This is a genomic window from Bombilactobacillus mellis (assembly GCF_000967245.1).
Classification (GTDB): Bacteria; Bacillota; Bacilli; order Lactobacillales; family Lactobacillaceae; genus Bombilactobacillus; species Bombilactobacillus mellis.
Map to the genome: position 1 here is coordinate 578190 of NZ_KQ033878.1, position 57671 is coordinate 635860.

The window sequence follows — 57671 nt, forward strand, 5'->3', positions numbered from 1 at the left end:
ACCCAAAGCTGCTTGACCTACAGCATGATCGGGAAATTTAGAAACAAATTGCGCATGATCTCCCAACAAGGATAAAGAAACAGCCACATTAGCTTCTGCTCCACCGTATAAAGCCGAAAATTGGTTGGATTGAATAATACGTTCATTTTCTTGGGGTTTTAAGCGCAGCATCATTTCCCCAAAGGTTACAATTTTTTTCATGATTTTATTCCTCTATTTTTCTAATTCGTAATAATTCTTGATGATAAGCTTGAGCTTTTTTAGTAACTGCTGCAAAATCATTATTCTTAGCAGCACCGGTTAAGTCACTCCCAGCTCCTATTGCTACTACACCAGCTGCAAACCAATCTTTCATATTCTCTAGATTAACTCCACCAGTAGGCATAATATTAACTTGTGGTAAAGGTGCTTTAATAGCATGTACAAATTTTGTTCCTAAAACACTACCTGGAAAGGCTTTAATGACCTCAGCACCATATTTCATAGCTGTTTGAATTTCAGTTAAAGTCATGCAGCCAGGAATGTAAGGAATTTGATATTCATTACACAACAATGCTGTTGCCTGATCAAAAGCAGGACTCACAATAAATTTTGCACCGGCCAAAATCGCAATCCGGGCAGTAGTCACATCTAAAACGGTTCCAGCACCAATAACAACATCCGCATCGGCTTGATATTCCTGCTGCAATTCGGTAATGTTCTGATCAGCAGCCGGAGCCGTAAAAGTCATTTCAATAGCTTTAATATCTCCCATTACACAGGCTTTTGCTGTCTGATAAGCTTGTTTTTTAGAGTCTCCCCGTACTACTGCTACTACACCGGATTTAGCGATGGCTTGAATGGTTTCACTTTTTTGCATGTAGAATCCTCCTCAAGAGTTTTGTATAGTTATATGGTAAACCTTTACCTAAAAAATTTCAATTAATAAATTATAGATAATCTGCTATAATCATCTTTAAATGTAACCAGTTACTTATATATTTGAAGGAGAAATAATGGTCTCGAAAACAGTTAATATTAAAGATGTGGCTCACTTGGCTCAAGTATCTACCGCCACAGTTTCACGTTATTTACATGGTGAATTAAATCGTATGACTCCTGCTACAGCGCAAAAAGTAGCTGCAGCAATTGATAAATTAAATTATGTTCCCAATGCAGCTGCCCGGCAATTGATAACTAACACTAGCAAAACCATTGCAGTTATAGTAGTTAATGCAGCTGATTCTTTTTCTACTTCTCTGTTTAAAGGAATTTGCTCCGTACTAGAACCAGAAGGTTATATCCCTGCTTTATTGGACACTGATTCCAGCCAAGCTAAAGAGAAGAAATTAATTAATTCTGTTGGCTTGAGTACTTATGATGGCCTAATTTTACAACCCTTAGGCAGTGATGTTGCCACCATAAAAGAAGAAGTCCGCCGGCAAATGCCTATTATTACTTTAGATCGTAACTTAGACTATTCTCCTTGGCCCCAAATTATTAGTAATAATTTCGATATTAGTCAAAAAGCTGCGCGTTATTTTTATCAACAAGGATTTCAAGATATTATTGTTTTAACTTCTCCCACTGCGATTGCTTCGACAAGACAACAACGTCTGGCAGGGTTAAAAAGTGTTTATCAACAAATAAATCTTATCGAAATTGATGAAAATCATTACGATCATCACCATATCATCACAGAATTAAGACAAATATTAAAAAATAGTAGCAAAAAAACCCTGATTTTTGGAATTAAGGAACGCTGGCTTTTAGAATTTTTACCTGAATTAATTAGTTTAGGTTTATTAAAAGACAACAATATTCAAATTTCTGGTTTTGCTGATACCCAATTAGTTCCGGCCATATGGCCTGGTGCCAAAATGATTAACCAGCATCCTTGGCAAATGGGAAAACAAGCCGGTATCCAAATATTACAATTAATCAAGAAAAAATCTGATATTTCTCCGACAACTATTATTCCTGCAAATTTTTAATCAAAAAGAGTTACTCACAAAAGCGGAGTAACTCTTTTAAAATTAAGCAGAAACATGTTTTACTTGAACCACATTTTCATTTAAAGACAGATCTTCAATAACTTGAGTCCAATTTTTAGTCTTGGGGACTTTAATCGCAAATGTATTCATATATAGGGTTCGGTCATTGAAATCAGTAACAGCAAAATTGACACAGCGAGCCTTAATTTGTTGTTGTTGAAAATAGTTATGAATAAATTTGGTAGTTGCCTGCCGTTTCCAGTATTTGATTTCAATAATCTTAGTTTTATCGGTAGCTAGCAAGGCATCTTTTAACAATGCCCAATTCAAAAATATCTCCCCTTCACTTGCATTACCATCTAATTTGTATTAGAGGATATCATATATCAATAAGACCTTTAAAGCAATTTTTCTGCTTAAAGAACACCTCAACTACTTCATCAGATTTAATATTCAAATTGATAATTTCCTGCACCAACTGAACAAATCATACAAGACTCCTGCTCCTTTAAAACGCCCCAAGAATATTTTTCCAGCAATTTATGTTTTTCTTGTTCATTACTATAATGTAAATAGATATCTGCAGTAACCGCTTTGTGAATATTAATAGCCATTAAACGTCGATCAGACTGAAACTCAAGTTTAATAGTAATTAATCCGCTTGCAGATTCATAAGCAGCTTGCAACTTTCGACAAACTCTAATCTGAGGATCAATTTTAATTCTTTTGTAACCAGGTGCTAATGGGTTTAAGCCAATAACTTTTCTCACAAACCAGTCCAAAACACATCCCATAGCATAATGATTGAAAGAAAATTCTCCCACTGTTCCATCAGGCTGGATCCCTGCCCAAGATTCCCAGACAGTTGTTGCTCCAGATTTTACTTCGTAAAGCCATGAGGGACATTCATCCTGTAAAAATAATTTTTGAGCTAATTTTGTTTGTCCGTTATCAGTTAAAACATCAAGCAGATATGGTGTAGCTAAAAAGCCCGTATCCAACAGATCATTATTCTCATGTATTTTTTCCACTAAATGCTTTACTAATTTTGCCTTAATATCTTTTGGTACCAAATCAAATGCAATAGCTAGAACATAACACCCTTGATAATCTTCCTGCAAATGATAATTACTTGAGACATAATACTTAGTAAACGCTCTTTGTACATTTTTGGCATAATTATGATATTTTGTTCCATCTTCGCCGAGAATTTCACTAATTTTGGCCATTAAGTCATTTACATGCTTTAAAAATGCTGTAGCAACAGTATTCTTAGTAGCCGCCGAAGTCGCCATGGGGTTAGGATTGTCTCCCAACATTAAAGAAGGGAGCATCCAATCACCATAGTGAAATTTGGTATCCCATAAATATTTTCGATCACCTGATTTGTTACCAGCAGCACTTTTTTTGGCAAAAGAAAGCCATTTTTTCATTGCCGCATAATTTTCTTGTAAAACTTGTACATGACCATAATGTTGATATAAACTCCAAGGAACCATAACGATAGCATCACCCCAGCCGGCAGAAGAGTATGAACCGGTGAAGTCAACACTCTTCGTGGAATCTTTAGTAGATGGCGAAACATCGAGAATCTCACCGTTATCTCGCTGATCAATACGAACATTCTTTAACCAACGTCGAATGAAATCTTCAGTATTCATAAAAAAGGTTGAAGCAGATACAAACACCTGCATATCACCTGTCCAACCTACACGTTCTCTTTGAGGACAATCAGTTGGAATGGATAACATGTTTCCCCGCTGACTCCAGTTAATATTAGATAAAAGTTGATTAATATTAGCATCATCTGTCGTAATCCAACCAGTATTGCTCATATTTGAATAAATAGGAACAGCCTCAATTTCAATTATGCTTTTAAGAGATAAACCAATAATTTTTACATAACGAAAACCATGAAATGTAAAGTCGGGTTCCACTGTCATTACCTGTCCATTACCAATAAAAACATCAGTTTGATCTTTATTACGCCCAATAATGTTTTTAAAGAAATGACCACTTTTATCTAACACTTCACTATGTTGCAAAATAATTTGTTGGCTTGGTTCAAACTTAGCCGTTAAGCGAACCCTACCAGCCAAAACTTGACCAAAGTCAACAATTAAACTATTTTCCTCAGACCAAATTTTTTGACTTCTAAGCGATTGATGAGCAATTACTAAAGGCCCTTCTTGCGGAGCTAAACATGCATAACTAGCATTTATTTCAATAGCCGTCTGATTAAGGTTTCGATCATCATTAAGCCAAGCATCACTGATTCTTAGATCTTGCTTTTCACCAATTTCAATATCTGCATAACGGTGCTTACCGGACCCGGTACTAAAAGACCTATCACTGCCAATTATTTCATGAGTATTATCTTGATAAGTAATATTTAAATCTGCTAATAATGCTAACTGTTTACCAAATTGAGCACTTCCACCTGGAACACTAATTCGCCCAGCATACCAGCCATCTGCTACTTCAATACACAATTTATTAAGCCCATTTACTAATTTATCCGTAACATCATAAGTTTGATACTGTAAAAAGTCATGATAATTCGTATAATCAGGAGTAAAAATTGCTGCTGTAGTTTTTCTACCATTAAGATAAGCCAGATAAATTCCCTGGGCAGTAATTTCTAGACTTGCCTTTTTAACCGGTTTTTGAATAGAAAACATTTTTTTAAAATAAACAACTGGATGTAACCGTTCATCAACGGGTTTTTGTTTTGTGGTTTTTCCAGAGAACATTTCCGCTAATGTAAATTCCGGTTCTTCACTAACAATTGCCTGATTAGAACTAATCCATTTACCCTTCCAAGATTGCGATGTATTTTTAACAGGTTTCATAACTTATCCTTTCAAATAAATAAAATTTTAATCTTTTTCAACTTTATTAGCAATCGCTATCACATAGTGTAAAAGGTTCCCTTAATTTTTCTAAAATATTGTTATAATTTACTTCATAATGTTTTCTATTATCACTAATTTAAATCTTTATTAATTTCGAATGTTTAAATAAAATTGTAAATAATAAACCAAATTTATCAATAAAGATATGATCCATTGCAGGGAATATTGTCTGATTGATAATATTTTTAGATAGTTTATCCTTTAAACTGATAGCATATTTTTAAATAACATATAATTTAATTAGCTATTAATTCTTAAAAATATTATAAAGATAGGCAAAAATACTGATAACAAAATTTATATATAAAAATAGCTGACTATTATTACAATAGTCAGCTATTTGTAGGTAAAAACTATTTATTCGTTAAAAATTGAGGATTAGCTGTTACTCCAAAAGATTTAGCTAATTGGCGTAGCTGATCATCCGTGATTTCTTGCTTAATTTGGCCACCTTGGGCTCCAATTTGTGAGTAAATTAAAGCGGCTTTTTCAACAGTTTCAATTAAACCAAAAGCTTCATCCAAACTGGTCCCTACTCCAAAAATACCATGATGCGGCCAAATTACAACGCGATAATCTTTCATTTTTTGAGCAGTAGCTTCTCCAATCTCATTAGTTCCCGGAGTCATATAGGGAATTAAACCAACACCTTCTGGGAACACGACTAAAGATTCTGCCTGCATTTTCCACAAAAGTCGCGACCAATGGCGTTCATCCAAATCTTGCGTAAAAGATAGAGCAATTACATTAGTTGGATGACAATGCATTACTACTCGCTGATTGGAATCAAATTGTAAACGAGCAATATGAGACATTAAATGACTAGGAAATTCGGAAGTTGGCTGACCTCCATCTTCAAAGCCCCACATCAATTCGCCTTTTTGCCCATCTTGCGAAATTCTGATTAGTCCCAAATCTAGATTAGGTTGATCAATGACATTTCTAAAATAGCGGCCTGTTCCTGTAACTAAGAAATATTGTCCAGCTAATTTCTGAGCATCAAATCCTAAATCTAAAACGCGATGTACTTCATTTATATCATTAAAATCTTGCAAATCAGCATCGGTCAATCTTAAAGAGACATTACCACCATTACGTTCATCCCATCCATGCTGATAAGAAGCCATAGTAATTGCACAAATTTTTTTTACATATTTTGAATCAATAAAATTACCCATATTTAACTCCTTAATGTAGCTTAGTTACGTTTAAACTGTACATCTTTTTCATATTGATGAATATTATCCAGCCAATCAGTACCTACTGGTACATTGTTTTGTAAGCAAAATTCATCCCAAACTGCACCAAATGGATATGATTTTAATTCTTCAGTTACGGCTAAACGCGTAGTATAATCGTAATTCAATTCGGCTTTCTTTAAATCTTCAATTGGAGCCAGCATTGCTTGCAATAATGCTTTTTGAGTAGCACGAGCTCCTACGACCCAACCACTGACACGGTTAATAGTTGCATCAAAGAAATCTAAACCAATATTGGTCTTATCTAATTCATTATCCCGGACTAATGATTGTGTGATTCTTACTAGAGCTTCATCCATAATAACTACATGGTCACTGTCCCAACGAACTGGACGAGAAACATGCAGCATTAAACCTTTACCAAATGGTAAAAATGCTGAGAATTTATCTGAAACATCTTCAGTTGGATGCCAATGACCAGCATCAATTGTCCAGAGTTTGCCCCGGCTAATCGCATAGTTATTGTAAAATAGATGTGAACCCACAGTATAAGATTCAATACCGGTACCAAAGAGTTTTCCTTCAACTGATTCAATCGTATTATTTTCATCATATTTTTTAGCAAAAATTTCATCTAATGATTCAATTAAGCGTAGCCGCGGGGTAGCTTTATCAATTGGGTTATCCTTAAAACCATCAGGAATCCAGAAATTATTAATGGAGCGCTGACCTAATTCTTGACCAAAATAATTTGAAATATCCCGAGACTTTTTACCTACTTCAATCCAAAAATCACGTACTGATTTTTCTGGACTAGCTAAAGTGAAATTCTCTTTAACCATAGGATGTGAGAAGAAAGTAGGATTCATATCTAATCCAATTTTTTCTTGCTTAGCCCAATCTACCCAATATTTAAAATCTTCCGGTCCAACTTCATTGAAATCTTTTTTCTTGTCGGTTACAGCATATAAAGTATGCAACTGAATTTTATGACTTCCTGGAATTAAGGATAAAGCTTCATGTAAATCACTGGTTAATTCATCAGGTGTCCGTGCAATTCCTGGATAATTTCCGCTAACACCAATTCCTCCGGTTAATTCTTGCTCCGGATTTAAAAATCCGTGAATATCATCACCTTGCCAGCAATGAATAGATAATTTAACATTCTTTAGAGCTTTTAAGGCGGCATCAGTATCAACGCCTAATTCTGCATAACGTTCTTTCGCTAATTGATATGCAGATTCAACATTTTTTTCATTGGTCATTTACAATCTCTCCTTTAATCTAAATGAAATACTTCGTGTAAATCAATGGTTACTGGACTATTATCCGGGTTAGTATCCATTAATGGTTCCATATATTCCCACCATTTTTTGCAGGCCGGAGTTTGTGAAATTTCATTATATTTATCTACATCATCTACTTCTAAATAAGCAAACAAATTTCCCGTTCTTTTATCTAGATATATTGAATAGTTATGTGCTCCAGCCTCTTTTAGAGCTTGCCTCATCTCAGGAAACAGGTTATTATGCCGCCGTTCGTATTCTTCATACTGATCAGGATAAACATGCATTAATTGTGCCATTCTGACAGTCATGATTTCACCTCCTTCAAAAAACGTTTGTACTGGTCAAATTGCTCAGAATAATTATTCGATTTAGGAGTAAATTTCTTGATATTAAAAGAATCAATTATCAATCGTCGCGCTAGATAAACATTTAAAATGTCCCCTTGAGTAATCATTTGAACAATTAAATTACCAATAGCAGTAGCCTCACTAGGACCCGCATAAACGTCTATTTGTGCTAGTGTTGCCGTTAATTGATTCATTAAGTCAACATTGGAACCGCCACCAACAATATTCAAAGAATCCAAGGGATATCCTAAAATATCACCTAATATTTCCAACTCATTAGCATAATAAAGTGATAAATTGCTATAAACAGCCATTGCCAACTCACCGGGTGTTTGTGGAACTGTTTGCTGTGTTTCTTGACAGTAGCTTTGCAATTCCTTAATCATACCGTTAGCAGGATTCGTAAAACGGGAATCATTGACATCAATATATTGCTGAAATGGTTTTTCTTTTTGCGCCAGAGTTACTAATTCGGCAAAACTATAAGCTTGTGGTAATTCTTTTTGTACATTTTGAATAATCCACAGCCCCATAATATTTTTTAAGAACCGGTAAGTCCCATAGGCCCCCCATTCGTTCGTATAATTATGACGGTAAGCTTCTATGCCATTTTCCGGTACATTTAACTCGCTTCCTAATAAGGACCAAGTTCCAGAACTTAAATAAGCCCAATGCTGGCCAATTCCTGGCGTTCCCACCACAGCTGAAGCTGTGTCATGGGTGGCTACGGTAATGACCTCTGTCTGTGGTAAATCATATTTTTGATACCAAGAAGTTGATAAATTGCCTAAAACTGTACCAGCATCCACTAATTTAGGAAATTGATCAGGATAAACATTGACCTTTTTTAATAAATCATGATCAAATAAGCCTTCACGCAAATTTAACATTTGTGTTGTAGAGGCGTTAGTTACTTCAGTAACTGCCTTACCAGTTAGCACATAACCGATATAATCAGGAATCATCATAATTTTCGACGTTTGAGCCAATAATTCCTTATCTTCTTCAAACAATTGATAAAGTGTATTAAAATCTAAAAATTGAATACCAGTTTTCTTATAAATATAATCTTTAGGTAAATCCGAGGTTAGTTTCGCAATCGAATTCGAAGTACGGTCATCCCGATAAGAAATTGGATCCTGAAGTTTTTTTCCATCCTGGCCTACTAAAACGTAATCCACAGCCCAAGTATCAATGCCTAAAGTAATTTTAGAATAACCAGCTTGTTTTATTTTTTCTAATCCCCTGAATATTTCTTCAATTAAATGATCAATTTGCCAACGATCATGGCCATCTTTTTTGACAAAACCATTTTTGAAACGATGCATTTCTTGTAATTGTAATTTCCCATCATGTAGCTGGCCTAACATTAAACGCCCACTGGAAGCTCCAATGTCTACCGCGACATAGGTGTTAGTCATAAAGACCTACCTCCTTAATAGCTATTGCTCTGATCCATATCGTTCAGAAATAATTTGTTTTAATGATTTCCCTCTAGTTTGTGGAGTCCAAATTACCCCGATTAATAGAGAAATCAGAAGAAGGACGATCATTACCGTACCAGCTACTTTGAAGCCTAGACTACTTAAAATCATTGGGAAGATGATTGACCAAACACCGGCTGTACCACGAACTATGAAAAACATAATACCTTGTGTTCCAGCACGATATTTTGTAGGAAAAAGCTCTACCGCCCATAGAGCATACCAAGCTTGAGCACCTATACCAGCTGATAAGCCCCAAATAATAACAAAGGACCATAAAGCTACCCAACCAAAACCAATATAAGTTAATATTATCCAGGCAAGGACTGCCATGATTGCTCCAAGAAAGAAGAAAAATCTTTGATTAATTTTGTCGCCGAAAAGTGCAAAACCAAAATATCCTGAAAGGGCCGTGCAACCCCATAATACAGCTTGCAGCATATTAGCTTGTAAACTAGAAAGTCCGCCGACAGTTTGATAAACATAAGGCATAAAGAAACCCATAGCTCCAGCAACCAAGTTCCAAAAAACATATACCCCACAAAGAAACAGCAAACTCCAAATAGATACTTTACTAGAAAATAAATCACGATAAGGATGTGGTTTAGTATTAGTTAATTTTTCTCTTCTTTTTTGATCAAGCCAATCCTGAGATTCTGGTAACTTTCGTTGTAAAAGCCAAGCAATAAAAGCTATCACTGTTAATACAGCAAAGAGTATTCTACTGCCCATTAATCCCATCGGTGCTAGTAAGGTTCCCGCTACAAAAATAATTACCGGGCCCATAGACCAAGAAAACTGCGATATTCCTATATCATGCGCGCGATTTTCATCACCTGAAGTTTCACCAATATAAGTCCAAGATGCCGGAACACCCGCACCTACTGCCATTCCTGTAACTAAAAAACCTAAAAGTAACATAGGAAAATTAACAGAAAAAACTACGATGATAGTACCTAACATATATAAAAGCATGTCGTAGGTATAAATCATTTTTCTGCCATATTTGTCCGATAAATGACCACCAAAAATAGCTCCAATAGCCGATCCAAATGCATTTGCACTAAGAGCACCTAAAAGCCCTACTTGAAAGCTGCTAAGGTTAAATTGTCTTTGCCATAAGGTCAAACCAGAAGCTCCAGCAACGATTGAGCCGGAGTCTAAGAAGTTAGTTAAAGACACAGCCCAAGTTGATGCATGTGATTCTTGATCCATTAAATACACATCCTTTGATTAATTTTTCAAGAAATCGATTTCTTACCTTGATTGAAACATATTTTTAGTAGCGCTTACAATAACAAGGATTAACTAGTTGAGTGACAAAATCACATTATTTATTCTTTATTATCAGTATCTTTTGGTGTCACTGAGCAGGTTCAGAAATTTTCTTTTTTTACTCAAAAGATACCCCAAAATTAGAGTCAAGTCCGCAATTACTCAGCAAAAGACAGACAACACAATCGTGGAAGATGCATAGATGATCAACGTTAGTACATAACTGCCAATACCATCACCTCAAGCTTGGGCTAATTTCGTACAAAGAAATTAACGCCATAAACGATTCCATCTTTGCAAAATACTGTAAAGAATGGGCGTTAATCTATTACATCGGCTATAAAGGCTTAGACCATTTGCTTAAACATACCGGAAAGTAGCAAGAAGTAATATCGATAAATTATAAATTTTCATAAAGTACATTAATAAACATCAAAAATCAAACAAACTATTAGTATTCTCTTTTTCCAAAGCTTTTATTATTAATATTTTTTCCATCGCACCTACTTTGATGGAAAATTCTCTTGTAGAATCACTTAAATATATATGTAAGATTCGTAATTAAGAGATCAATTATGGCGGTCAAATCCTTTTTGGTAACATTAGCCGCTTTTTAGATAACTTTTCCTGTAACTAAAAAGCAATTATTACAACTAGAAAGATACTTTATTCTGAAATTAAAAATCTAAAATATTATTATTACTTTTATCTATGAACCATTGTGTCAGATAGCGCTTACAATAACATGTTTGCAGAAGTTTAGTAACAAAATCACATAATTTAAAATTGGCTTATTGATTTATCAAATGAAAAGTATCACAATTAAATCTGGAAATCGATTACAAGAATATAGGAGATGCTAGGTTATGAAGATTAAAGCTGCGGTAGTAGAAAAAATGGGTGCTAATTTTACTATCAAAGATAATATTGATTTACATGAAGTTGGCCCAACCGATTTGCAGATTCACATGGTTGCCAGCGGAATTTGCCATTCTGATGAGGCTATCCGCAAAGGCGATGCCGACTTAGGATACCCAGTTATTTTAGGACACGAAGGTGCTGGCATTGTAGAAAAAGTGGGAGAACAAGTTTCTAATTTTCAAGTAGGCGATCATGTTATTTTATCTTTTTATGCTGACGGAATTTGTGACAAATGTTTAAGAGGCATCCCCACTCAATGTCGCCATTATGGTGATTACAATCTTTCCGGTGTTCGTGCTGATGGGGAAGATCATTTCCAAGAAAATGGCCAGCATATATCAGACATGTTTAATCAATCATCTTTTACTACTACTACAGTAGTTGACCAGCGGAATGCTGTCAAAATTGATCCAGATATCGATTTACGTAAAGTGGGACCTTTAGGTTGTGGCTACGTTACTGGTTCAGGTACAGTTTTTAATACTTTGCAACCTAAACCCGGGGATACCATTGCTGTTTTCGGTACTGGCGCTGTCGGTCTAGCTGCTATGATGGCTGGACGCATTTCTGGTTGTACGAGGGTTATTGCTGTTGATATTGTACCCGAGCGTTTACAATTAGCTAAAGAATTAGGTGCTACACATACCATTAACAGCAAAGAAGCAGATGCGGTTGCTCAAATCAAAGAATTAACTAATGGTTATGGTGTTGATTGGACGGTAGATACTACTGGCGTTAAAACTGTTATTACAAATGCAGTACAAGCACTGGCGCAAGGTGGGACTTGTGCTGCTATTGCAGTTACTCCACAACTGATTCAAATCTCCACTTGGAATGACTTATGCGTTGATGATAAAAAAATCATTGGTGTTAATATGGGTGATTCCATTCCGCAAGTTGATATTCCACGTTTAATAGAATTTTACAAGTTAGGAATGTTTGATTTCGATAAAACAGAAAAATTTTATGATTTTGAAGACATAAATCAAGCAAATGCAGATTCCGTATCAGGTGAAACTATCAAACCTGTTTTAATCATTGATAAGGATTACAAGCCTAATAAATAAAGGATTTAATAAGCTAAATAGCCCTCTTGTTTGTTAAAATAAACGAGAGAGCTATTTTTTTATTAAAAGGCTGGTGAATAATTATGAATCCCAAAATAGTTGCATTATTAATGCATAAAAATGATTTGGAAAAAAAACAACTGCAGACCCATCAATTTATCAACGACATGCCTCCAGCTGCTTGGGATAAGCGACAAAAAATACCTATACTTAAAGAAGATTACTTTTTAGACAAACAAGCAGTGTATATCAGTAAACATAATCGCTTTGCCCCCTATCCTTTACACGGGCAAAAATTTTTAGAAATCAATTATATGTTTTCAGGTTCCTGCCAACAAGTTGTTGATGGCGCTAAAATACAATTAAAAGCTGGTGATATTCTTTTAATGAATGCGGGAGCCAAACATTCTATTTCTGCTCTAAATGAACAAGATATTCTTATCAATGTTTTATTCACAAATAAGAATATTACTTTTAAATTACTTCACGATATCCATAAAAGTAATAGCCTTTCCTATCAATTTTTAGCCGATGTGTCATTAGGAAATCCCCTATCTCAAAACTATATTATTTTTACCAAAAATAAGAATTCAGATATTAAAATCACTATGGATCAAATGATTGAAGAATACTATTTAAAAAACAGCTATTCCAATTCTGTTGTCGAATCATATCTGAACATTCTACTCATTAAGATTATCCGTCATCATCCTATGCCAACCCATAAAATTATTAATGCTAAACAAAAACTTATTTTTAACATTCTTCAAGATATATCTCAAGATTATCAAAACATTACTCTTTCAGACCTGGCTAATAAATACGGCTATAATAAAAATTATCTCAGTAACTTAATTACTAAAATGACCGGGAAAAATTTTTCTAGTCTCAAAACTCAAGAACGTATTATTAAAGCCAATGAATTATTGACTTCAACTTCTTTACCAGTAAGAACAATCATGGATACCGTCGGTATTACTAATAAAAGCTTCTTTTATAAAAAATACAAAGAATACTATAACAAATTACCCGGAGATCGCTATTTACCAAAATTATAACTATAAATCCTGTTCAATCTGCTGTTTGGTCAAAATTACCTGGTTAATAAAATCCTTAAATAAGCTGTCATTTAGCCGATATTGCGGTGTACTTACACTAAAAGCAGCAAATAGTTTATTATATTTTTCAATTGCTGCACCAATACAAACAACATCCTCTTGATTTTCTTGATTATCAATTGCATAGCCATTATTACAAATATCCCGCAATTGAACTTTTAATTGTTCAATATTTGTTATTGTATATTTAGTTAGAGATAATAATTTATTGCGAGAAAAATATTTATCTAGCTGAGCAGCTGTCATAGTTGCCAATGCGGCTTTGCCCATGGCTGAACTATATAATTCCATGGTATCTCCTACTTGGGAATTAAAATTAATAGGTTGATCACCATTTAATTTTTGCAAAATAAAAATTTTATCATGATCTACAATTCCTAGATTCACTGTTTCATTAGTAAAATTTTTTAACTGGTCCAGATATTTGTAAGCACTCTTACTAATATCAAAACTATTTAACGTCTGATTTCCGTATTTAATGAAAACAGTGCCTAAATAATATCTTTTATTTTCCTCATTTCTGCGCACATATTTAATATAAGTTAAAGTAGTTAAAATTTTTAAAATGGTAGGTTTGGAAACTACCAATTTTTTCGAAATCTCGTTTAAAGATAAACCATTTGTGGAATCAGCTAATAAATCCATAATCTGTTTAGCTTTTAGAATTGAAGTACCATATAACTTATGTTCCATACCTATGTTAGTTTCCCTTATTTATTTTAATTTAATGATTGATTATATAATATAATCAATTATTAGAAAAATTCCTGATTAACTGAGGATAATAATCTTGATATAAAGTCGTACAAGCTCAATTAAAAGATATAAACATTATTCCAACTCTGTTATCGAATCTTATTTAAATATCCTCCTTATACAGATCATCAGGCATTATCTTATGCCAACTAAGAATTTAATTAGGTCTAAGTAGTCAATTATTTTTAATACTTTCGAGGATATTACTCAAAATTATTAAATTAGCACCACATTTCATTTATCCCGTTATAATAAAAATTATTTTAGTGATTTGATAAAAATCGCAGAATAACGTTTTTCCAAGTTTAAAGTAATTGATCTTTTTTGATCGCTTTCTAAAAGAAAACTATGAGGATTTTTTACAATCACTATGTTTCTTAACTAAAAATAATTTATTAATAATATTTATCACTTTATTATCTAACTAAATAGCCACCGTCAACTGCTAGAACATGACCATTAACATAATCAGCTGCCTTACTAGATAGAAAAACTGCGACTCCCATTAATTCTGCTGGTTCTGCCCAATGGCCAGCAGGAATTCGATCTAGTATTTCTTGATTACGAGCTTTATCCGCGCGAATAGGTGCAGTATTGGCAGTTTTAATATATCCAGGAGCAATAGCATTAACTTGGACATTATAAGCACCCATTTCACTAGCAAAGGCTTTAGTTAGTCCGGCAACACCATGTTTAGAAGCGGTATATGACGGAATAAATTTACCACCTTGAAATGAAAGCATTGAACCGATATTAATAATCTTGCCGGATTTTTGCTCAGCAAAAATCTTGGATGCTGCCATAGACATATGATAGACAGCATTCAGATTAATATTAATTACGGCCTCCCAATCTTCATCTTTGGATTCTAATAATGGATTTCGACGAATCATTCCCGCGTTGTTAATTAAGATATCGATATGACCAAAGGTTGCCAGCGCTTTTTGAACCACTTTATCAGCAGCCCCAGATTGTGTTAAATCAATTTGCATGAACTCTACTCTTTGACCACGCTTTTCAATCATCGAGCCAGTAGTAGCCCATCCTCGCCGACTATGAGCAGGAATAAAAAGATCTGCTCCGGCTTCCGCTAAAGCGACAGCATAACCCTGTCCTAAGCCGGTATTACCACCTGTGATAATAGCTGCTTTACCATGCAAATCAAAAAAATCCATTTTAAATTTGTCTAACGCAGCTTCATTTTGTTTAATTTCTTCCGCTGACTGTTCCATAAGTAGTCTCCTTTTCCATTAAAAATTAGCGCAATTCATGCATTGGTATTTCATCCATATCATCATAGGTTTGGTTTTCACCACACATAGCCCAAATGAAGGCATAATTGGTAGTTCCAACTCCACAATGAATCGACCAACTTGGATTAACGACAGCTTGCTCTGGTTCTAAAAATAGATGCTTAGTTGCATCAGGTTTACCCATAATATGTACCACCCGTGTATCAGGATTACTAAATTCACAGTACATATAGGCTTCCATTCTTCTTGCATGAGTATGAGCAGGCATTGTATTCCAAGAGGATCCTGACTCTAATACTGTATACCCCATTTGTAATTGGCAAGTATCCATTTGAGAAGCATCAATATACTTATAAATTGTTCGTTTATTCATATGCTCCTGATCACCTAAAGTTTTTTGCAAGGCATTAGCAAATGGTAACTTTTTATTAGGATAGGTTTTATGTGCCGGAGTAGAAACTACATAAAATTTAGCGGGGTTATTAGCATCAGCAGAGGCAAATTTCAATTCCTTAGTGCCTTTACTAATGTAGTAGCCATCATGAGTAACAATATTATCCTTTTCACCATCAATCATGATTGAACCGCTTCCACCGATATTAATAAAACCCAACTCTCGACGTTGTAAGAAATAATCCACTCCTAATTCCTTACTCAATTTAATTTCCAGTGGTTCTGTCGTTGGAGTAACCCCACCAAAAATCATGCGATCATTATAAGTATAAGTTAAAAGAATATCACCAGGATTAAAAATTTTCTCCATCAAAAATTCTTGCCGCATTTTTTCTGTATCATAATGCGCAATATCTTCCGGACTATGTGCATAACGTGTTTCCATTTTAAACGCCATTTTTTTGCCTCCATAATTTCTATATAAGAAATATAATTTCTTTTTTATAATATAATACTAATACCCCTTGAACAAATTTCAAGAAATTCTTAAATATCTTTTGTTGTTTAATGTTGTTAGCATGGGATAAGTTTGTCTTTAAAATTAATTAGTCTTTAATGATAACAAGGGCACAATTCCTACTGAAAAAAGCAATACCTCAAACTAATCTTCTATATTAAATAAAAAAATAATGCCTTTGTAATATCAATTATAAAAATCAATAATTACAAAGACATTATAGTTGTAAAACAATTTCTTATTAAAAATCTCGCTAATTCACAAAATATTATTAATTAACGATCCAGATCATCGATACTCGTATTTAGTGGTTGATGGCGGGCAATACAAATACCATCCACCCCCATTATTAGCGCCAGTAATGTATATACCAGAAAAATTCCAACCCACGAATGCGTCCAACCATTGATGATGCCACTAAAAACTGGACCACAGGCAGCTAAAACATAACCGCAAGACTGGGCAATTCCGGACATTTGTGCAGTTTCAATGACTGAACTAGTTTTTCTTTGAAAATAAACGACACACATACTAAAGGAAGCTCCTGAAGCCACTCCTAAAAGAATAGCCAGCAAAACATTAGCAATAAAATTCTTTTGAAATAGCAATAGACCGATTATCCCGATACTAAAACCGCCACCCATTAGGCAGCTAATAAAATACATACCTGAACGTTTTCGAGCAATTATTGGTGTTAACAAGGATAACGGCATTCCGCATAATTGAAAAAGAGTAGCTAACAGGCCGCTAGTAGTAGTGGAGAATCCACTTTCAGACCAAAATGACGGCAGCCACGTTAAAAGTGAATAGTAAAGTAACGATTGAGCGCCAAAAAAGAAAGTAATCATCCAAGTTAAAGGATATTTAAGTAAACTACTTGCACGAGCAGAATGAGTGGTAGTTTTTTTAGTATTATTTTCTTGCGGTACACTACGAATGGCTATGAACCACACGAAAAGTGCTATCACTCCGAATAAAGAAATTAGAGCCATTGCAGAACCTAAGCCCACTTTCTGAGCTATTGGCGCTGCTGCTCCCGTACCTAAAGAAGCAACAAAACCCATCATAAAAGTATATAAACTGGTTAAAACCACGGTTTTACGGGGAAAATATTCCTGAATAACCGCTGGTAACAAAACATTCCCCCCAGAAATACCAATTCCGACTAACATAGTAGCCAACAACAAGAGCCAGCTATTAGGTATTATTCGTAAATAACTGCCTATTACCAAAAAAATTAAAGATCCTAATAATACACGCGTATTCCCATGTTTAACACCAAAACTAGCAATCAGCGGTGATAATAAAGCAAAAATAAGTAAAGGAATAGTTGTCAATAAACCGCTCATATTAGTAGGAAAACCCAATTGACTTTTTAACCACGGAATTAGCGGTGGCATCATAGTAATGGGTAAACGCAAATTGGCTGCAATCAACAAAATCCCTGCAGCCAACCAACAGTAACTCTTTTTTCGCACACTAAAACACTCTTTCTTCCAAAAATATAAATACAAATAACAATTTTACTAAAAAATAATCACTTGAAGCAATCAAAATGCTTAAAAAGGGTCACTATTTTTGAATATTAATAAATCTCCAACTGCTAAAACTTTCCACAATAATTATAATAATAGTTTCTACTATCAAAAACAATAATAGCTGAATAATTTTAAAAATCCATTATTAATTAATGTCTAATCTGTTTATTTACAAAAATCCCATTGAGCTAACTTGTGCGGAACCGCAGCAATTAACGGATCCAATTCTTGGTTAGCCACAATAGTTAAACGGTGCATTGCTCGAGAAGTGATCGTATAAAGCAGCTGTCGATCTTGAGGTTGAAACTCACCTGCCGTGGCATTCCACATTATTACGGCATCAAATTCCAGTCCCTTAGCCAGATAAGCAGGAATGACCAAATCCCCAGCAGCTAAACGCTGATTTTCAGATCTAATTAAGGTCAGATTAACTTTTTGTTGCCGTAATCTTTGACTTAAGTTTTGCGCTTGGGCCAAATCTTTGGTAATAATGGCGGTAACATAATGATCTTTCTGATTCTGCCGCAACTGTGCAGTTGTTTCTTGGAACATGGTTGTAGCAGAAGCTGCTACTTTGATATTCGGTAAATCGCCTTGACGGTCAAACGGAATGATTTTTTCTCCCACGGTCAACAAGTTTTTGGTGAATTCAGTTATAGGTTTAGTTGAGCGGTAGGAATGAGTTAATTGAACCACCCGCGTTTTTTCAGGAGCAAAAAGATGAGTAATCTCTTTGAGCAAAGTTTGTGAATTATCATGTGTCAAAATTGCCTGATTCAAATCTCCTAGCATTGTATAACGAGCTCGCGGGAAATTATATTGTAAATAAGCTAATTGAAATGGAGTATAATCTTGAATTTCATCAATAAAGACAAATTTCATGGTTAAATCACCATGGTGCCCGGTTATTAAATCATACAAGTATAAATACGGTGAAACATCAACTAAAGTAATCTTTTTTTGATTCCAGTAATCAACAAACCGCTGCACATATGCTTGCCAATCAACTTGGGTAATTTTGTAATCTGCTAAATTTAATAAGTTGGGGACTAATTTCAAAAATTCATAATAAGTGGCGGCGCTATTAATAAAACTATTATGACGAATCCGCTTGACCACCGGCTTAAAGGCCTGTAATACTAACTTGCGCGCCAAAAAGCGGGTTTCTTCATCGCCATTTTTAAATTCTTGATCCGGCCGATCATACAGTTGCTGTAATTCTTCCGGACTCAGATTCTGAATCTGTTCTTGTACCCACTTTTTACGCATTTCAGTACTTACCTTGCGCTGAACAATTTTCATTAAGGCGTCTCTAGTGCCATCAATCCGGTTTAAAAGCGTATATTGTGCCCCAAAGCCATAATAAATTTCCGCTATTTTGTCGCGTGAAATCAGAACCTTGTGCCGAAAGTATAAATTTCGAAAATGAACTCCACCAGAATTTAACCGCTGGGCATAATGAGTTTCAAATTGAAAGAAAGCTAGATCACTAACTAATTTTGTTACAGCAGAGAAGTTATGCTGTTGCCGATCTGTAAATTGTTCATACAAATTCTGCACCTGCACTTGCGGGAGACGTCGAGCTACGTATTGTAAGTAAGTCATTTGCACCATATTCTGCTCGCCCATTTCTGGCAATACTTGGCTCACATAATCATTAAAAAGCATATTAGGTGAAAACATCAATACCTGACTAGAAGTCAATTTCTTACGATAGCGGTAAAGCAAATAGGCTATTCGTTGCATAATTGCTGAAGTTTTTCCGGATCCGGCAGCCCCCTGAACAAATAATAAATCAGAATTAGTATCACGAATAATTTGATTTTGTTCCCGCTGAATTGTAGTCACAATGCCCTTCATTTTGGTTGAGGCATTATTTTGCAAAGCCGTCAAAAGCATTTGATCGCCAATTGTTTCTTGCGTGTCAAATAAAGAAACAATTTTACCTGCTTCAATAATAAATTGCCTTTTTAAAAAGACATCTACTGCTTGCTCGCCATCAGGAGTTTGATAAGTAACACGTCCCAGATTACCATCATAATAAATCGAAGAAATTGGTGCTCGCCAATCATAAATTAAAAAATGATTTTGAGAATCGGTAAAGGAAGCTAAACCAATATAAATAGTTTCCGGTTTACCACTGGGCAATTCTCGAAAATCAATACGGGCAAAATAGGGATTTTTTTCTAGTTTTTGTAAGACACTCAGCTGCTGACGTGATCGCTGCCAAGCGTTGTTACGTTCTGCCAACATTTGTTGTTGTTGATGAATCGATAAGGCTCCCGCCATGGAAATCGAATCGTCTCCTACACCAATATGAACATCATCACCAAAGGTACGATTAATATCGGCAATATCGGCCTGAGCATTCTGTATACTACGTTGTAATTTTTGCTTAGCTTGACTAATTTGCTTAATAATAGTATCTAAATGTTGTTGCTCTTGCTCTTTATTATTTTCTACCATAAATATCACTCCGGGCTCTTCTCCAATATTAACGAAATATTTTAGCATAGCTCAAGAGTAAATAATAGTAATAAGCAAATAAAAGTAATTTAGTTATTCAGATATCTTTGCCCTTTGGAAAAAATTTAGGCCTAATAAAAAAGCTAAGAAAGACACTCCCAGCTTTTTAAGATAAATTGCATTAACCTTAGAAAACAGTTTCTACTTTTTTTAGTAACATAATGTTAATCCCGCTAAAAATAATTAATCCTAGTCCTACTAAAGTCATATTAATCCAAATTAAATTCAGATCATTTAAAAAATTCCCCGCAAACATCAAATATATTAAATTAACGATATCGGAAATGACATAAACAGCTATAACCATAACTAAAATATAAATAATGACTTTGACTAATTTTTGAGCACCTCCAGGAATGTAGTTTAAAATTAATGAACTGGTAAAATCTATTAAATGAAATAAGATAATTATCAAAATTGGAGACAACAAACCGAGCAATAAACTACCGCTGCTCCCACTAATAAAATCTCCATTCAATAATACTCGATAATCAAAGCCGTTAATTACTGCTCCGGGAATTACAAAAAAGGCTACTACTAAACTTAACATCAGTAAAATAAAATGAATTACTTCTACATAAATGGAACCTAGTAAAATAGTTAATAGATTAGCAATATATAACTTACTAGTAGCAACTGGTATCAAGCGGAAACGATTGCTTTTCATAAAATTTTTGGATGATAATGCCAAACGAATAAAATAAACAATCATAAATAAAGCAGACCAGCCTGCAATATTTGCCAATAAACTTGCTGGCCAAACTTTCCGGGCAGCTCCAGAAAACATACTTAATATAAAAGATACAAGAACTACTAATAAATAAAATAAAAAAGTTTTCGTCAGCATTCGTAACTGTTCTCTTAAAGTTACTTTTAATACTTGGGATAATTTAGTCATTTTTTGTTCCTCCTGTTTTAGTCACATTTAGGATTGGCTCAACGAGTGGTTTCAACTTTTGGCAGTAAACCAAGATTGATGCTTCCAATTATGACTATAAAAATTACCATTAGACCGTCAGTCATCCAAAACGAGGGTGCTTGCTGAAGAAAATTCCCCTGATATAGTGAATACAAAATTCGTACAATATTAAAAATCACATAAACGACTAACATAATAACAACCACATAAACTACTAGCTTGACCATCTTTTGAGCCCCACCCGGCACATAATTAAGAAGGGTCGTGCTCAAAAAATCAACTAAATGTACTAATAAAATAATTAAAATCATTGCTAAAATAGAAAGCAAAGTACTACTCAATCCCCCCGAATAAGCAGAACCTTTTTTAAATCCTAACCAGAAACCGGATCGAAAATCAGCGCCAACCTTATTATGAGGAAAACCTAACCACAAGATAATAATAGAAAGTATTACTGCCACCCATTGGCAAAAAGAAGCATAAACAACTCCAATAACAGAACTGCTTAAATCGGCCAAATACAATTTAATATCAGAAATTGGAATCAAACGGAATCTGTTACTTCTTAAACAATTACGTGAAGAAACAATAATCGCCACCAAAACCACAATTTCAAACACCGCTATCCAAAAAAGAATATTAAAAAATAAACTCAAAGACCAATATGGTCGAATCCTTTGAGAAAATAGAGTAAGTAGAAAAGAAATGAATATTACCATTAAGTTAATTAATAATAACTTGTTAAGTAACCGCAGCCGATTTTGAGTAGTCACTTTGAACAAAGCAGCAAAGCTAGTCATAATCCTCGTCTCCCTTATACAGGCTTTCGAAATAATTTTCAATGGAGAGATGTTCCTGCTCTAAAATATCTTCTGTAGAACGATGCTCTAAAATAGTTTGTCCTTTAATAATAACTAATTCATCTAAAACATTGGCAATTTCTTCTAAATGATGACTGCTAATCATCACTGTTGCTTTTTCAGAAACCCAATTGAGCATTCCTTGAATAATTTGTTTCCGGCTCATGACATCAATTCCACTAAAGGGTTCATCCAATAAATATAAAGAAACCTGTCGTGCCAAAGTAAGAGCAATAATTAAACGTTCTTTAGTCCCTTTAGATAATACTGCTAAACGATCCTTATTCTGCAATTTCAAAAATTTCGCTAATTCTTGATAACGGGTTTGAGAAAAATCCGGATAAACTGTCTGATAAAAATAAACAATGTCTTCGATACTAGTTTGATTATTAAAGCCTAATAACTCATCAGAATAACTAACAGCAGCTTTTTTCATCACCTCATCGCTAGAAGCAGCAATCGTAATTTCACCTTGATAATTTTTAGCCACCCCGGCTATGAGGCGCATTAAAGTAGTTTTACCTGCCCCGTTAGCTCCAGCTAAACCAATAAAATGGCCCGTAGTTAACGTTAAGTTAACATCATGGAGAATAGTCTTATTATTTTTGCGGTAATTTAAATTATTAATTTTCACTAGAGTTGTCATTTTTTTTCATCCTCTCTGCTAAATATATTTTTAAATAATAAAAAATCTCACCCTGATCTAAGCCCATCGCTGTCAAAGATTCATACATATCACCAATTGTTTGATTAATTAACTGCTCTTTTAATTCATCAACTATCTGTAAATTTTCGGTCACAAAATTACCTAATCCGCGTTTGGTAACAACTACCCCTTCTTGCACTAATTCATTAATCGCTTTTTGAATCGTATTAATATTCACTTCTAATTGGACAGACAAATCCCGAACAGATGGTAATTTAGCTCCTAAGGTATATTTGCCGGCAATAATCTGCTGATTAATCAAACTCTTGATTTGCAAATAGATAGGAACGTTATCTTTAAATTTCATAATCTCCCTCCCTACACTCTGTACTATTGAACTATAACACTATAAAAGTAATTTGCCAAGTGAAAATCTGCTTTTAAGCAAAAATCATTAAAAAATTGTCCGCTGTCTTCTTTTACTATTAACTCCTTCTCATTTTTGATATGATAGATAAAACAAGAAAAGAGTGAAAATATGAAACAAGGAACAACAATTATTACTCTAGATAATGGCTATCATTTATGGACAAGAACCGTTGGTCACGGAGATATTAAATTACTTTGTCTTCATGGTGGACCGGGAGGTACTCATGAATATTGGGAAAATTTTGGGGATGAATTAGCAGACTTAGGTGTGCAAGTCTCCATGTATGATCAATTAGGTTCTTTTTATTCTGATCAACCCGATTATAGTGATCCGCAAATTGCAGCTAAATATCTAACTTATGATTATTTTTTGGAAGAAGTCGAAGAGGTTCGACAAAAACTCGGATTAGATAATTTTTACCTCATTGGTCAATCATGGGGCGGTTTGCTCGTTCAGATGTATGCTGTTAAATACGGCCAACATCTTAAAGGCGCTATTATTTCCAGCATGGTAGATGAAATTGATGAATATGTCACCAACGTCAATCAATGTCGTTTACAAACTCTTGGAGCTGACAAAGTCCATTACATGCAAAAAATAGAACAAGAAAATAACTTAGATGATCCAACTTATCAAAGTTATGTCGACATTTTAAATGCTGAATACGTTGATCGTAAACAACCCGAAGCTATTCGGCACCTAGTGTCTACCATGGCTACTGACGTTTATAACGTTTTTCAGGGTGATAATGAATTCGTAATTACGGGTAAATTAAAAGATTGGCATTTTCGTCAACATCTCCATGAAATTAAGGTTCCTACTTTATTGACTTTTGGCGAACATGAAACAATGCCATTGACTACTGCAAAAATTATGCAACAAGAAATTCCTCATGCACGTCTAGAAACTACTCCTAATGGTGGCCATCATCATATGATTGATAACGCTCCAGTTTATTTTGCGCATTTAAAAAAGTTTATTCGTGATGTTGAAGAAGGCAATTTTAACGATTAATTTTTTTATTTAGAAACTAATCAGCTCTTTTGAGTCCTTTAGTAAGCAATCATTGAAAAAAGCATAATTTATTAACACCAATTTGGCAGAATATTACCTTGTTGTAGCTAAATTTTGGTATTAGTGACTCTGTTATGGTGGAACTTTTTTAATGTCTGGCATGGACTGGTTAAATTTTAATTATAATTTGCAATCCTAGTTTTTGCCCTGCGTACAATAGGTGATTTCAATGCTGCAGGATTATTTAAGCGTGAACATGATACTTTGTTTGGTTACTGGGACACTCATCTATACACTCTACTTTGTATTTTAATTATTGTTCTTTACAGCTAAAAATCATTATTCAATTTGAACAGTTTTGCAACTGCTCAATAAAATAAAAAAGCGTCTCTTTAAGAGGCGCTTTTTTATTAGGATTATTCTTTTAGTTATTAACATCAATAACTACTTTGATTACTGATTTGTCATTATTTGCACGTTCAAAAGCCTGCTGTACGTCTTGCAGAGGATAATGAACTGATACAATTTCCGGAAATGAATTATCAGGTTTAGATACATTGGCGATAGCTTCTTTAATATCTTTGGGAGTATAAATAGCTGAACCTAGAAAGCTCGTCTCATTCATTGCCAAAGATTGTGGTTTAAAGGTTACTGGTTGATTTCCCAAAGCTACAATTACGAATTTAGCACCAAATTTGGCTTGTTCTACAAATGCATTCATATACGCTGGCAGACCTACACAATCGATATAAACATCTGCACCTAGTCTTTTATCACCCATTAATCCTGTACCGCTACCAAATAGCTCCGTAATTTTTTGTGAAAGATTTTCTTTTTGACTATTAACAACTTTCACTCCTAATTTTTTAGCAAAGTCTAAACGCTTATCATCTATATCTACTACTAAAACATCATCTATGCCTTGCTGTACTAAACCTGAAGCACAGGCCAGACCTACTGGTCCAGATCCATAAATGACAAAAGATTGTCCCTTGTGCGGCCTAACAACATTCTTACCATGAATTCCTACGGCATAAGGTTCAATCACAACTGCACGGTCAAAGCTCAGATCCTGTGGTAATTTAAAGACATTCCAGTCTAATTGAGCATTTTCTACCAGATCATATTGTGATAAACCACCCGCCATCGCCAGCATTCCCGGCTTACTCTTAGCTTGCGTCGGGTTAATAAAGACATGGTCATTTACTTGAATATCTTTCACATTACTGCCTACTTCAGAAACAATACCTACAAATTCATGACCAATAGCTGATCCGGCATAAATACCGATTTCATCGCCGCCCAAATTATAAGCATGTAAATCCGAGCCGCAGATTCCATTACGCATTATCTTAACGACAATATCATTGCTTGCCGCTCGAGGTTTTGGTAAATCTTCTACAGTAATATTTTTTATACCTTGATAAATAGCTGCATACATTTTGCTCACTCCTTCACTAAAACTTCAATATTAGTATAACATAAGCCAAGGAGAGCCTTGAATAGTCTATTCAATCAGAAGGATGATAAAAAAATTGTTCAGCAGTGTAGTTGAACCTATTTTAAATTTTGTAAATACTTAAAGGCTTGTTGACCCGCTTGCCGGCCAAAAACAACGGTTTCAGCAATTGAATTACCACCAATCCGATTATTTCCGTGTAAACCGCCAGTCACTTCACCAGCAGCAAATAGTCCTGGAATAATTTGACCATTTGTTTGTAAAACTTGAGTTTTCGTATTAATAGCTAAACCACCCATCGTGTAATGAATCGCTGGTGCCACATGAATTGAATAATATGGCGCCTGGTTTAAGGGCTGCTCCATTCCTGTTTGGCGGCCAAATTGTTGATCTTGCTGCCAAAGTACAGCTTGATTCCATCTTTGAACAGTTTCTTGCAAGGTTTTATTATCAAACTTATTTTTTGCAGCTAACTCTGCCCAATTTTGACCACTTTTGACCAGGCCAACTTGATCATAGAATTCAATCGCCGGTACCCGCTTTCGTACATTTTGGTCAAAAATTAACGTAGCCCCATTTTCCTGCAGATTGTTAATAGCTGTCGTGACGTTTTGCCGGGTTTGCAGTTCATTAACAAAGCGCCTGCCCTGCTTATCAACCAATATTGCTCCTTCACCGCGGACAGCTTCTCCAATTAAATATGGATGTTTCCCATCTTGTTGTACAGTTGGATGAACTTGGATTTGCTCCATATCAACCAATTGGGCCCCTAATTTCTGAGCCAACAAAATCCCGTCCCCTTGAGCTCCTTGTTGATTAGTCGTTTTTAAGGCTGCTAAATTCGGACAATATTTTTTAATCATTTCCGTATTTGCTCCAAAACCGCCGGTTGCTAAAATAACAGCATTAGTATTAATAATTTGGCTTTGAGCATTACTTAAAATCTTTACCCCTTTAATTTGGCCTTGCTTTTGAAGTAATTGAGTTACTGTAACATTAGTAAAAATTGGTATTTGAAATTGAGCCATTCGTTTTAACAGACCAGTAATTAAATAGTTCCCAATGGGAGCTAAAGAGGCTGGGCGATGTGTCCGTTTTACTTTCATACCCCCAGTAATCGTTAAATCCTCTAAAAAGATCCCTTGCGCTGACAACCAATCTATTGCTAAAGCACTATGCTCTGTAAAATAATGCAGTAATTGCGGGTTATTTTGACAACCGCCGCCCTGATAAACATCATTGTAAAATTCTTCATAACTGTCCACCACTTGATGTTGGAGTTGAACATAAGTTTCAGCTGCATTTAACCCGGAAGAAGCGCGCTTGGTATTCCCGCCTAAAGAAGACATCTTTTCTAAGATAACCGGCTTAATCCCCAGTTCATAAGCTTGCAGAGCGCTTGTTAAGCCACTACTACCAGAACCAATAATAACAACATCATAATAATCTTTTAAGTGCTTTAACGATTGTGGTTGAAATTCAGCTTGGGTTGTCATTTTTATCTCCTATTTTTATCAATATTGGTCATTTTTAGTGGATCTACCCACTGATCAAATTGTTCTGCTGTTATTTTACCTGATTGTAAAGCTGCTGTTCTTAAAGTCAGTCCTTCCTTTTCGGCTTTTTGAGCAATTTTTGCACTTTCATGATAGCCGATATGCGGTGCTAAAGCCGTTACTGTCATTAAAGAATTAGCTACTAATTCCTGCATGCGGGTTGAATTAATAGTTATGCCTGCAATCATCTTATCTGCAAAACTTATCATAGTACCCTGCAATAATTGCGTGGATTCTAAAAAAGCACTGATTAAAACAGGTTTATAAACATTCAATTCAAAATTGCCTTGACTGGCGGCTAAATTAACAACGACATCATTCCCCATCACTCTGACTGCAGCCATAGTAATAGCTTCTGCTTGGGTCGGATTTACTTTGCCCGGCATAATCGAAGACCCGGGTTCATTAGCAGGAATGTTTAATTCATGATAGCCAGCCCGCGGGCCACTACTCAAAAAGCGAATATCGTTAGCTATTTTCATTAAATCGGCGGCCAGGGTTTTTAAAGCGCCATGGATGACATTTAACCCAGAATGAGCTGCCAAAGCGGCAAATTTATTAGTATGAGCCGTAAATTTTATGTCATATAGTTGACTCATTTGCGCAGCAATCTGATCGGCCAAATGCGGTGCAGCATTTAACCCGGTGCCAACTGCCGTGCCGCCAATAGCCAGCTCATTTATAGTAGGAGCTAAACCATGTAAATACTCCCAATCATGTTCCAGCATACTAATCCAGCCGCTTATTTCCTGCCCAAAGGTTAACGGCGTAGCATCTTGCAAATGCGTTCGGCCAATTTTTACAAGCCGCCAATATTGTTTTTGTTTTGGCTGCAATTCGGCAATTAAATGCTGTAAAGCCTGCATTAATTTTTGCAGTTCTAAGGCAGCGGCAATATTCATAGCGGTCGGAAAAAGATCATTGGAACTTTGTCCTTGATTAACATCATCATTTGCCAAAATCGTAATATTCGGATTAATTCGCTGAGCTACATGAGCTACTACCTCGTTCACATTCATATTGGTTTGAGTACCTGACCCAGTTTGATAAACTACCAAAGGAAAATGTTGGCGTAATTGTTCATCATTTAAACTCAATAATTGATCCACAGCAGCCCCAATTAAATCGGCTTTGGTTGAGTCTAGCAGCTGTTCCTTGCCATTGGCTCTGGCAGCGGCCTTTTTAATTTGTAGCAAAATTTTAATAATTTCCAAAGGCATCTTGGTACCTGTAGGAAAATTTTGGCGACTGCGTTCAGTTTGTGGTCCCCACAAAGCCTCTTGCGGAATTTTCACCAGTCCTAAAGTATCTTCTTCTATGCGATAACCCTTCATTAAACATTCCTCCCGTTACTATTATTATAGAATAACAATATTTAATAATACTAAGTAGCTCAAATAGAGAAATAACTTTTATTTAGTGATATTTATTATTGGAATATTTGTTAAAATAAAAGGAAAGCACTATATTTTTAGGAGGCTAATTATGAAATATACAGTTTATTTGTTGCGTCATGGTCAAACTTTTTTTAATCGTTATAATAAAATGCAGGGTTGGTCAGACAGCCCTTTAACTCCTGAAGGAGAAGAAGTAGCCCGTCAAGCCGCACAAAAGCTTAAAGATGTTCCTTTTACGGCCGCTTTTTCGTCTGATGCCCGACGGGCCATTGATACTTGCGAAATTATCACTAATGCGAATATTAATAAAGATCAACTACATCCTACCAAATTAATTAATTTTCGCGAAGAATTTTACGGTTATTTTGAAGGGATGTTTTCTCCGGAAGCTTGGTATATGACCTTGAAACCTCATGGTTTAAAAACTTTTCAAGAAGCGGCGGAAAAAGTCGGTTTAGATCAAGCCAAGGATTATATGAAAGAAGCCGATCCGTTTCATGATGCCGAAAATGCGGCTGAATATTGGCGCAGAATTGACACCGGTTTCGAATATTTAGACAATATTGCGCATGAAGGCGATAAAATTTTACTCGTTAGTCATGGTACTACTATTCAATCAATTGCTATGAAATACGGTGATAATTCCTTTAAGGTAACTCAAGGTCCGGCCAATTCCAGTCTTACTACGGTAATCCGAGATAATGGTCACACTACCGTTACCGATTATGCTCACGAACTGATTTGATGCCAAAATTGCACAAAACTTATCAGGGACTGGGAACTCTCGTTCATTTAACCCTGTTTGGCCAGCCATGTGCGTCAGATTTGGAACAGGCAAACAACTTAATTCAACATTATGAAAGTCTTTTTACCATTAATCGGCCTCATTCTGAGATCGTAACCATTAATCAGGCAGCGGGTAAACAACCGGTTCAAGTCAGTGATGCCACTTATGCATTAGTTAAACAGGCCATTTTACTTAGCCGGCAAAATTTTGGCTTTAATGCTTTTATCGGTCCTTTAGTAAAGCTCTGGAATATTGGTTTTAAAAATGCCCATGTTCCTACTGCTGCACAAATTCAAGCACGTCTTGGACTTACCAATCCTTTTAACTGTGAATTCAATGATGAACAAGAAACCATTTATTTACAAAAAGCGGGAATGCAATTAGATTTAGGTGCGATTGCGAAAGGATATATTGCTGATCGAATTCAAGATTTTTGGCATTCTTTAGGTAAAAAGGCTGGCATTATTGATTTGGGCGGTAATTTATTGTTAATGGGAGCTTCACCTTTACGAGCCAATCATCAGTGGTCGATCGGTATTCAAAATCCTCTGGCTCCTCGCGGTCAAGTGTTAGCCACTGTACATTTACCTGCTTGTTCTGCAGTGACTAGCGGTATCTACGAGCGTACGCTTAATGTTTCCGGTCATATCTATCATCATATTTTAAATCCGCAAACCGGCTATCCGCATGTTAATAATTTATCTAGTGTAACTGTTTTTTCTAAGTATTCTCTTGATGGTGAAATTGAAACTACACGTTTATTTTTTGCTGGAAAACCCATTAAAGCTTGGGCCCAGACTAATCCGAATATCTACGGAGCTATTTTTGTAACAAAAAATAAAAAGATCATCTTGCAAAAAATACCACCCACAGCGGTAACTTTACTAGATGATCACTATCAAATCCTCGAATAACGACTTCTAAAATTCAGCTTTAAAGCTGAATTTTTTTAACCTTTTCCTTCGGCAAAAGCCGGATATAATGTCATGCCGCCATCTACAAAAATAGTCGCTCCTGTCACATAACTTGATTCCTTAGATGCCAACCAAGCGGCAGCGGCTGCTACTTCTTCCGGCTTACCAATGCGTTCCATTGGTATTAAAGCAATTGTTTCTTTTTGATTAGCCGCATCAGCTAACTTTTCCGCATTAATTGGGGTATTAATTGCTCCCGGAGCAATACTATTAACGCGGATTTTTCTTTTGGCATATTCCAGTGCTATCGTCTGCGTAAACATTTTGCCACCGCTTTTAGAAACAGCATAATTAGTAAAGCCTGGCCAAGGAATGCGTTCGTGGACAGAAGACACATTTATTACATTTCCAATTTGATTATGCTGCAAAAAATAGCGAATGGCCGTCATCGAACCCAAAAACAACCCGTTTAAATTAATATCAATAACTTTTTGCCATTCAGCAAGCGTCATCTTTTCAGTAGGGATATATTTCTCCACACCAGCGTTATTAATCCAAATGTCCAACTTACCAAAAGTTTGCAAAGCGGTATGTAACAAATTTTGGACATCATCTTCTTGAGAAACGTCTCCCTGAACAGCTACAGCCTGGCCGCCATGTTGTTCAATCTGTTCTACTACTTCTTGGGCTTCCTGTTGATTAGAATGATAATTGATAATTACTTTCATCTGTTCTTGAGCTAAACGTTCCGCAATCGCACGGCCAATCCCGCGAGAACTGCCTGTGATTACTGCAACTTGATCTTTGAGATCTGAATACATAATTTCCCCTCCCTTTACGAGAAATTATATAACAAATACTGCTGATTATTTATTCTAAAGACTTGGTACTTTTTTTCTTGAATTTCTTAATTTCGGAGTATCAATAATTTTAGAAACAATCAAAAAAGCATATCTGTGATTCATCAAGATATGCTTGTTATCGATTTTTACTGCATGATTAAAGATTATAATAATTAATCTAAAAATATTTATTTGATTAATTTTGGCCAAATTACTACTTGCTTTTGGGCCAAAGATTTAGGAACATCAATAATCCTCTGATTAGAACTTCCGCGAAATTGTAAAGTCAAATCTTTCTTTGCTTCCAAAAAACGGCCATCTACCAAAATATCCAAATAATTTAATAAGGCCAATTTATCATCAGATTCCTGCATTAATTCTTCCCAAGTATAGCCGCTCCAAGACCAAATATCTTTCTCATGCCCGAATTCTTTACGTACACGCCGAACCAATTTTAAACAGACCTGTGTATTTAAAAAAGGTTCTCCACCTAACAAGGTAAGACCTTGAACATAACTCTGCGATAAGTCTTGAATAATTTGATCTTCTAATTGCTGCGTATAAGGTTTCCCATAATGAAAATTCTGCGCCACGCGATTGTAACACCCTGGACAATTAAATAAACAACCAGATACATATAAACTGCAGCGCACACCTTCGCCATCCACCATATTAAAAGGTTTATAGTCAGCAATGTATTGCAAACTATGATCTTGTGCCAACCATTCTTGAGGACGAGGATTTTTCGGAAGTAACACCCGTTTGTTTCTAGCCATTATTTAAAGCTCCCAATTTCATATTTTTGACCCGCGAAACAATTTCCTGATGACGCCCGTGCACCATCGGCCGAATCATAGGATTGCCTAAATAACCGCAAGTTCTCTTAACTACATCACATGTTTTCGGATCCCGATTTCCACACTGCGGACATTCAAATCCCTTCGCTGTCGGTTTAAATTCTCCATCAAAACCACACTTATAACAATGATCGATCGAAGCATTCGTACCTAAATATCCTACATGATCATAAGCCCAATCCCAGACTGCTTCTAAGGCAGCAGGATTTTGCTTTAAGTTGGGATATTCACAATAATGAATAAAGCCCCCGGAAGCATACTGCGGATAATCTTCTTCAAAAGCTAATTTTTCAAAGGGAGTCGGATTCTTGCGCACGTCATAGTGAAAACTGTTAGTGTAGTATTCCTTCGCCGTAATATCAGGAATCCTGCCGAATTTAGCAATATCGGCTTCACAAAATGTATCTGTTAATGATTCTGCCGGAGTCGAATAAACACTAAAATGGTAACCAAATTCTTTTTCCCAAAGCACACACTTATCATGCAAGTATTTTACAATCTCGACGGTAAAATCATGGGCAGTTTGATTATGCTCCCATTTAGGACCATAAAACGCTGTCGCCACCTCATACAGACCAATATATCCTAAAGAAACTGTTGCCCGGCCGTTTTTAAATAATTCATCTACAGCCTCATCTTTTTTGAGCCTTTTGCCAAAAGCCCCATTTTGATACAGAATAGGAGCATTTTGCGGCTTAGCTTGTTTACAGCGCTTAATCCTAAACAAAAGTGCCTTTTTAGCTAGGAGTGTCCGATCTTCCAAAATTTGCCAAAAGACTTCCTGATCACCTTGAGCTTCCAGAGCAATCCGCGGCAAATTAATAGTTACTACTCCCAAATTCATTCGTCCACTATTAACCTCGTTGCCATTTTCATCTTTCCAGCCTTGTAAAAAGCTGCGACAACCCATGGGAGCTTTAAAACTTCCGGTTAGCTCAATGATTTTGTCATACATTAAAATGTCCGGATACATTCTTTTAGTCGCACATTCAACGGCTAATTGTTTAATATCATAATTAGGATCCCCCGGTTTTAAATTGAGACCTCTTTTTAACGTAAAAATAAGCTTAGGGAAAATTGCTGTCCGATGCTGTTTACCTAATCCATTAATTCGCACCTGCAAAATTGCTTTTTGAATCTCACGTTCAATCCAAGAAGTTCCTAAGCCAAAGCCCACTGTCGTAAAAGGTGTTTGACCATTAGAAGAGAATAAAGTATTAACCTCATATTCCAAAGCCTGCATCGCATCGTAAATGTCTTTTTTAGTTTTGGCACGCGCAAATTCTTCTTGTTTTGCGGGGACAACCCATTTTTGGGCATCAGCCAAATGTTTTTGATAATTAATTTGTGCATAAGGTGCTAACAACTCATCTGTGCGATCCGCAGAACAGCCGCCATATTGACTAGAAGCAACGTTGGCAATAATTTGTGACATTTGTGCTGTAGCTGTTTGAATAGATTTAGGTGGTTCCACCTCGGCGTTGCCGATTTTAAATCCTTTTGCCAGCATACCTTTAAAATCGATCAAGCAACAATTGGTCATAGCTGTTAAAGGAGAATAGTCTAAATCATGAAAATGAATATCTCCGCGCAAATGTGCTTTTGCTACCGTTTGCGGCATTTGAGTTAGACCTAAGGATTTGCCTACCATTCCGGCAGTCAGATCTCTTCTCGTACTAAAAATATTACTATCTTTATTAGCATTTTCATGAACTACTGCATCATTGTGATTAAATAGTTGTTTCAGTTTAAATTGCGGATCAATAGCTTGCTGCCATTGAGCCTCATCCTGCTTGCGGTAATTATTATACTTTTGTACTAAATCTTCCTGATGTAAGTTTAATAAGACAGTTTGGAAAATTTGGCGAATGGTACTACTCTTTACTACTTGCGGTAAGGCGGCCAATTTTTGAAAAATATGTTCTGTTATTTCTTGTCGTAAATCCGCATCTGTTGTTAAAAAACTAACCACCAAAGAAATTTTATAAGCATAAAAAGGAACCTTTTCTCCATCAGCCTTAAGTACAGTTTTAATATTTAATTTATTTTGCAACTGGGCTAGTGGAAGTGTTGTAACGCTTTCCATTGAACTGTCCTCCCATTTAAATTACAGGATAAAAGAAGTCCTTATAAATAATTTTTTTAAATCTATAACTTCAATTACTATCCCGTTCATTTTTCCTTTAGCTTAACGCAGATATAGACAAAATGTAAAGTAGGAAACCACAAGATATATGATTTTTATAAAAACTTAATACTAGATATTGTAGTATAGCAGGTTTTCAGCTCAATTTCAGTTCCTAATAGTAAAAGGCAATTATTACAAATCCAAACTTTTTTAAGGTTGAAAATCAAATTTCATTTCTTTTAGTGTATTCATATTTTTTAATATAGATTCAATTCCATCCAACCAGGGTAACAGCATCATTGCGCCGCTGCCCTCACCCACACACATTTGTAAATCAATATAAGGTTGTAAATGTAATTCTTTTAAAACTAAACTTGATCCCTGCTCATGGGAAATATGAGTAGAAATTACATAATTAGTGACACCAGTGACAATCCTTTGGGCTAATAAAGTAGCTGCATACGATAAAAAACCGTCAATTAAAACAGGCCTGCCAATAGCCGCTGCGGCAATAATCGCTCCAGACATTGAGCCAATTTCGAAAGACCCAACTTGTCTGAGAACTTCAAAAGGATCAAGCTGGGAAGTAGATAAATGAGCCCGTTGTAATGACTGATCAACTACCTTAATTTTATGTTGTAATCTTTTATCCGAAATATTAGAGCCTTTCCCCACAACTTTTTCTCCGGGCAACTGAAGTAATGCGGCGATAATGGCTGACGCTGCGGTGGTATTGCCCATTCCCAGTTCCCCAACACTAATTAATTGATTGCCGGCAGTAAATGCACTTTTACCAACCGTAAAACCAATTTCCACGGCTTTAACGGCCTGGGCATAAGACATAGCTGGTTTTAGAAGCATGTCATTTGTCGAACGTCTAATTTTACAGCAATGAACCCCGGGCAAAGCTTTATCAGAGTCAATGCCAACATCAAAAACCTCTATCTTTGAATTATAAGCTCTGGCTAAAGCAGCAACAGCAGTATGACCATTAACCATATTTACGGCCTGAATAGCAGTAACTGCTTTAGGAGTAGCTGATACTCCTTCTTTCACTACACCATTATCGGCAGCAAAAACTAAACAAGTCCGCGGTTGTACGGTAAAATTGCAGGTTCGATAGATCCCAGCCAAGTGAACCGCTAATTCTTCTAAGCGACCCAAGCTTTTAACCGGTTTAGCTAATCCGTCTAATCGAGATTGCATATTTTTCATTTCTTTTTGAGATAACGATTGAAGTACAAGTTCATCAAATTTCATAAACTTTTCTCCTCCTTAATAGTCTGTTCTATCTGACTGAGAATATTGATTAAAACTGCTGTTGTCTGTGTCGGATAAATTACTGGCAAATCAGCTTGAGTTATTACTTTTCCCGTGCTTTTTCCTAAGACAAAATACTGCGTGTGTTTAAATTCTTGATGATTAAGCTGCTTTTGAACCATCATAAGACGTTTAAAGTTGGAAGTACTGGTTACTAAAGCCTGATTTATTGATTGCTGCCACAGAGTTTCACTAGCTTGAGTTTGTAGCTGCTCATTCCAGACGTTTTGATAAATAACAAGCACTTTTCCCGGTAATTTAACAGTTGCTGATAATTGATTACCTATTAGCCAGCACAAAGAGGTAGGATCAATATTTTTTAGTTTAGCAATCAAAGACTGTCGATTTTCCTGCTTACTAACTTCAATAGGATTAACAACATAGGGCTTTAGTTGTGCTTTCATTTTTTGACTAATAACTTGTAAAGTGGCTGTGTGATTATACTGACGATAGTTCTTGACAAAAAGTTGTGCTGCAAAATGACTTGTTAGGCCAATATTTTGTGCGTTTGCAATTATTTGATATTGCTCAGAATCAAGCATAATGGGCTGAAAATGAGTTAAGGGTAAATAAATTACTTTTGTCCAAGATTCTAATCTGTTACGCCACAAATCAGGTATTTTATGATCTGGGTAAGTGATCAATAGAGTCACGATATCAGCTTCTTTTTTCAGGATTCACTAAACTTCACTTTAATTTAAAACTTATCTGTTAAGCATTTATTTTTCCTAATTTAATTGTTTTTGAGTTAATTATATATTCTGTATAACATCCCGCTTGAAATTCTAAAGAATAAAAATCAGTACGTGCATCAATTAATTCTTGATAAATTATCCTCAGAGTTCCCAAATGTGCTACTAAAAAGATGGTATCATCAGCCTGACTATGATTTAATAACCAATTCAAACCCCGCTTTACTCGCTTTCGAAAATCAGCAACAGATTCAATAGTCGGAGGCGTATAAGTAAGCGGAGCATTTAACCACTTTTGCCAATGTTCCGGATCTTGTGCTTGAATTTGATTGGCATCTAAACCTTCCCAACATCCGAAGCCCTTTTCTGCTAAGTCGGGAATAGTTAATACTGGAATACTGGGTAGTTGATGGCGGACAGGCGCTAAAGTTGCACGCGTGCGTTGTAAATTAGTTTGTACAAGCATTGTTAATTCTTTTGCAATAACTTTATGAGCTAATATCCGGGCTTGTTGGCCACCTTTTTTATTAAGCGGAACATCTAAGTTACCATAAAATTTTCTTTGTTGATTAAAATTTGTTTCACCATGGCGTGCTACTAATAATTTCATTGAGTTATCCTCAGAATCGCTGTTAAAAATAATAAAAATAAAACTGGTGCTAAACTGGCAAAAGCTCCTAAAGTATCACCAGAAAATCCTCCCAAAATATGTATGATATATTTTCGGTAGCTATAAGCACAGATAACCATAAAAAAATAACTTACAATTCCCTGCCAATTGAAAGCCACAAAAATAACAATAGCAGAAAAAAGTTGTGCAAAAATAATTTGCCAATTGCGCACATTTAACCAAATACTTGCTAAACCTTGTTTATTTCCAACATATTTCATTTGATAAAAAAGTAAAGATAAACCTGTTTTCGTTAACATTGTTAAAATGGCAGTCAGCATAACTAATTTAATTACCGATAAATATCGGCAAATTGTAATACTAGCACCCAGTGCCACTAGGTAATAATAAATTAGTGCTAGACTACCCATTGTACCAATTCGACTATCTTTCATAATTTTAAAGATCTGATCAGGTGCTCTGGAAGAAAACAGGCCATCAGCTGTGTCAGACAAAGCATCTAAATGAAATCCGCCCGTTATAATTCCATCTAAAATCCAATAACCAATCCAAGCCAGCCATAAGGGATAAATAAAAGTTAATCCCCAAAAAAATAATGCCTCTAAAAGTCCTAATAACAGGCCAAACAAAGTAATATATTGAATTTTTGTCCGAAATTTATCTACCGGATTATCAATAACAATCGGAATATTTATTTTAGTGAAAAATTGTCCAAATAATACCAATGCTTGCCACAAGTTTACCACCTACTTAATTTTTAAAGGAATACCACTAACCACAAAATAAACAATATCCGCAGCCTGTGCCAATACTTGGTTTACTTCCCCATAAAGGTCGCGCAATACCCTGGTTTGTTTAGTAACTGGAACAATTCCTAATCCTACCTCGTTACTTACAAGAACCAGTGACTGATGCTGCAATTTTTGGGCTTCAATTAATTGTTGCCATTGCGATAAAATAGACGACTTTAATTGGTTTAAATCAGTGATGGATAAACTGTCTAAATAGTCATCTATTTGTTTAGCTTTAACTTTATTTTTCAGCAGATCATAAAAGACATTAGTTACAGCCATCGTCACATCATCTAAAATATAACCCGTCCGAGGTTTCTGACTAATAAGTTGAGCAATATTCTGATATTGTTCCCGAGTCTGCCAATGTGAAGAGCGTCTTTGTTGATGCTTTAAAATTCTGAGCTTCATTTCCGGATCAGAACTTTGTAAGACTCCTGTTGCTATGTAACAGATATTATCCTGCGGCGCATACAATTTTTCCGCAAATTCCGATTTTCCACTTTTGGCACCGCCTAACACTAAGACTAATTCTCCCTGCTGCAAAGTATTTCCCCTTTTCTAAATTTTTTTGTTCACAATGCCATATTTATCTTGAGCAAGTAATTTTTGAGCAACCTTTTTTCCGATTCTAGGCTCATCAGCCGGAATATCAATTGCTTTAATTATGTGCTTTCCGTCAATGGAAGAAATTAAACCTGAAAACTTGATACTTCGTTTTTTTATATAAGCATACCCCCCAATGGGAAAATTACAGCTACCTCCTAATTCTCTCATAAACTGGCGTTCTATATGGATACACTTACTAGTAGGAAAATCATTAATTAATTTAAGCATATGCAAAACTTCTTGATCTGTTTGACGGCATTCAACCGCTAAGCAACCTTGCCCTACAGCTGGTAGAACAACATTTTTAAGACTGAGTACTTTATAATTGGTTAAATCAGGTTGCAGGCGTTCTAGACCAGCTTCAGCAACGATTATTCCTTCTAAATGCTCAGTTTGAATTTTTTTTAAACGACTATCAATATTCCCTCGAATAGAAACAATGTTTAAATCGGGGCGCAGATGTAACAGTTGCCCTTGGCGGCGCATACTGCTAGTTCCAATACGAGCCTGGAGGGGTAATTCATTAATACTAGTATATTTATGGCGGCTAATTAAGCAATCAAACGCTGAAGCCCGCTTCGGAATAGCTCCTAGAGTAAGAGATTCCGGTAATTTGGGCGTGACGTCTTTGAGACTGTGAACTGCAAAATCAATTGTTTGCTCTTCTAATTCTTTTTCAATTTCCTGAATAAAAACCCCTTTGCCCCCGATTTTAGCTAAACTATCTTTTAAATTATTATCACCGGTGGTTTTTATTTTTTTTATCTCAAATTCAGTATCAGGAAAGTATTGCTGTAATTGTTTAATCACTAATTCTGTTTGACAAAGCGCCAGTTTACTGTGCCGACTACCTACTATAATTTTTTTTCTCAAATTTTTATACTCCATTTTTAATTTTGTTGATCCAACCATTTTTCCAACATTTTTTTAATTTTTTTAACCTTTGCGGGTGATTTCCCGATTGTAGAAAGTCCAATTAATAAATCATTTTGTGTAATTGTTGCCATATTATAAAAATTGGAATAATTTTTTTCGCTAGTATCATTAACTAATTGCCGTGCAGTGGCTTCTTGAACTATTTGTCGATTAACTTGTAAATTATTAGTACAGGCAATAATCAAATCCATAGTCATAACGTACTTTCTTTGATAGTAGTCTTGAATCCAATGTATTTGCTCTAAGGGAATAGAATTTGCTAGTTTAGGGCTGATAACTGTGGGCGAAACCTTAATTGCTAGTAGACTATTAATTTTCCGTGCAGCTATTTTCCCCCCACCAACTACTGCTATTTTTTTATTAGCTAAATCTAAAATAATAGGATAAGGATTATTCACCTTTTATTCTCCTTTTATTGCTGTGAAGCATCTAAAATCTCCCAAAATTTTTTTAAATCAATATTATCGCTAAATAATTGGGCCAATTTTTCGTATTGAATTTCTTTATACTCTTCTATTGACAACTGCGAAGCCGTTAAAGGAGCCAATCCTTGATGTTGACGTAGTTTATTTAAAAGCTGCCGCGTCCAATCCTGATTGTCAAAAATCCCGTGTAAGTAAGTACCCCAGACACTCTGATCCGCATTAATCGCTCCATCTAGGCGATTTTGTTTTTGACCATTAATTTCAATAATTTTACCTAAGGGCTGAGCATCTCTTCCTAAGGTCGTACTACCCATATGAATTTCATAACCATGTAATAAACACCCTTGAATTAGAGCCTTAGCCTGGGTAGTCCTCTTAGTATTATTAAAGGTCGTTTTTACATCTAATAAACCCAAACCCGGTTGTTGTTGAATATGAGATTCAATTTGGTTAGGATCTAATAACTCTTTGCCCAAAATCTGATAACCACCACAAATACCAGCAACCATACTGCCATTGTCATGGGCTTGAATAATCAAACGATCCAAACCTAATTTTCTTAACGCAGCTAAATCGGAATTAGTATTTTTGCTTCCTGGTAAAATTATCAGATCCGGCTGGCCTAATTCCTGGGGAGTATAAACATAGCGCACAGAAACATCTGGTTGAATCTCTAAGCTATGAAAGTCGGTAAAATTAGAAATTCTATTTAAAATAATTACTGCAATATCTAGTGGTTTATTAGGATCGTGAATATGATTTTTTTTACTTAGAGCAACACTATCTTCATCATCCAAATCAATATTGGACATTGGTAAAACCCCAATTACAGGAACACCAGTTAATTTTTCAATCATTTGATTGCCAGAAGTTAATAAATTTTTATCGCCTCTAAATTTATTAATAATGATACCCTTAATCCGCTTTTGGTCAGCTAATGGTAATAACTTAATAGTTCCATATATAGAGGCAAAAACACCTCCCTTATCGATATCAGCCACCAAAATCACAGGAGCCTGAGCCATTTGGGCCATTCCCATATTAACAATGTCATGATCATTAAGGTTAATTTCAGCGGGACTACCAGCTCCTTCAAGAATCATTACGTCATTTTCCTGTGCCAAGGAATTATAGGCTGATAAAATGGAATTCTTTAGTTTTACCTTATATTCATAATATTTAGTAGCACTCATATCAGCTATCACTTTTCCCAAGACAATTACTTGCGAATCTTGATCACTTGAAGGTTTTAAAAGAACAGGATTCATACGGACATCCGGACTAACTTTGGCTGCCTCAGCTTGAAAAACTTGTGCTCTACCCATTTCGGCTCCCTGTGTGGTGATGAAAGAGTTCAGGGCCATATTTTGAGCCTTAAAGGGAGCTACTTTTAATCCCTGATTTGCTAAATAACGACAAGCGCCAGCAGCTACCCAACTTTTCCCAGCATCTGAGGCGGTTCCTTGAAACATCAGTGATTTGGTCTTCATTCCTACTACTCCTTAATCAATATTTTGCAAAAGTTTTTCCTCTGGCAAAACTTAGGCTTCTATAGATTGTCTACATGAATATGATCTCGCAAGGCGAATAATTCCTGAGAATTGTTGCAGAGCGGTAAGCCCAATTTTTGATGAAGTTTGATTAGCCATGGCTGATTGAGCTTATTAGCTTTTAAAACTTCTTCATCATCGAATACTACATCTTTAGTTCCTTCTTTTATAATGTGACCCTTTCCTAATAAGTAAAAATAATCACAAGCTTCATACATAAAATCCATATCATGGCTGGATAAAATAACCTTCTGTCCATTAGCAACTAACTGTTTTATTAAAATCATCATTCGCTGTCGACCATCAGGATCTAACCCAGCAGTGGGTTCATCAAGTAAGAGCCACTCTGAATTTAAAACTAAGATTCCTGCAATGGCAACTCGCTTTTTTTGTCCTCCACTCAAATATTGAATGGGTTTATCTCGTAACGGCCAAATGTCCAGCTGCTTTAAGACCTTTTCCACGCGTTTTTCTATTTGCTCTTCGGGCAATTTTAAATTTCTCAAAGCAAAGGCTACATCATCTTTGACAATGGAATAAAAAATTTGTTGATCAGAGTCCTGGAAGACAATGCCAATTTTGCGACGCAATTGCCGTAATCCTTTTTTGTTATACTTAATCGGATGATTATCAACTAAAATCTGCCCTGATGTAGGTTTTAAAATCCCCACCAGATTTAAAAAGAGTGTCGATTTACCCGAGCCGTTATGTCCCATAATTCCAATGACTCGCTGTTTTTGAGCACCAAAAGATAAAGATATATGATTAAGGATCGTTTTACTATTATCATAGCTAAAACTTAAATCTTGTAATTCAATCATTTACTTACCTTCTTTAGCTGACATAAAAATTACCATCGTATAATTTGGCATCCAAAGCATTAACCATCATTTGATAGTTGATAATAACCTGCTCAAAGAGCATCTTAGCTAAAATACCCGAAGAATTGATCATCAAAGAAAAACTATCATAACCAAAACGCAATTTTTGAGCCTGATATATTTTTTCAAAAGCTTCAATAAAAATAAAAATGAACCGATACATCAGCATAGTTAATTCAATCATTATGTTAGGCAAATGGATTCTTTTCAAGAAACTAATAATTTGAGTAAAAGGAGTGGTCAAGGCAAACCAATAAGTACAAACAATTGCCGACAAAGATTGAAGTGCCACTTTTCCAGCCACTGGCAGCATTTTACGTGAAATACCGACATAAAATGAAAACATATTTACAGAAAAAGTCATTTCTCTAGCACTGGAATCTACCGTAAAGACAATCCCAATAATACTTAAAAGCAAAAACGGAATAATGGCATAAAACCATTTAAGATAGCGATGTAAAGAAACTTTTGTTAGATACATTGTTATAATGGCAACAATAATTATCACTAGTGGTTTTATCCAGAGCAAGGGTTGAAAAGATAGAACTATACCGACTAACCACAATAAAGCTTTAATATTAGAAGACCAATTAACAATTCGATTAGAATAGGCGTATTTATCAATAATCAGCATTTTCTTAATCTCTATTTCGATTGTTGCTTATTATTTTGCTCAATTTCTTTCAGAGCTTTTTTTCGTCCATGAGCACTACCAATAACGTAGGCAATAATTCCTGTTCCTAAAGATCCTTGAACTGTAAATAATAAACTCTCAATTTCCCCAGATGGTGGTGTCCAAACAGGATGTGCCCAAACCTTATAGCTAGGATCATATTTTTTTATTTGCTCTGTACCTTGGTCATCACTGCCACCATACTCACCTTTAACAAAGACAAATGGCGCCACAACTAAGATAACCACTAATATTAACAAAATAATGTTGGTTTTCGTTCTTTTATTCATTGCAGAGCAGCCTCTTTCCATAAGTCATTACTAATCACTAAGTTATAAACAATAACTGTTAAAAGTCCCTCGGCTATTGCCAATGGTATTTGTGTCACAGCAAAAATCCCCAAAAATTTGATCAAAGCAGCTGCCACACCATTATGAGGATCAGGAAAAACAATAGCCAGCTGGAAAGCTGTTGTAATATAAGTAGACCAATCCGCCAACATCGCACAAAGAAATATGGACATCGAGCGATTAATTTTTAATTTACGGCAAATTTTATAAATTAAAAATCCTACAATTGGTCCAACAATCGTCATAGAAAACTCATTAGCTCCTAAAGTAGTCAAGCCCCCATGAGCTAATAATAGAGCTTGAAATAATAAAACAATGACTCCAATAACTGACATAACGCCCGGTCCAAACATTACAGTACCCAAACCTACTCCTGTAGGATGAGAGCAAGAACCAGTAACTGAGGGCAGTTTCAGTGAAGATAATACAAATACAAAAGCTCCACACAAAGCCAGCATGATCTTGGCATTTTTTTGCTCTGAATTGACAATTTTATAAAGACGATATAAACCATAAATAAAAAATGGTGCTGAGACAATAAACCAAACTATACACCAATAAGGAGGCAGCATTCCTTCCATAATATGCATAGCATAAACAGGTTTAGTAAAAATCAATATTAAAACAAAAACTATACTTGCCACACTGAATAATTGTTTATGACGTTTAAGAAACTTCACTGGAATCTATCCTTTCTTTATAAAAGCAGTTGAAAAGTACGGCAGTTGAGCATCACATTCATATTGAGCCATAGTTTTTATACTTTGATTTTGCATTGCTGCATTTTCAACAATTATGGTTTTGGCTAATAAATTTCTTTCTTGTAAAAGATGATAAATCTTCGAAAAATTGGTTGATATCTTCATAATAATTAAATTATCATTGAAATCCACAGCCTGCTTTAGCTTAATCAGATCAGCATTACCTGGAATGATTTCCAGGAATTCTTTATCCAAAACTAAAGGTATGGACAACTTAGCGGCAATTTCACTAAAAGAAGAAATTCCGGCCACTGTTTTCACTGTTATTCTTTTCTTGAGCAAATCGGCAATATAACTATAAGTGCTATAAACACTAGGATCTCCTAAAGTTAAAAATCCTACTTCTTGATTCAAATGAACATCATCAATAATTTCAGCTGCAATTGTATTCCAACTATTTTGTTTATCAGAAAAATTATTAACCATTGGAAAATGACGCCTTTTGATAATTAAATTATCTGAGAAATAAGGAGCAGCTATTTTTTCAGCAAAACTGAAATTATCATTATGAGCTTTAGGCACATATAATACCTGCAAAGATTTTATAATTCTAACAGCTTTTAAAGTGAGCAATTCACTATCTCCGGGTCCAATTCCAATTCCCCAAAAACAAGTCATAATTTTAATTCCTTTCTAAGGAGTGCTGCAATTTAGCGATAAACATAGCCTGTATTTCAGGATATTCCCCTAAGCCTTTTAATTCCGGAATCACCTTAATTCCTTCATGTTCTAATTTACTCTTCCAAGAATCAGCAGCTCTTGAAGCCATATCTAAATGCGCATGATTACCGGCAACCAGCATAAATGGTTGTAGGTAAATTTTCCTAATTCTAGTATTCTGAATACGTTGAATAATTACCTCTATATCCGGATAGCTTTCCACAGCTCCTAAAAAACTATTAGTATTTAACAACATATGGTCCAAACAGGCGTAAGTTGCAAAAGCACTATGAGAACTACCATGCCCCATCCACAAGTTGCCGGCCCCTGCTTCACGAGATCGTTGAATAAATTGGGTTATTTTTTGATAATCCGAAAATTGGGTTAGTAATGGCTGACTTAATTTGATTGTTGAGAAGAAACTTTTATATTTTAGGACCGCTTGCTTCAGCAGATTAAACTCAGTTCCAGGAATAATATGCAACGGCTGAACGGCCACTTCTTGATATCCATTTTGGGCCAAATTCGCTAATACTTGCTCAGGATTATTAATCACTACGTGTTCATTTTGATAAATACGTTGCCGGACAATTTTCGAAGTAAAGGCACGCACAACTTGCCAATCATCAAAATTATTTTGAATAGCCTTTTCTGTAGCAGTAATGGCTTTGTGCCGAGCCTCCGGATAAGTAGTACCAAAACTAACTACGACAATTGCCTTTTTACTCATTTGTTAATTTCCTTTCAATTATTGCAATAGTACGGGCTAAATTAGTTGGACAATTAATAATTTCTCTAAAGTCATATTCTTGAGCTAAATTCGCCACTTGCTCGCCCATAACAAAAGCTTGAAGTTGCTGGAGTTGCTGCAGCTGAGAATTATCCAATACCGCGATAAAATCTTTTAAACTGGCTCGACTAGGAAACACTATCGCTTGAAAGGTTTGCAAATCATAGAGCAATTTTTTCATCTTTGTTAGCGGCTTTTCTAAGGATAAGAAGTTTAAAGTATCTGAATGTAGTTCATCAGAACTAATTTCTAAAATTTGAGCGGTATTTATATTGGCATCAGTAGTTATAACTTTATCAACCAAAATGCCATATTGTTTCAAATGTTGAGCCACCAAGTTACTACGAACCCAAATTTGCTTTCTTGCTAAAATACGCACGTCTAAATTATTTTCTAATAGTAGTTGTGAAAAATCAGTGAAAGCTATAACACTATCGATTAAAACAACTGCAAATTTATCTAAATTCGGTAGTTTAACTTTTTGTTTAACCTTTATTTGTCGGGGATAAAAATCAACTGTCGCACCTAAATCCGATAATCTTTGGTATAAAATAGAATGCTTTGAAAAAGGAACTAAAATGTGTTGCTTTTGTAAAGGTAAAATAACATTTAATTGTTGAGACATCCTCACAACTTCACCTATCACAATTAAGGCTGGTGAGGAGAGGCCCTTTTGAGCGGCTGCAGTAGTTATTTCTTTTAAATTAGAAATTACCATTTTTTGACGCCACTGGGTGGCCCACTGAATAATAGCCACTGGCGTATGCGGATTTTTTCCATTAATAATTAAATTGTGACAGATATTAGCTAAATTAGACATTCCCATTAAAAATACCAAAGTACCTTCTTGATGAGCTATATTATTCCAATTTAAATCCGCTTCTGAATCCCTTCGTTGCCCGGTTATGACATGAAAGCTCGATGCTAATCCGCGTTGAGTAATAGGAATTCCTACTGCACTTAAACCAGCTAAAGCACTCGTGAGACCGGGAATTACCTCAAAGGCAATTCCTTGAGATTTTAAATAAGCCGCCTCCTCACCACCACGGCCAAAGACATAAGGATCGCCCGCTTTTAAACGCACAACCTGATATCCCATTTTGGCGTATTTCACTAATAAATTATTAATGTCTTCTTGATGGTACTTATGATAATGCGGCATTTTCCCAACATTGATCAGCTGAGCCTGCTGTGAAGTTAACAATAATAAGGAGGGATTCACCAAACGATCATATAAGACAACATCAGCTTGCTTTAAACGCCGTTTCCCGAGCAAAGTTAATAATTCAATATTTCCAGGACCAGCACCTAAAAGTGTTACTTTACCGGACATTTTGGGCCTCCAATTTCAATTCCAAATCTTTTAAAGAATTAACTTGTACTGGATAAGAGATGCGTGGACGCCGAATAATCAGACAAGGAAGCTTTAAGTTTTGGCAAGCAGATAGTTTTTCTAAAAAGCCTCCTTGGCGACCGCTTTCTTTAGTCACTACCCAAGAAGCATGCGCCCGTAAGAATAACTCTTCATTTAATCTTTGTGAAAACGGACCTTCTAAAGCATCAATTTGAGCTGCGGTAAAACCGATTTCCGTTAAAGCTAGTAAAACCTTCACTGTTGGTAAAACTCTGACATGTAACCTTTGGACCCCTAATAAAGTGGCAAAATCTCCTGCAGTTTTGCTGCCAGTAGATAAATAGACTAATCCGGAACGATTTTTTAAATAAGAGCAGACAGCAGATACAGAATCAAAGGCTTTCAGGTGACTTTCGTTTTCATACAAAGATTCCCGCTCGAATCTCAGATAGGGAATTCCTAATTCAGAAGTCTGGTGAATAGCTAACTGTGAAATTTCACGGGCAAAAGGATGAGTTGCATCTAAAACATAAGTAATCTTATTTTTTTGACAAAATTCCTGAAAATTCGTTTCCGTTAAGATCTGTTTTATTACATGTGAACTGTGCTTTTGAGCCACTTTCAATCCATAATCACTTACAACTGATAATAAATAGCTTAGTCGCTTCTGATTTAATAAATCAGCAATTTTTAAACTTTCTGATGTCCCTCCTAATAGTAAAATCATAAAACATACCCTCTAGGAGTAATCATTTCCCCATTTTCAACATAAGTATTTTTATTGCCGATAATAACAATAGATGTCATGTCAATCTGGGTATCATCTAAACTTTTCAGTGTCGTGAGATATTTTTTCTCCTGCGAGCGCGCAACATCTTTCCCAACACCCACTACGGTTGCAGGTGACTTATATTTTAAAATAATATCTACAGCTTGACGTAAATGATGAGGCCGCCCTTTACTACGGGGATTATACAGACAGATCACAAAATCGGCTGCTGCCGCGGCGGCTAATCTTTTGGTTATTACCTCCCAAGGAGTCATTAAGTCACTTAAACTTATATGACAAAAATCATTCATTAAGGGTGCTCCTAAATGTGCCGCTGCAGCAATACTGGCGGTAACTCCCGGAATAACTTGGATATCAATTTTTTGATCGGATTTATTAGCCAATTCTAAAACCAGTCCAGCCATCCCGTAAATTCCAGCATCGCCACTGGAAACTATGGCTACATCCTCACCACCGGCAGCAATTTCTATGGCCTTTTTACAACGTTCAATTTCTCCATGCATTCCTGTAACTACTAAATTCTTATCTTTAATCAGCTCTGAAATTAACTTGGCATAGGTAGCATAAGTGACAATAGTGGGTACTTTTTCAATTATTTGTAGAGCTTCTTGTGTCATCAAACTTTCCGCACCAGGACCTAATCCTACAACATATAACATTAACTACTCCTCCTAAATTTTTTTTAGTCTGCCTAAAGCAAAGGTAATATCATTTTTTGTAAATCTGGAAGTAATAGTGCGTTGACCGCTAGCAATATCAGCCGCTGAGCAGGCGACATTTCCTACTCCAACCGTTTTAAAAACAAAATCAGAAAAAGGATAATATTGGCTCACACGCTGTAATTCAGTAGCTGCATAAAATTTGCTAGAAATATTTAGTGTTTGAGCCAAATACTGAATTGCCGCTTCATCCTGTTTAATATTTATTGAGGCTAAAGATTTAAACGACAACCAAGCTAAATTATATTGACAGCAAAATTCCATAAAAGCCTCTTGAATTGCTTTATTAGTAACATTTTTACGACAACCAATACCTAAAATATTAATCTGAGGGATAATTTGAATAAAGGGCTCATGTTTTATAGGATACAAACGATCTGAAACGACAACTAATGGGTCTGCGGATAGACTTTTGGTAGGATCATCAATACAAGAAAATCCACGTAAATTGGAAACATACGGGCGCAAATAATCTTCAATGTATATTAATATAGGTTTTCTTTCTGCAAGCCAGCTATTAAACTGTTTGGTATTAGTCTTAAAATTGGGATACCAACCATTCACACTCTTAGCCAACATATCTAATGATTGAACATTTTCTGTATCGGTAGCAGTTGTAATTACAGGATCTGAATTTAATAATTGACTAATTTTTTTTGTCCAGGCATTAGCTCCACCAACATGTCCAGATAACAAACTAATTATGTGATGTGCTTTTTCATCAAGCACAATAACAGCAGGGTCGCTCCTTTTATCTTTTATCATTGGTGCAATGGAACGAACGACTATTCCTGTAGCCATAATGCAGATTAGACAATCATTTAATTGAAACTGCTCTTGCATAACTTTTTGAAATTGTCCGGGATTAAAAGAATTAACTTTAGAACCGGTAAACTTGGCTGGTAAATATATCTGAACACTATAATTTGAGTCGGAAGCTAATTTATCTGCCAATTGTTGGGCGGTTTTTGAACCCTGACTTGTCAATGCAATAATTGCAAACTTTTTATTCATTATTTATTTACTCTTTTGCCGATACATTGTACTAAACGAAGCATCATATAAATGGGAATAATTATAAGCAGCTCCTAAAAATTGTCCCACCATAATTAAAGCTGTTCTAGTGATTCCAGCTTTCTGAACCTTTTCGGTAATATCTTTAAGAGTCCCCTGAACTACTTTTTCCTCTGGCCAAGTGGCCTTATAAATGACAGCTGCTGGCGTATTTTGGGGATATCCTCCGGCTATCAATTGTTCAACTACACTTTGAATACCTTGAACTGAAAGGAAAATAACCATTGATGTTTGATGCTGCGCTAAAGCTGAAAGTGATTCTCTATCTGGAACTGGAGTATTCCCGGCCATTCGTGTAATAATTACACTTTGAGCAATTTCCGGGACTGTATATTCAACCCCCATACTCGAAGCAGCCCCTAAAAAAGAACTCACTCCAGGAATACAATTAAATTTAATATTTCGTTTTTTTAATTCTTCAATCTGTTCGCGAATAGATCCATATATCGAAAAATCACCCGTTTGTAAGCGTACAACTTCTTTATCGGCATGAATTGCTTTTTCCATACAATCGATAATTTCTGTTAAAGTCATATGCGCACTATTGTATTTTTGAGCGTCCTTCTTGCAATAATCTAAAAGCTCTTGATTAATCAGCGATCCTGCATAAATTACAACATCCGCTGCTTTTAATAATTTATAGCCTTTTAAAGTAATTAAATCAGTAGCCCCGGGTCCAGCCCCGACAAAATTTACCGTCGTCATTTTTATTCTCCTTTAATTGCATTCATAATAATTGTGGGATTATTAGGTTTAAAGTAGTGCCCTTTCCCTAATTGATGCCATTGAGACACAGCCACTTCAATGATTTCGCTTTTAGTAAATTGGAGTTCAGCTAATATTTTTTGGGCTTTTAAAGCATTTTCTAAAAGAATAAAATTTAAGACTAAACTGCCAGCACTATTTAAGTGTTCGCTAGCAAACCTCAGAATTGACTCCAGATTACTTCCGCTACCACCCACAAAAATAGCATCATAAATTTTATCAGGAATAGCCTCGGGGGCATTGCCAGCAATTAAATCAATATTTTTTATGCAAAATTTGGCCATATTTTGCTTAATAATTTCCAGACCTGAAGCATTACGTTCAATGGCCGTTACTTGCAAATCAGGAAAATCATGCGCCGCCTGAATGCTGATACTACCGGTACCAGCTCCAATATCCAAAAACGTTTTTTTATTTAGCAATTGTAATTTATCGATACTAACAGCTCTTACTTCCGACTTAGTCATTGGCACTTTATTCCGTAAAAAATCTTCATCACGCATTTGTAATAATCACCACGTTCATATCAAATTTTCGTTGTAACATATGTTCAGGATTACACTTAATTATTCGTTCATCGGGATAACTAAGATTTTCTCCCACATAAAGCCAGCGCTTTTGTTTTCTTTTACAAATCTCTGCCGCAATTTCTCGGGGACCAAAATATTGATCCGTAACCATGCCTATCTTTTCATGTTGCAAAACAAAATCAAAATTGGGTTTGCGGCCATGACTACTCGTCAAATAGCTATTATTCATGGAAATTCCTAATTGATGAAAACAATATTGGATAGAGCTGATCCCCGGAATAATTTTAACGGGTTGGTTAGTAATATTTGCTTTAATCCAACTTCCAATGCCGTAAAGAAGTGGATCACCTGAAGCTAAAATAACTATTCGTTTTTGCGAATTATCTAGTAAATAGATTTTTAACTCATTTAAGGCCGGTAGCAACTTGCTCTTATTTTGAATATCCTTATTTAAAGATGCTAATTGTCGTTGAGAGCCAATAACCACTTGTGCATTCTTTAGATAATTATCAAAATTAACTAAGTGTAAATCTCTGCTGCCAGGTCCAATTCCCAATACAATAATCACTGCCATTCTTCCTTAATCTTTGATAACGGCTTAGTAGCTGCTAAAAAGCCAATACTTTGAGAAAAGATAACCGCTTCTACTTGAACTTTAGGTTTACGATGAGCTAACAATTTCTCACAGCGCTGTTTGATTTTATCTACAATTATTTGGTAAACTTTTTGATATCCTGCTTGATTTATGAGATCTACCATAGAAATAGTAGTTAAAGAATTATAAATTTTGCGTAAAAAAGCTACCGGAATTCCACCCATCAAAGCTAAATTAGCTACCATAATTTCTGCGCGAGCATCAGCGTCCTTACTATGTGTAGAAAAAATCCCCGCAGAAACTTTAATTAATTTACCCAAATCACCCACCAACAGTACTTTTTCAAAACCTAAGCGTTGAACTTCTTTCAAAACATAACCGACAAAATTACTCATTTGTACTTGTTTTTCCAAGGGTAATCCTAATTTCTGACAGGCAAAATCTTCTCCATAATTACCTGGTGTTAAAATAATTTCCTTATCTCCTCGCTGACGATGAATATTCATTTCAATAGAAATAGAATTTTTCCAACTAGACTCAGACATTGGTGTAACAATGCCACTAGTTCCTAAAATTGAGATTCCTCCTACAATTCCTAGTTTGGGATTATAGGTTAATTTAGCAACTTCTTCTCCTGCTGGTGCGGAAATAATAATATCTACACCTAAATTAATTCCCAGTTCTTGACGAGCTGCTTGTTTAATAACTTTGCGTGGTGTGGGATTAATGGCAGCTGTGCCCGGTTTATTAGCTAAACCTTTTTGAGTAACTCGCCCAATTCCTCGACCACCATCTAAATGAATTTGGTTATCCTGGCTCCATGTAACATGGGAATAAATCAGTATTCCATCAGTCGCATCTTGATCATCGCCGCCGTCTTTTTTTACTGCACAGGACGCTGATTGTGAATTAAACTTTAAATCTACAACAGGAAACGTTGCTGCTTGGCCATTAGCTGCCAAAACTGTTATTTGGCTTAAAGCTTTCTGATTCTTTAAAGCTCGAATCGCTGCTACTGTAGCGGCTGTAGCTGTTGTCCCCGTTGTAAAACCTTTGCGCAACTTACGGCCATTATAGTAAACATAATTTTCTTCTGAACCGATATTATTAGTGGCGACCATATTCATCACCTAATTCTTGCAAATCAGTGTTGTAAATGATGGCATTTAATAAAGCTGCGGCCAGATTGCTGCCACCCTTACGCCCTAAAGCCACAATAGCTGGAATATTTGAGTCAAAAAGTGCTTGTTTACTTTCTGCTGCTTCTACAAAACCAACTGGCACCCCAATAACTGCCGCAATTTGCAATCTTTTTTGTTGAACCATTTCGATAATTTTATATAAGGCTGTAGGCGCATTGCCGACTATATAGATCTTTTCTTTAGGGTCATTAGCAGCTACTTCAATAGCAGCCATAGATCGGGTGATCTTGTTTGTTTGCGCTATTTGTCGAACCCGTGAATCATTTATTAAGCAGTGATAACCTACTTGTAAAGCATTTAAGCGGCGTTTATTAATGCCTGAGAGTGCCATTGTGGTGTCTGTATAAATAACTCCATGATTAAGCAAAACTTTCTGAATAACTTGTAACACGTGATGAGTAAATTTTAAATTATTTAAATAATCAAAGTCTGCCGTAGTATGAATTGCTCGTTTAATAACTGCTTCTTGTAAAGGATCTGTAAAATGATAATTAGGATCTATACGATCAATTTCTGCTTGAATAAGTTGAAAACTTTTATCTGTAATTTTTGCTGGTACAGTAAGATATTCCTTTTTTTTCATATAGGCCACTTCCATAAATAAATTAACCTTAAACCCGCTAAAATTATTAGAGCGATAATTGCCGTTACATAAAGCATAGTAATCGTTTTCTTGAGATGGTTAACATTAACCATAACTTGAAAATCATCCCCAATATAAGGCTTATTAACTAATTTTCCAAAATAATAATGCGGACCCCCTAGTTGTAAATGCAACATTCCCGCAACCACAGCTTCTGGAAAAGCACTATTGGGACTTAAATGTTTCTTACAATCGCGCTTACCAACCAACCAAGCCTCATGGACATCACCTTGTAAGATCCAACCACTAATAATTAGCAATAGCCAGGTAATGCGAGCTGGTAAATAATTTACAAGATCATCACATTTGGCAGCAAAGCGGCCAAAATCACGATATTTTTCATTGTTATAACCTATCATAGAATCTAAAGTATTAATTGATTTATAAATTATTCCCAAAGTGGGTCCTCCCAGCATCAAATAACACAAAGGGGCAATAACTCCATCACTAGTATTTTCTGCTACGGTTTCGATTGTTGCTTTTAAGATTTCTTCACGATTAAGATTTTTAGTATCTCGTCCCACAATCATCGCTAATTGCTGACGTGCTAAAGCCAAATCTTTTTTTTGCAATAGTTTAATAATCTTTCTAGCTTCAATTGCCAACTGCTGTGTTGAGATACAGGTATAACTAAAATAAGTTCCAACTAATAAATAAAGTAACTGGTTAAACCGACAGAGATAAAGGATAAAATATATAATTATTCCCGAAAGTCCTACTGTAATTATCCAAGTCATAAGCCCCAACCAACGCTTTTGGTGAGAAGAATAACCAGGATGATTAAATTTATTAGTTAAATAATAAATCAAACGTCCCATTACTTTAACAGGATGAGGCCAACTATGAGGATCTCCTAGCAGCAGGTCTAACCAAAAACCAGCCACTACCATTATCAAAATCTGCATTATCCGTGATCTCCTAAACTATTCAAAAAATGTTGGATAAATTGCTGACTTTGAAAAAAGTGTACATGCAAATAGCTAGCAAATGTTTTTTGTATCTGATAGCCACCCCACCAAGAATTTGTGATATGACCATCACGTACTTTGGTCATTTTTAAAACTGGTCGTAACTCCTGATTTTGATAATGAAAGACGGAATGGTGAAATTCATGTCCCACTACGCTTTGTCCTTTTAAGGCAATTAATGTATCTTGCTGCGCTTGAGCATAACAATAACCAAATCTTTTGAGGCGTGGTGTCATTTCACTATATCCCGGAAAAATACCAACCATGGGGTAATCCCTTTGTGTTGTTCTCAGAAATCTCCCCAAGTACATTAACCCTCCACATTCAGCATAAATAGGCCGGTTCTGTTGAGAAAAAGCCAAAATTTGTTGTTTTAAACTTTCGTTACGGGATAATTCTTGAGCAAATTCTTCAGGATATCCTCCACCAAAATATAGAGCATCAACTTTTGGTAGATGTTGATCTTTCATTGGACTAAAAGTTATTAATTCTATCCCTACTTTCCGAAGTAATTCCAAATTATCAGCATAATAAAAATTAAAAGCCAGATCTTGGGCAATACCCAACTTAAAGTGTTTTGTTGGCAACGACATTGTTAATGGAGTCACTTTAGATACAGGTTCAGCTAACTTTAAAAAAAGATTCAAATCTATATACTTTTGAACTAAGCTTGCCAAATGGTTAATTTTCTGATCAATATCGTCTAATTCATTGTCTGGAATTAAGCCCAATTGCCGTGATGGTAATGCAAGACTTTGATCAAAAGGTAAATATCCTAAAACTTTTATTGAAGAATAGCGCTCAATAGCACCTTTGACTAACTCATAGTGATTTTGACTCATTATATTATTTAAGATAACACCCTTAATCCGCACTTGCGGATCAAAATCTAGATAGCCTTTTATCATTGCGGCCGCTGAAGTTGAAGTGGCTTTGGCATTAATTACTAAAATCACCGGTAAGTCTAATTGCTTGGCAATACTTGCGGTTGAATAAGCATCTTTATCAGTTCCCAAGCCATCATATAAACCCATAACTCCTTCAACTAAGGCCAAATCTATTTTCTTATTATTTTTAGTAAATAAGTAAGCTAAAATTTTTTTATCCGGAACCAAAAAATTATCAAGATTCCTTGACTGAATGCCAGTAATTCGAGAATGAAATTTAGTATCAACGTAATCAGGGCCTACTTTATAAGGCTGTATCCGATATTTTTTACTTAAAGCAGCTAAAATTCCCAAAGTAATCGTTGTCTTACCGGAGCCGCTGGTTCCACCCGCAATTAATATTTTTTTCATTATTTACCTTTTTCCAAACATTGATGTAAACATTTTATAAGATACTTATTCTCAGCTGCATTGCGCAGAGCAACACGAAAATAATTGGGTCCTAAACCATAATAATCTTCACATTGTCTAATCATTATTTTATAATCTAATAATTTATTTTTTAGATTTAGTTGCGAACACTGAAATAGAAAAAAATTAGTAGTCGATGGATACACCTTTAATGCCGATAAAGATTTTAATTGCTGATACAATAACGGTTGTTGCTTGGTGAACCATTGATTAGTTTTTTGAATATAGTCTTTAGCCTGAAACATTTCGGCTCCAAACCTAGCGGCTAAAATATTAACTGACCAAGGTTCAATTTGGGCAACTAATAATTTTTGTAATTTAGGATTTTTGATTAAACAATAACCCAATCTCAATCCAGGTATCGCAAAGAACTTTGTCGCAGAATAAACAATAAAAACGTTATCATTAATATTTAAAAAAGGGCCATAGCTAGAATTTTTTATGCATACCAGATTAATAAAAGCTTCATCAAGAATAAGATACCGTTGATTTTGATTACAAAATACAACCAATTTTTTTAAATCAGCTATTGTAATAAGGTTACCCGTGGGATTATTAGGATTAGCTAAATAAATTGTTTTAATTTCAGAATGTAAGTGCAAATATGCAATTAAATCTGTCATTACTAATTGGAAATTATTTTCTTCACGCAAGCAATAGTGATGAACCTGTACATGGGCCCGCTTTAGCGCATGCTCGTATTCACTAAATGTCGGCGCCAACACTAGCCCATGTCCATAAGATAGAGCATTTGCAATCTCAAAAATTAACTGAACCGCACCATTTCCAACAAATACCGTTTGTAAATCTACCTTATGATATCTCGCAATCGCAGTCCTCAACTGAACATATTCTGGATCAGGATAGTATCTAATCTCTTTCAAAGATTCCAATAAAGTATCTTTTAACTCTGCCGGAACTCCCAGAGGATTAAGATTAGCACTAAAATCTAATAATTTATGACTAGGAACCTTCAATTGCCGAGAAATTTTATCTATATTTCCACCATGAATCAAATTAATGCGGCATCTCCTCCTTTTCTATCAATATTTATTAATAACATAGGATTGATTCGTTATAAAAACAATATTTTTATAAAAAATAAAATATTTATTTGTATTTTTGCTCAATATTTAACATAATATTCCACTAATAATCTCTCTATCTAATGTTAGTAACATGATAAGGTTATTATTAGAGCTCAAAAAAGTAATATTTTGTTCTAAAACATAAAAATAATTTAAAAATCTAAAAAAAATCTAAAAAATAGTATTTTTTTGTTCTCAAATATGAAATTTAGCACTATCAATTCAGCAGCAGATTAAATAATTTAATTGACCCCTTAAAATGCAAATAAAGGTCATTATTGTAATCGACTTTAATAATTAATTACTCAAGAGGAAATAACTATGAAGATATATACTAAAACAGGTGATTTGGGACAAACTAAAATTGTCGGTGGCAAAATTTTGCCTAAAAATAATATTCGCATTAAGGCATACGGAGGAATTGATGAACTAAATTCTTGGGTAGGTTATACTCGTTCATTGACAAATAAAACTACTAATGAACTTGACAAAGAATTAGAAGAAGTACAGCAATTATTATTTGACTGTGGTAAAGACTTAGCTACGTTGGACAGAGGTGAACAAAACAAATTCATTTTTAATCCCGATTCAATTAGCTGGTTAGAACAAAGTATAGACTCTAAGTCTCAACAACTACCTGCCATCAGTAAGTTTATTCTACCTGCTGGAAGTCAACTAGCCTCTGCCTTACAAGTAGCTCGTACAATTACCCGGCGTGTTGAAAGAGATGTTGTCGAATTAAAACAAAAAGAAAAAATAAATCCTAAGGTTTTAATTTTTATCAATCGCCTCTCAGATTACTTTTTTATCAACGCCAGATATGCAAACTATCTTCTCAAAAGTAAAGAGACATTCTATCGTAATAGTAAGAATGTCTTTAAATAGAATTTAATTATCCAAAGATTTTTTCTTGTTGACTAAAAATCTTATACAAATATAAATTAATAAAAATACCATACCTTCAAAATCAACGATCATTGCTGTTCGAGGCGTGTTATTGGCTAAATTCTTATTCAAATAATTAATCACGGCTGGTGAAACAAAACACCCCAGATTAACGGCTATTATAGTCATTGTAGTAGTAATGTTAGCTGCGGCAGTAGACACAATATTTCCCAGCCAGTCATACATATCAG

Annotated in this window: 58 protein-coding genes (2 of these 58 cut by a window edge); 7 read left to right on the forward strand and 51 right to left on the reverse strand. The window is 35.3% G+C overall.

Annotated features, from left to right (window positions below):
* Positions 1 to 201: the 5' end (the start) of a sugar kinase gene (locus JG29_RS06920; RefSeq protein ID WP_045923220.1), read on the reverse strand. 825 nt of this gene lie to the left of the window's left edge; only the first 201 of its 1026 coding nucleotides appear in the window; the start codon lies at positions 199 to 201; the stop codon falls past the left edge of the window.
* 4 nt (positions 202 to 205) lie between these two features.
* Positions 206 to 859, reverse strand: coding sequence for a bifunctional 4-hydroxy-2-oxoglutarate aldolase/2-dehydro-3-deoxy-phosphogluconate aldolase (locus JG29_RS06925; RefSeq protein ID WP_045923221.1), 654 nt, complete (start codon positions 857 to 859; stop codon positions 206 to 208).
* 136 nt (positions 860 to 995) lie between these two features.
* On the opposite strand from JG29_RS06925, the gene JG29_RS06930 reads away from it, so the two are divergent.
* Positions 996 to 1973, forward strand: a complete 978-nt coding sequence (locus JG29_RS06930) for a LacI family DNA-binding transcriptional regulator (RefSeq protein WP_045923222.1) — start codon at positions 996 to 998, stop codon at positions 1971 to 1973.
* A 42-nt stretch (positions 1974 to 2015) separates the two neighbouring features.
* Here the strand turns inward: JG29_RS06930 and JG29_RS06935 are convergent, their stop codons facing one another.
* From JG29_RS06935 to JG29_RS06965, 7 genes are all read right to left on the reverse strand, one after another.
* On the reverse strand, positions 2016 to 2303 hold the full coding sequence (locus JG29_RS06935) for a hypothetical protein (RefSeq protein ID WP_045923223.1): 288 nt from the start codon (positions 2301 to 2303) through the stop codon (positions 2016 to 2018).
* 116 nt (positions 2304 to 2419) lie between these two features.
* Positions 2420 to 4825, reverse strand: coding sequence for an alpha-L-rhamnosidase (locus tag JG29_RS06940; protein WP_052696330.1), 2406 nt, complete (start codon positions 4823 to 4825; stop codon positions 2420 to 2422).
* Positions 4826 to 5241: 416 nt separating this feature from the next.
* On the reverse strand, positions 5242 to 6066 hold the full coding sequence (gene rhaD / locus JG29_RS06945; protein ID WP_045923224.1) for a rhamnulose-1-phosphate aldolase: 825 nt from the start codon (positions 6064 to 6066) through the stop codon (positions 5242 to 5244).
* Between the two features lie 20 nt (positions 6067 to 6086).
* Positions 6087 to 7352: an L-rhamnose isomerase gene (locus JG29_RS06950; RefSeq protein ID WP_045923225.1), complete on the reverse strand. Its 1266-nt coding sequence runs from the start codon at positions 7350 to 7352 to the stop codon at positions 6087 to 6089.
* A gap of 14 nt (positions 7353 to 7366) precedes the next feature.
* Complete coding sequence (rhaM, locus tag JG29_RS06955) at positions 7367 to 7684, reverse strand: L-rhamnose mutarotase (protein ID WP_045923226.1); 318 nt, start codon at positions 7682 to 7684, stop codon at positions 7367 to 7369.
* Complete coding sequence (gene rhaB / locus JG29_RS06960) at positions 7681 to 9144, reverse strand: rhamnulokinase (protein ID WP_045923227.1); 1464 nt, start codon at positions 9142 to 9144, stop codon at positions 7681 to 7683. The genes rhaM and rhaB overlap by 4 nt, the downstream gene beginning before the upstream one ends.
* Before the next feature lie 21 nt (positions 9145 to 9165).
* Positions 9166 to 10422, reverse strand: a complete 1257-nt coding sequence (locus tag JG29_RS06965; protein WP_045923228.1) for an MFS transporter — start codon at positions 10420 to 10422, stop codon at positions 9166 to 9168.
* 926 nt (positions 10423 to 11348) lie between these two features.
* On the opposite strand from JG29_RS06965, the gene JG29_RS06970 reads away from it, so the two are divergent.
* Entirely contained in the window at positions 11349 to 12470 is a 1122-nt protein-coding gene (locus JG29_RS06970; protein ID WP_045923229.1) for an NAD(P)-dependent alcohol dehydrogenase, read from the forward strand.
* 83 nt (positions 12471 to 12553) lie between these two features.
* Positions 12554 to 13528 (forward strand): AraC family transcriptional regulator, encoded by a 975-nt coding sequence (locus JG29_RS06975; protein WP_045923230.1) that lies wholly within the window; start codon positions 12554 to 12556, stop codon positions 13526 to 13528.
* Here JG29_RS06975 and JG29_RS06980 read toward each other — a convergent pair whose 3' ends face one another.
* The 9 genes from JG29_RS06980 to JG29_RS07020 form a co-directional block, all read right to left on the reverse strand.
* Positions 13529 to 14281 (reverse strand): IclR family transcriptional regulator, encoded by a 753-nt coding sequence (locus JG29_RS06980; protein WP_045923231.1) that lies wholly within the window; start codon positions 14279 to 14281, stop codon positions 13529 to 13531.
* 479 nt (positions 14282 to 14760) lie between these two features.
* Positions 14761 to 15576 carry a 2-dehydro-3-deoxy-D-gluconate 5-dehydrogenase KduD gene (kduD, locus tag JG29_RS06985; RefSeq protein WP_045923232.1) on the reverse strand — a complete coding sequence of 272 codons (816 nt, stop codon included), beginning with the start codon at positions 15574 to 15576 and terminating at the stop codon, positions 14761 to 14763.
* A 25-nt stretch (positions 15577 to 15601) separates the two neighbouring features.
* Positions 15602 to 16447, reverse strand: a complete 846-nt coding sequence (gene kduI, locus JG29_RS06990) for a 5-dehydro-4-deoxy-D-glucuronate isomerase (protein ID WP_045923233.1) — start codon at positions 16445 to 16447, stop codon at positions 15602 to 15604.
* A 335-nt stretch (positions 16448 to 16782) separates the two neighbouring features.
* Complete coding sequence (locus tag JG29_RS06995; protein WP_045923234.1) at positions 16783 to 17985, reverse strand: MFS transporter; 1203 nt, start codon at positions 17983 to 17985, stop codon at positions 16783 to 16785.
* 225 nt (positions 17986 to 18210) lie between these two features.
* A complete protein-coding gene (gene helD, locus JG29_RS07000) occupies positions 18211 to 20511 on the reverse strand; it encodes an RNA polymerase recycling motor HelD (protein ID WP_045923235.1) in 2301 nt (766 codons plus the stop codon).
* Between the two features lie 187 nt (positions 20512 to 20698).
* Entirely contained in the window at positions 20699 to 21469 is a 771-nt protein-coding gene (locus tag JG29_RS07005) for a hypothetical protein (protein WP_045923236.1), read from the reverse strand.
* Positions 21470 to 21507: 38 nt separating this feature from the next.
* On the reverse strand, positions 21508 to 22290 hold the full coding sequence (locus JG29_RS07010; protein WP_045923237.1) for a hypothetical protein: 783 nt from the start codon (positions 22288 to 22290) through the stop codon (positions 21508 to 21510).
* Positions 22283 to 22996 carry an ATP-binding cassette domain-containing protein gene (locus JG29_RS07015; RefSeq protein ID WP_045923238.1) on the reverse strand — a complete coding sequence of 238 codons (714 nt, stop codon included), beginning with the start codon at positions 22994 to 22996 and terminating at the stop codon, positions 22283 to 22285. Before JG29_RS07015 ends, JG29_RS07010 begins: the two co-directional genes overlap by 8 nt.
* Complete coding sequence (locus JG29_RS07020) at positions 22974 to 23363, reverse strand: GntR family transcriptional regulator (RefSeq protein ID WP_045923239.1); 390 nt, start codon at positions 23361 to 23363, stop codon at positions 22974 to 22976. The genes JG29_RS07015 and JG29_RS07020 overlap by 23 nt, the downstream gene beginning before the upstream one ends.
* A gap of 171 nt (positions 23364 to 23534) precedes the next feature.
* Here JG29_RS07020 and JG29_RS07025 point away from each other — a divergent pair, with 171 nt between their 5' ends.
* Complete coding sequence (locus JG29_RS07025) at positions 23535 to 24440, forward strand: proline-specific peptidase family protein (protein ID WP_045923240.1); 906 nt, start codon at positions 23535 to 23537, stop codon at positions 24438 to 24440.
* Positions 24441 to 24864: 424 nt separating this feature from the next.
* Here JG29_RS07025 and JG29_RS07030 read toward each other — a convergent pair whose 3' ends face one another.
* The 3 genes from JG29_RS07030 to JG29_RS07040 form a co-directional block, all read right to left on the reverse strand.
* Positions 24865 to 25881, reverse strand: a complete 1017-nt coding sequence (locus tag JG29_RS07030) for a zinc-dependent alcohol dehydrogenase (RefSeq protein WP_045923241.1) — start codon at positions 25879 to 25881, stop codon at positions 24865 to 24867.
* A gap of 116 nt (positions 25882 to 25997) precedes the next feature.
* Complete coding sequence (locus JG29_RS07035) at positions 25998 to 27395, reverse strand: flavocytochrome c (protein WP_045923242.1); 1398 nt, start codon at positions 27393 to 27395, stop codon at positions 25998 to 26000.
* A gap of 2 nt (positions 27396 to 27397) precedes the next feature.
* Complete coding sequence (locus JG29_RS07040) at positions 27398 to 28789, reverse strand: class II fumarate hydratase (RefSeq protein ID WP_045923243.1); 1392 nt, start codon at positions 28787 to 28789, stop codon at positions 27398 to 27400.
* A gap of 151 nt (positions 28790 to 28940) precedes the next feature.
* Between JG29_RS07040 and JG29_RS07045 the strand changes: the two genes are divergently transcribed.
* Positions 28941 to 29597, forward strand: coding sequence for a histidine phosphatase family protein (locus tag JG29_RS07045; RefSeq protein ID WP_194239480.1), 657 nt, complete (start codon positions 28941 to 28943; stop codon positions 29595 to 29597).
* On the forward strand, positions 29597 to 30553 hold the full coding sequence (locus JG29_RS07050; protein ID WP_084232639.1) for an FAD:protein FMN transferase: 957 nt from the start codon (positions 29597 to 29599) through the stop codon (positions 30551 to 30553). The genes JG29_RS07045 and JG29_RS07050 overlap by 1 nt, the downstream gene beginning before the upstream one ends.
* Positions 30554 to 30588: 35 nt before the next feature.
* Here JG29_RS07050 and JG29_RS07055 read toward each other — a convergent pair whose 3' ends face one another.
* The 29 genes from JG29_RS07055 to JG29_RS07195 all read right to left on the reverse strand — a co-directional run bounded on the left by JG29_RS07055 (position 30589) and on the right by JG29_RS07195 (position 56463).
* On the reverse strand, positions 30589 to 31374 hold the full coding sequence (locus tag JG29_RS07055) for a glucose-1-dehydrogenase (RefSeq protein ID WP_045923244.1): 786 nt from the start codon (positions 31372 to 31374) through the stop codon (positions 30589 to 30591).
* 209 nt (positions 31375 to 31583) lie between these two features.
* On the reverse strand, positions 31584 to 32171 hold the full coding sequence (gene nrdG, locus JG29_RS07060; RefSeq protein WP_045923245.1) for an anaerobic ribonucleoside-triphosphate reductase activating protein: 588 nt from the start codon (positions 32169 to 32171) through the stop codon (positions 31584 to 31586).
* On the reverse strand, positions 32164 to 34338 hold the full coding sequence (gene nrdD, locus JG29_RS07065; RefSeq protein WP_045923246.1) for an anaerobic ribonucleoside-triphosphate reductase: 2175 nt from the start codon (positions 34336 to 34338) through the stop codon (positions 32164 to 32166). The genes nrdG and nrdD overlap by 8 nt, the downstream gene beginning before the upstream one ends.
* A gap of 252 nt (positions 34339 to 34590) precedes the next feature.
* Positions 34591 to 35640: a nicotinate-nucleotide--dimethylbenzimidazole phosphoribosyltransferase gene (gene cobT, locus JG29_RS07070; protein ID WP_045923247.1), complete on the reverse strand. Its 1050-nt coding sequence runs from the start codon at positions 35638 to 35640 to the stop codon at positions 34591 to 34593.
* Complete coding sequence (locus JG29_RS07075) at positions 35637 to 36353, reverse strand: uroporphyrinogen-III synthase (RefSeq protein ID WP_045923248.1); 717 nt, start codon at positions 36351 to 36353, stop codon at positions 35637 to 35639. Before JG29_RS07075 ends, cobT begins: the two co-directional genes overlap by 4 nt.
* A gap of 58 nt (positions 36354 to 36411) precedes the next feature.
* On the reverse strand, positions 36412 to 37002 hold the full coding sequence (locus JG29_RS07080) for a histidine phosphatase family protein (protein ID WP_045923249.1): 591 nt from the start codon (positions 37000 to 37002) through the stop codon (positions 36412 to 36414).
* Positions 36999 to 37760 carry an adenosylcobinamide-GDP ribazoletransferase gene (locus JG29_RS07085; protein ID WP_045923250.1) on the reverse strand — a complete coding sequence of 254 codons (762 nt, stop codon included), beginning with the start codon at positions 37758 to 37760 and terminating at the stop codon, positions 36999 to 37001. Before JG29_RS07085 ends, JG29_RS07080 begins: the two co-directional genes overlap by 4 nt.
* Before the next feature lie 9 nt (positions 37761 to 37769).
* The gene (gene cobU, locus JG29_RS07090; protein WP_045923251.1) at positions 37770 to 38360 is read right to left on the reverse strand and encodes a bifunctional adenosylcobinamide kinase/adenosylcobinamide-phosphate guanylyltransferase; all 591 of its coding nucleotides are present in this window, start codon (positions 38358 to 38360) and stop codon (positions 37770 to 37772) included.
* A 15-nt stretch (positions 38361 to 38375) separates the two neighbouring features.
* Positions 38376 to 39296, reverse strand: coding sequence for a hydroxymethylbilane synthase (gene hemC / locus JG29_RS07095; RefSeq protein ID WP_045923252.1), 921 nt, complete (start codon positions 39294 to 39296; stop codon positions 38376 to 38378).
* Between the two features lie 17 nt (positions 39297 to 39313).
* Positions 39314 to 39757: a precorrin-2 dehydrogenase/sirohydrochlorin ferrochelatase family protein gene (locus JG29_RS07100; RefSeq protein WP_045923253.1), complete on the reverse strand. Its 444-nt coding sequence runs from the start codon at positions 39755 to 39757 to the stop codon at positions 39314 to 39316.
* A 14-nt stretch (positions 39758 to 39771) separates the two neighbouring features.
* Positions 39772 to 41274, reverse strand: a complete 1503-nt coding sequence (locus JG29_RS07105; RefSeq protein WP_045923254.1) for a cobyric acid synthase — start codon at positions 41272 to 41274, stop codon at positions 39772 to 39774.
* Between the two features lie 59 nt (positions 41275 to 41333).
* Positions 41334 to 42155, reverse strand: coding sequence for an energy-coupling factor ABC transporter ATP-binding protein (locus JG29_RS07110; RefSeq protein WP_045923255.1), 822 nt, complete (start codon positions 42153 to 42155; stop codon positions 41334 to 41336).
* Positions 42156 to 42168: 13 nt separating this feature from the next.
* Positions 42169 to 42849: a cobalt ECF transporter T component CbiQ gene (gene cbiQ / locus JG29_RS07115; RefSeq protein WP_045923256.1), complete on the reverse strand. Its 681-nt coding sequence runs from the start codon at positions 42847 to 42849 to the stop codon at positions 42169 to 42171.
* Between the two features lie 11 nt (positions 42850 to 42860).
* Complete coding sequence (locus JG29_RS07120) at positions 42861 to 43178, reverse strand: energy-coupling factor ABC transporter substrate-binding protein (protein WP_045923257.1); 318 nt, start codon at positions 43176 to 43178, stop codon at positions 42861 to 42863.
* Complete coding sequence (locus tag JG29_RS07125; protein ID WP_232297111.1) at positions 43175 to 43882, reverse strand: energy-coupling factor ABC transporter permease; 708 nt, start codon at positions 43880 to 43882, stop codon at positions 43175 to 43177. The genes JG29_RS07120 and JG29_RS07125 overlap by 4 nt, the downstream gene beginning before the upstream one ends.
* A 42-nt stretch (positions 43883 to 43924) precedes the next feature.
* Positions 43925 to 44617, reverse strand: coding sequence for a cobalt-factor II C(20)-methyltransferase (locus tag JG29_RS07130; protein ID WP_045923259.1), 693 nt, complete (start codon positions 44615 to 44617; stop codon positions 43925 to 43927).
* 4 nt (positions 44618 to 44621) lie between these two features.
* Positions 44622 to 45389 (reverse strand): sirohydrochlorin cobaltochelatase, encoded by a 768-nt coding sequence (locus JG29_RS07135; protein ID WP_045923260.1) that lies wholly within the window; start codon positions 45387 to 45389, stop codon positions 44622 to 44624.
* Entirely contained in the window at positions 45382 to 46782 is a 1401-nt protein-coding gene (gene cobA, locus JG29_RS07140) for a uroporphyrinogen-III C-methyltransferase (protein ID WP_045923261.1), read from the reverse strand. Before cobA ends, JG29_RS07135 begins: the two co-directional genes overlap by 8 nt.
* Positions 46772 to 47530 (reverse strand): precorrin-6A reductase, encoded by a 759-nt coding sequence (gene cobK / locus JG29_RS07145; RefSeq protein WP_045923262.1) that lies wholly within the window; start codon positions 47528 to 47530, stop codon positions 46772 to 46774. Before cobK ends, cobA begins: the two co-directional genes overlap by 11 nt.
* Positions 47527 to 48252 carry a precorrin-3B C(17)-methyltransferase gene (gene cobJ, locus JG29_RS07150; RefSeq protein WP_045923263.1) on the reverse strand — a complete coding sequence of 242 codons (726 nt, stop codon included), beginning with the start codon at positions 48250 to 48252 and terminating at the stop codon, positions 47527 to 47529. The genes cobK and cobJ overlap by 4 nt, the downstream gene beginning before the upstream one ends.
* A 12-nt stretch (positions 48253 to 48264) precedes the next feature.
* Positions 48265 to 49326, reverse strand: a complete 1062-nt coding sequence (locus tag JG29_RS07155; protein WP_045923264.1) for a cobalt-precorrin 5A hydrolase — start codon at positions 49324 to 49326, stop codon at positions 48265 to 48267.
* Between the two features lie 3 nt (positions 49327 to 49329).
* Positions 49330 to 50091 carry a cobalt-precorrin-4 methyltransferase gene (locus JG29_RS07160; RefSeq protein WP_045923265.1) on the reverse strand — a complete coding sequence of 254 codons (762 nt, stop codon included), beginning with the start codon at positions 50089 to 50091 and terminating at the stop codon, positions 49330 to 49332.
* A gap of 2 nt (positions 50092 to 50093) precedes the next feature.
* Positions 50094 to 50654, reverse strand: coding sequence for a decarboxylating cobalt-precorrin-6B (C(15))-methyltransferase (locus JG29_RS07165; RefSeq protein ID WP_045923266.1), 561 nt, complete (start codon positions 50652 to 50654; stop codon positions 50094 to 50096).
* Positions 50647 to 51249, reverse strand: a complete 603-nt coding sequence (locus JG29_RS07170; RefSeq protein WP_045923267.1) for a cobalt-precorrin-7 (C(5))-methyltransferase — start codon at positions 51247 to 51249, stop codon at positions 50647 to 50649. Before JG29_RS07170 ends, JG29_RS07165 begins: the two co-directional genes overlap by 8 nt.
* Positions 51246 to 52403, reverse strand: a complete 1158-nt coding sequence (gene cbiD, locus JG29_RS07175; protein WP_156961645.1) for a cobalt-precorrin-5B (C(1))-methyltransferase CbiD — start codon at positions 52401 to 52403, stop codon at positions 51246 to 51248. Before cbiD ends, JG29_RS07170 begins: the two co-directional genes overlap by 4 nt.
* A complete protein-coding gene (locus JG29_RS07180; RefSeq protein ID WP_045923269.1) occupies positions 52384 to 53061 on the reverse strand; it encodes a cobalt-precorrin-8 methylmutase in 678 nt (225 codons plus the stop codon). Before JG29_RS07180 ends, cbiD begins: the two co-directional genes overlap by 20 nt.
* On the reverse strand, positions 53058 to 54026 hold the full coding sequence (cbiB, locus tag JG29_RS07185) for an adenosylcobinamide-phosphate synthase CbiB (RefSeq protein WP_045923270.1): 969 nt from the start codon (positions 54024 to 54026) through the stop codon (positions 53058 to 53060). The genes JG29_RS07180 and cbiB overlap by 4 nt, the downstream gene beginning before the upstream one ends.
* Positions 54026 to 55387 (reverse strand): cobyrinic acid a,c-diamide synthase CobB, encoded by a 1362-nt coding sequence (locus JG29_RS07190; protein ID WP_045923271.1) that lies wholly within the window; start codon positions 55385 to 55387, stop codon positions 54026 to 54028. The genes cbiB and JG29_RS07190 overlap by 1 nt, the downstream gene beginning before the upstream one ends.
* Positions 55387 to 56463, reverse strand: coding sequence for a pyridoxal phosphate-dependent aminotransferase (locus tag JG29_RS07195; protein WP_052696331.1), 1077 nt, complete (start codon positions 56461 to 56463; stop codon positions 55387 to 55389). Before JG29_RS07195 ends, JG29_RS07190 begins: the two co-directional genes overlap by 1 nt.
* Before the next feature lie 393 nt (positions 56464 to 56856).
* Here JG29_RS07195 and JG29_RS07200 point away from each other — a divergent pair, with 393 nt between their 5' ends.
* On the forward strand, positions 56857 to 57420 hold the full coding sequence (locus JG29_RS07200; protein ID WP_045923273.1) for a cob(I)yrinic acid a,c-diamide adenosyltransferase: 564 nt from the start codon (positions 56857 to 56859) through the stop codon (positions 57418 to 57420).
* Between the two features lie 3 nt (positions 57421 to 57423).
* On the opposite strand, the gene JG29_RS07205 is transcribed toward JG29_RS07200, so the two are convergent.
* A protein-coding gene (locus JG29_RS07205) for an MFS transporter (RefSeq protein ID WP_045923274.1) crosses the window boundary here: on the reverse strand, positions 57424 to 57671 show its final stretch. It continues 934 nt past the right edge of the window; the window shows 248 of its 1182 coding nt (coding positions 935-1182); its start codon lies beyond the right edge, outside the window; it ends in the stop codon at positions 57424 to 57426.

What these genes read in the sequence shown, in the direction of transcription:
- JG29_RS06925 (WP_045923221.1), bottom strand. Translation starts at nt 859, where the DNA reads ATGCAAAAAAGTGAAACCATTCAAGCCATCGCTAAATCCGGTGTAGTA.
- JG29_RS06930 (WP_045923222.1), top strand. Translation starts at nt 996, where the DNA reads ATGGTCTCGAAAACAGTTAATATTAAAGATGTGGCTCACTTGGCTCAA.
- JG29_RS06940 (WP_052696330.1), bottom strand. Translation starts at nt 4,825, where the DNA reads ATGAAACCTGTTAAAAATACATCGCAATCTTGGAAGGGTAAATGGATT.
- rhaD (WP_045923224.1), bottom strand. Translation starts at nt 6,066, where the DNA reads ATGGGTAATTTTATTGATTCAAAATATGTAAAAAAAATTTGTGCAATT.
- JG29_RS06950 (WP_045923225.1), bottom strand. Translation starts at nt 7,352, where the DNA reads ATGACCAATGAAAAAAATGTTGAATCTGCATATCAATTAGCGAAAGAA.
- rhaM (WP_045923226.1), bottom strand. Translation starts at nt 7,684, where the DNA reads ATGACTGTCAGAATGGCACAATTAATGCATGTTTATCCTGATCAGTAT.
- rhaB (WP_045923227.1), bottom strand. Translation starts at nt 9,144, where the DNA reads ATGACTAACACCTATGTCGCGGTAGACATTGGAGCTTCCAGTGGGCGT.
- JG29_RS06965 (WP_045923228.1), bottom strand. Translation starts at nt 10,422, where the DNA reads ATGGATCAAGAATCACATGCATCAACTTGGGCTGTGTCTTTAACTAAC.
- JG29_RS06970 (WP_045923229.1), top strand. Translation starts at nt 11,349, where the DNA reads ATGAAGATTAAAGCTGCGGTAGTAGAAAAAATGGGTGCTAATTTTACT.
- JG29_RS06975 (WP_045923230.1), top strand. Translation starts at nt 12,554, where the DNA reads ATGAATCCCAAAATAGTTGCATTATTAATGCATAAAAATGATTTGGAA.
- JG29_RS06980 (WP_045923231.1), bottom strand. Translation starts at nt 14,281, where the DNA reads ATGGAACATAAGTTATATGGTACTTCAATTCTAAAAGCTAAACAGATT.
- kduD (WP_045923232.1), bottom strand. Translation starts at nt 15,576, where the DNA reads ATGGAACAGTCAGCGGAAGAAATTAAACAAAATGAAGCTGCGTTAGAC.
- kduI (WP_045923233.1), bottom strand. Translation starts at nt 16,447, where the DNA reads ATGGCGTTTAAAATGGAAACACGTTATGCACATAGTCCGGAAGATATT.
- helD (WP_045923235.1), bottom strand. Translation starts at nt 20,511, where the DNA reads ATGGTAGAAAATAATAAAGAGCAAGAGCAACAACATTTAGATACTATT.
- JG29_RS07005 (WP_045923236.1), bottom strand. Translation starts at nt 21,469, where the DNA reads ATGACTAAATTATCCCAAGTATTAAAAGTAACTTTAAGAGAACAGTTA.
- JG29_RS07010 (WP_045923237.1), bottom strand. Translation starts at nt 22,290, where the DNA reads ATGACTAGCTTTGCTGCTTTGTTCAAAGTGACTACTCAAAATCGGCTG.
- JG29_RS07015 (WP_045923238.1), bottom strand. Translation starts at nt 22,996, where the DNA reads ATGACAACTCTAGTGAAAATTAATAATTTAAATTACCGCAAAAATAAT.
- JG29_RS07020 (WP_045923239.1), bottom strand. Translation starts at nt 23,363, where the DNA reads ATGAAATTTAAAGATAACGTTCCTATCTATTTGCAAATCAAGAGTTTG.
- JG29_RS07025 (WP_045923240.1), top strand. Translation starts at nt 23,535, where the DNA reads ATGAAACAAGGAACAACAATTATTACTCTAGATAATGGCTATCATTTA.
- JG29_RS07030 (WP_045923241.1), bottom strand. Translation starts at nt 25,881, where the DNA reads ATGTATGCAGCTATTTATCAAGGTATAAAAAATATTACTGTAGAAGAT.
- JG29_RS07035 (WP_045923242.1), bottom strand. Translation starts at nt 27,395, where the DNA reads ATGACAACCCAAGCTGAATTTCAACCACAATCGTTAAAGCACTTAAAA.
- JG29_RS07040 (WP_045923243.1), bottom strand. Translation starts at nt 28,789, where the DNA reads ATGAAGGGTTATCGCATAGAAGAAGATACTTTAGGACTGGTGAAAATT.
- JG29_RS07045 (WP_194239480.1), top strand. Translation starts at nt 28,941, where the DNA reads ATGAAATATACAGTTTATTTGTTGCGTCATGGTCAAACTTTTTTTAAT.
- JG29_RS07050 (WP_084232639.1), top strand. Translation starts at nt 29,597, where the DNA reads ATGCCAAAATTGCACAAAACTTATCAGGGACTGGGAACTCTCGTTCAT.
- JG29_RS07055 (WP_045923244.1), bottom strand. Translation starts at nt 31,374, where the DNA reads ATGTATTCAGATCTCAAAGATCAAGTTGCAGTAATCACAGGCAGTTCT.
- nrdG (WP_045923245.1), bottom strand. Translation starts at nt 32,171, where the DNA reads ATGGCTAGAAACAAACGGGTGTTACTTCCGAAAAATCCTCGTCCTCAA.
- nrdD (WP_045923246.1), bottom strand. Translation starts at nt 34,338, where the DNA reads ATGGAAAGCGTTACAACACTTCCACTAGCCCAGTTGCAAAATAAATTA.
- cobT (WP_045923247.1), bottom strand. Translation starts at nt 35,640, where the DNA reads ATGAAATTTGATGAACTTGTACTTCAATCGTTATCTCAAAAAGAAATG.
- JG29_RS07080 (WP_045923249.1), bottom strand. Translation starts at nt 37,002, where the DNA reads ATGAAATTATTAGTAGCACGCCATGGTGAAACAAATTTTAATCAACAA.
- JG29_RS07105 (WP_045923254.1), bottom strand. Translation starts at nt 41,274, where the DNA reads ATGAAGACCAAATCACTGATGTTTCAAGGAACCGCCTCAGATGCTGGG.
- JG29_RS07110 (WP_045923255.1), bottom strand. Translation starts at nt 42,155, where the DNA reads ATGATTGAATTACAAGATTTAAGTTTTAGCTATGATAATAGTAAAACG.
- cbiQ (WP_045923256.1), bottom strand. Translation starts at nt 42,849, where the DNA reads ATGCTGATTATTGATAAATACGCCTATTCTAATCGAATTGTTAATTGG.
- JG29_RS07120 (WP_045923257.1), bottom strand. Translation starts at nt 43,178, where the DNA reads ATGAATAAAAGAACGAAAACCAACATTATTTTGTTAATATTAGTGGTT.
- JG29_RS07130 (WP_045923259.1), bottom strand. Translation starts at nt 44,617, where the DNA reads ATGACTTGTTTTTGGGGAATTGGAATTGGACCCGGAGATAGTGAATTG.
- JG29_RS07135 (WP_045923260.1), bottom strand. Translation starts at nt 45,389, where the DNA reads ATGAGTAAAAAGGCAATTGTCGTAGTTAGTTTTGGTACTACTTATCCG.
- cobA (WP_045923261.1), bottom strand. Translation starts at nt 46,782, where the DNA reads ATGTCCGGTAAAGTAACACTTTTAGGTGCTGGTCCTGGAAATATTGAA.
- cobK (WP_045923262.1), bottom strand. Translation starts at nt 47,530, where the DNA reads ATGATTTTACTATTAGGAGGGACATCAGAAAGTTTAAAAATTGCTGAT.
- cobJ (WP_045923263.1), bottom strand. Translation starts at nt 48,252, where the DNA reads ATGTTATATGTTGTAGGATTAGGTCCTGGTGCGGAAAGTTTGATGACA.
- JG29_RS07155 (WP_045923264.1), bottom strand. Translation starts at nt 49,326, where the DNA reads ATGAATAAAAAGTTTGCAATTATTGCATTGACAAGTCAGGGTTCAAAA.
- JG29_RS07160 (WP_045923265.1), bottom strand. Translation starts at nt 50,091, where the DNA reads ATGACGACGGTAAATTTTGTCGGGGCTGGACCCGGGGCTACTGATTTA.
- JG29_RS07165 (WP_045923266.1), bottom strand. Translation starts at nt 50,654, where the DNA reads ATGCGTGATGAAGATTTTTTACGGAATAAAGTGCCAATGACTAAGTCG.
- cbiD (WP_156961645.1), bottom strand. Translation starts at nt 52,403, where the DNA reads ATGAATATGGTCGCCACTAATAATATCGGTTCAGAAGAAAATTATGTT.
- JG29_RS07180 (WP_045923269.1), bottom strand. Translation starts at nt 53,061, where the DNA reads ATGAAAAAAAAGGAATATCTTACTGTACCAGCAAAAATTACAGATAAA.
- cbiB (WP_045923270.1), bottom strand. Translation starts at nt 54,026, where the DNA reads ATGCAGATTTTGATAATGGTAGTGGCTGGTTTTTGGTTAGACCTGCTG.
- JG29_RS07190 (WP_045923271.1), bottom strand. Translation starts at nt 55,387, where the DNA reads ATGAAAAAAATATTAATTGCGGGTGGAACCAGCGGCTCCGGTAAGACA.
- JG29_RS07200 (WP_045923273.1), top strand. Translation starts at nt 56,857, where the DNA reads ATGAAGATATATACTAAAACAGGTGATTTGGGACAAACTAAAATTGTC.